The organism is Massilia eburnea (genome assembly GCF_009720745.1).
Classification (GTDB): domain Bacteria; phylum Pseudomonadota; class Gammaproteobacteria; order Burkholderiales; family Burkholderiaceae_D; genus Rugamonas; species Rugamonas eburnea.
Window position 1 is genome coordinate 1 of record NZ_WNKX01000026.1, and the last position, 57,369, is coordinate 57,369.

Below are 57,369 nucleotides of genomic sequence, written 5' to 3' on the forward strand. Positions count from 1 at the left end.
GGCGCTCGCCGCGCAGCGCGCTGGTCGCCACGGGCAGGACGTGCCACGGCCAGTGCACGTGGCGCCGCCGGCCGCTGCACCGGAGCCTCGCCCACGCCAAGCACCGCCATCGCCGCGGCATCCAGCTTGAACACGCTCACCACCTCCATCAAGCGCGCCGCCTGCTCCTCCAGCGCGGCGGATGCCGCCGCCGCCTCCTCGACCAGCGCCGCGTTCTGCTGCGTCACATGGTCCATCTGGCTGATCGCCATGTTGATCTGGTCGATCCCCGCACTTTGCTCCTGCGTGGCCAGGCTGATCTCCGAAATGATGTCGGTCACCCGTTGCACGCTGCTCACAACCTCGCCCATGGTGGCGCCGGCCTCGCCAACCAGCTTGCTGCCGGCGCCGACCTTTTCCACCGAATCCCCGATCAATTGCTTGATCTCCTTCGCCGCCGCCGCTGAGCGCTGCGCAAGGTTACGCACTTCCGAAGCCACCACTGCAAACCCACGCCCCTGCTCACCCGCCCGCGCAGCCTCCACCGCCGCATTCAGCGCGAGGATGTTGGTCTGGAACGCAATCCCATCGATCACGCTGATGATGTCCACGATCTTGCTGGACGACTCATTGATCGAATCCATGGTTTCCACCACGCGCGCCACCACCTCCCCGCCCTTGGCTGCCACCGAGGATGCGGTCTTGGCCAGCTGGTTCGCTTGCTGCGCATTGTCCGTGTTATGCCGGACGGTGGACGTCAGCTCCTCCATCGACGAAGCCGTTTCCTCCAGCGAACTGGCCTGCTCCTCGGTACGGCTGGACAAATCCATATTGCCGGTGGCGATCTCCCTGGTGGCGCTGGCCATGGTATCCGTGCCCTTGCGCACCTGGCCGACCACGCGGATCAAGCCATCGTTCATATCCTTCAGGGCCTGCAGCAACTGCCCGGTTTCCTCGCGCGTATCGATTGCGATATTACTGGTCAGATCGCCCGCCGCCACCGTCTGCGCCACCTTCACCGCGGATTCGATCGGCCGCGTGATCGCCATCGCGATATACCAGGCGACGACGATCGCCAGCGCCATGGCAATCAGCGCAGTAGCCACCATCGCACGCTCCGATGAAACAACGGCGGCAGTGCCGGACTGGATGGATCCAGTCGCGACACGGTCATTCAGCTCGATGATCTTGTTAAGCGTCTGTTCCGCCTTGGCGAACAGCGGCTCGGAGGTGTGGTACTGCTGGTAGAACTGAACGAACAGCTCTTTCTGTTTTGCCTCGTCGCTATTGGCAGCCAGCGCCGTCACAATTCCGCCGAGCTTTGAATCGGCGCCTTTCCAGGCATCCCATTCGCCAACGAACTCCTTCCACAGCACCTCTTCTTCCGCCGTCTGCGGCAAAGGCTCGTACTTTTTCCAGCCCGCCTGCGCCTTGGCCCACGCCGCATCACGCAACTTCGCCACCTGGGCGAACTTGTCCTGCGCCTTGGCGTCGTTTTCATAGATGGCTGCTTGCAGGGTCGCCTTGTCGATGGCCGTCTGCCCCTCGCTCAACACGAGCAGGCCATAGATCGACGGCAGGCGCACGACGCCGATCTCATTGACCGATGCACCAACGGTAGAAATGCCGCGATAGCCGGAAATACCCAATATCGCCAATGCCAGCATCATCACGCCTACCAGCACCGCCAGCTTCCATTTGATCAGGAGGTTCTTGAACATGGCGTCACCCCTTTCCACTGAGACAACTTTGCCAATATTGTTATTTTTGGTGAGATTGTGCCCTTGCTTTTGGAATATCGAATGTTCTTTACCCAACGTCAACGATTTAACGTCGCTGCACGCCATCAATACAACAAAGCATTTTGGCACTGAAGGAACCCACCGTGCTATTTCAACAATCTTGCCGCGCGCCTGCGAGCGAATGCTAGATTGGATTCTCCAACAACCAATCAGCTCGGAGGCCCCATGAAGAAGCTTGTCTGGCAGCTGCTATCGGTCCTGTTCATCGCGATGTGTTCACTTTCCGCTTCCGCAACCGGCTACACCCAAACACGTTATCCCATCGTCCTCGTTCACGGCCTGTTCGGCTTTGACAGCCTTGGCCCGCTTGAATACTTCTACGGCATTCCCGCTGCATTGCGCAGCGGCGGCGCCCAGGTCTACGTGACATCGGTATCCGCCGCCAATAGTACCGAGGTAAGGGGCGAGCAGCTGCTGTTCCAGGTGCGGCAGATCCTCGCCGCCACCGGGGCGGAAAAGGTGCACCTGATTGGGCATAGCCACGGCGGCCCGACATCGCGCTACGTCGCTTCCGTGCGGCCCGACCTGATCGCCTCCGTGACGAGCATTGGCGGCGTCAATAAGGGTTCCAGGGTTGCGGACGTGCTGGTCGGCGCGGCGCCGGACCTGGTGTACAGCGTGGGCGACGCGCTGGGCGGCTTCCTGGACCTGATCAACGGCAGCCCGACGCTTCCGCAAGATGCGCGCGCGGCGGCCCAATCGCTGAGCACCGCCGGCACCGCAGCCTTCAACGCCGTCCATCCCGAAGGCCTGCCGGCGACTGCCTGCGGCGAGGGCGCCTACCAGGTCAATGGCGTGTATTACTTCTCCTGGAGCGGCGCCAAGTCCTATACCAACATCTTTGACCCGGCCGATCCCTTCCTGGCCGTCACGTCCCTGGCTTTTGGCGGCGCCAGGAATGACGGCCTGGTGGCCAGCTGCTCCAGCCATCTGGGACGAGTCATCCGCGACGATTACCGCATGAACCACCTGGACGAAATCAACCAGATGGTCGGCATCACCGACCTGTTTGAAACGAGCCCGGTCACGCTTTTCCGCCAGCACGCCAACCGGCTGCAGGGAATGGGCCTGTGACAGCCAGGGTCCTGTGGGGAATGCTGCTGGCCGCCCTGTTGGCGTTTGCGCTCTGGGCTGCCGGCGCAGGCGGCCCAGCGCCACAGGGCCCCGTTGGCGGGGCCGCGCCGCGACAGCAGCTCCCGGCCTCGCCGCCGGCCCCTTTCGTGCCGTCGATGGCCGGTACCCAGCCGGACGGCCGGGTTCAGGCCACTGGCGACAACCTGCGCATCGACGCCGAATTGCGTCACCTGTTTGACTACTACCTCTCGGCGCTGGGAGAAACGGAGCTTCCTGCCATCCGCGCCGGTATTGAACAGGAGCTCTCCCGGCGCCTGCAGCCCGCTGCCGCCGCCCAGGCCCGACGCCTGCTTGGCCAGTACCTGGCCTACAAACGCGCCCTGTCGGAGGTCGCGGACGGACGGCGCGGGCCGGGTGAAGCCGCTCCCCGCGCCGCGCTGGCCGCAGCAGCCCGCGGCCGGCTGCTCGCCATGCAGTCCGTGCGCCAGCGCTACTTCACCCCAGCCGAAAGCGCAGGCCTGTTTGGCGACAGCGACGCGCGCGACCAGGACGCGGTCGCCCGCCTGGAAGCGATGGATGACAAGACCTTGACGCCGGCCCAGCGCCAGGAACGTCTGGCCGAGGCGGACCGCCGCCTCCCGCCCGAGCTGCGCGAAGAGCGCGAAGCTCCACTGCGAGTGTTAAAACTCGAGCAACAAGTCGCCAGCGCCCGGGCCGCCGGGGCCAGCGAGGACGATATTTACCGCCTGCGCGCCAGCGCCATCGACCCGCAGGCAGCCGGCCGCCTGGCGCAGCTCGACCAGGAGCAGGCCGAATGGCAGCGCCGGATTGCCGCCTACCGCGCCGCAAGCGTCAATTTGGCCGGAAACCAGGCCGCCATCCAGCAGTTGCGGGACCGGCTCTTTACGCCAGGGGAACAAAAACGGCTGGGCGCCTACGAATAAGGGCTTGCACTATAATGTGGGGCCAGCACATTAGAGTCATCTTCGTAAGCGTCACCCCTGCATGCCTTTCGACTTCAAAAAAGCCCTTCCCAAGCCCGGCAACCGCTTTGCGCTGCCGAACCTGTTCGGCTCCGGCGACGCCTATGCGCTGGCGCAAACCGCCCTTGAACTGAAGGCGCGCGGCCAGATGCTGGCCGTGGTCGTGGCCCAGGCCAGCGACGGCCAGCGCCTGCTGGCGGAAATTCCCTGGTTCGCCAACGGCGGCCTGCGCTGCCACCTGCTGCCGGACTGGGAAACCCTGCCATACGACGCATTTTCGCCGCATCAGGACCTGGTATCGGAACGCCTGGCCACCCTGCACGAAATCCAGACCGGCCAGTGCGACGTGGCCATCATCCCCGCCACCACCGCCCTGGTACGCATGGCGCCGCCCTCTTTCCTGGCCGCCTACACCTTCTTCTTCAAGCAAGGCGAGTCGCTGGACGAGGCAAAACTCAAGTCGCAACTGACCCTGGCCGGCTACACCCACGTGGCCCAGGTCATGTCGCCCGGCGAATACTCGGTGCGCGGCGGCCTGATCGACCTGTTCCCGATGGGCTCCTCCCTGCCGTACCGGCTGGACCTGTTCGGCGACACCATCGAAACCATCCGCACCTTCGACGCCGACACCCAGCGCTCGCTATATCCCGTCAAGGAAGTGCGCCTGCTGCCTGGCCGCGAATTCCCGATGGACGAAGCCTCGCGTACCGCCTTCCGCAGCCGCTGGCGCGAAACCTTTGAAGGCGACCCGTCGCGCTCCGTGGTCTACAAGGACATCAGCAGCGGCATCGCCTCCGCCGGCATCGAGTACTACCTGCCGCTGTTCTTTGACGAAACCGCGACCTTCTTCGACTACCTGCCTGCCGAAGCCAGCGTGGCCATGGTGGGCGACATCGACGGCGCCATCAAGCGCTTTTGGGCTGACACCGAATCGCGCTACAGATTCCTGAAGGCCGACCGCGAGCGCCCTATCCTGCCGCCGCAGGATATCTTCCTGGGCGACGAGCAGTTCTTCGTGCTGGCCAAGCCGCACCCACGCATCGCCATTTCACGCGACATGTCGCTGCCATCGTCCGAACTGTCGGCCCCGATCCCGAACATCGCTGTCAACCGCCACCTGGACGACCCGCTGACCAACCTGCGCGCCTACCTGATGCAATCCGGCCGCCGCGTGATGATCTGCGCCGAAACCAATGGCCGCCGCGAGACCCTGCAGCAGTATTTCGCCGAATTCGACCTGTCGCCGGCCCTGATCGAAGGCTTCGATGGTTTCCTCGCCAGCGACGCCAAGGTCGTATTGGGCGTGTCGCCCCTGCATGCCGGTTTTGAACTGGACGACGGCCTGGCCTTCATCACGGAGACCGAACTCTATGCGGGTACCGGCCGCCGCGTCGGCCGCAAGAAGCAGGAAGCCGTCACCCAAGTCGAATCGATGGTGCGCGACCTGTCCGAGCTGAAAATCGGCGATCCGGTAGTGCACATCAACCACGGCATCGGCCGCTATATGGGCTTGGTCAGCATGGACCTGGGCGAAGGCGAGACCGAATTCCTTCACCTGGAATACGCCAAGGAAAGCAAACTGTATGTGCCGGTATCGCAGCTCCACGTAATCTCGCGCTACTCCGGCGCATCTCCGGACGACGCACCGCTGCACACCCTCGGCTCCGGCCAATGGGACAAGGCCAAGCGCAAGGCCGCGGAACAGGTACGCGATACCGCCGCCGAACTGCTCAACCTGTACGCCCGCCGCGCCGCCCGCCTGGGCCATTCGTTCGAGTACTCCTCGCACGACTACGAACGCTTCGCCGACAGCTTCGGCTTCGACGAAACGCCGGACCAGGCGGAAGCCATCGCCAACGTCATCAAGGACATGACCTCCGGTAAACCGATGGACCGCCTGGTGTGCGGCGACGTCGGTTTCGGCAAGACCGAAGTGGCGCTGCGCGCCGCCTTCATCGCCGTCATGGGCGGCAAGCAGGTCGCCATCCTGGCGCCCACGACCCTGCTGGCAGAACAGCACGCACAGACATTCGCCGACCGCTTCGCCGACTGGCCCGTGCGCATCGCCGAAATGTCGCGCTTCCGTACCGGCAAAGAAATCGCCAGCGCCATCAAAGGCATGCAGGACGGCACCCTGGACATCGTGATCGGCACCCACAAGCTGCTGTCGGGCGACGTCAAGTTCGACCGTCTCGGCCTGGTGATCATCGACGAAGAACACCGTTTCGGCGTGCGCCAGAAGGAAGCGCTGAAATCCCTGCGCGCCGAAGTCGACGTGCTGACGTTGACCGCAACGCCGATCCCGCGGACCCTCGGCATGGCGCTGGAAGGATTACGCGATTTCTCCGTGATCGCCACCGCGCCGCAGAAGCGCCTGGCGATCAAGACTTTCGTACGCAGCGAAAACGACTCCATCATCCGCGAAGCCGTGCTGCGGGAACTGAAGCGCGGCGGCCAGGTCTACTTCCTGCACAATGAAGTGGAAACCATCCAGAACCGCCTGGCAAAGCTGACCGAAATGCTGCCGGAAGCGCGCATCGCAGTCGCCCACGGCCAGATGCACGAACGCGACCTGGAAAAAGTAATGCGCGACTTCGTGGCGCAGCGCTACAACATCCTGCTGTGCACCACGATTATCGAAACCGGCATCGACGTGCCGACCGCAAACACGATCATCATGCACCGCGCGGACAAGTTCGGCCTGGCCCAGCTGCACCAGCTGCGCGGCCGCGTCGGCCGTTCCCACCACCAGGCCTACGCCTACCTGCTGGTGACCGACGTGCAAGGACTGACCAAACAAGCGCAGCGCCGCCTCGACGCCATCCAGCAGATGGAAGAACTGGGCTCCGGCTTCTACCTCGCGATGCACGACCTGGAAATCCGCGGGGCCGGCGAAGTGCTGGGCGAAAACCAGTCCGGCGAAATGCTGGAAGTGGGCTTCCAGCTCTATACAGACATGCTGAACGAAGCCGTGCGCGCCCTCAAGGCAGGCAAAGAGCCCGACCTTGCCGCACCGCTGTCCACCACCACCGAAATCAACCTGCACACGCCAGCCCTGCTACCAGCGGACTTCTGTGGCGACGTGCACGAACGCCTGTCGATCTACAAACGCCTGGCCAACTGCGAAACCCAAAACGCTATCGACGACCTGCAAGAGGAGCTGATCGACCGCTTCGGCAAACTGCCCGACCCAGCGAAGGCACTGGTGGAAACCCACCGCCTGCGCATCGCCGCCAAGACCGTCGGCATCGTGAAAATCGATGCCCATTCGGAGGCGGCCAACCTGCAGTTCATGCCCAAGCCGCCGATCGACCCGATGCGTATCATCCACCTGATCCAGAACCAGCGCCATATCAAGCTGAATGGACAGGACAAGCTCAAGATCACAGCGAATATGCCTGACCTGGCGGCCCGCGTGAACCAGATCAAGACCGCCATCAAACAACTGACATGAACAACGACATGACCATGAACCTTGTGCTGCAAGGCGTCGGCGACTGCGCCGCCCGCCTGCAGCGCATCGCCGCCCTGACCGCACCGCAGCGCGTCGTAACGATCAACGAAAGCGCCCTGCGCTGCGAAGGTATCAGCTACACCCCAGCCCTGCGCCAGACCATCGAGATCGCCGCCCAGGCCGCGCAGCTGGATGCCACCTACATGATGGGCGTGCGCCGCCTGGACGAGTTCAAGCTGGTGGCAATGGATATGGATTCGACCCTGATCACCATCGAGTGCATCGACGAAATCGCCGACATGCAAGGCCTCAAGCCACAAGTGGCCGAGATCACCGAAGCCGCCATGCGCGGCGAACTGGATTTCGCGGAGAGCCTGAAGCGCCGGGTCGCCCTGCTGGAAGGCCTGGACGCCTCAGCGCTGGAGCGCGTCTACGAAGAACGCCTGCGCCTGTCGATGGGCGCTGAAGAAATGCTGCAGGCGGTGCAAGCAGCCGGCCTGAAAACCCTGCTGGTGTCCGGCGGCTTCACCTTCTTCACCGACCGCCTGAGGCCGCGCCTCAAGCTCGATTACACCCGCGCCAACGAACTTGAGGTCGTGGACGGCAAGCTGACCGGCAAGGTGATCGGCGAGATCGTCGACGCCGACGTCAAGCGCAAGACCGTCGAACACGTCTGCGCTTCAATGGGCATCCGCACCGAGCAAGCCATCGTCATGGGCGACGGCGCCAACGACCTCAAGATGATGTCGATCGCCGGCCTCTCAGTCGCGTTCCGCGCCAAGCCCGTGGTGCGCGAACAAGCCAGCGTCGCCTTCAACTACGTCGGCCTCGACGGCATCCTCAACCTGCTAACACACTAAAAGTCGGGGTCAGCTCTGGCAATCGGACATTTTAGTCTCGTGAGAAGCCAGAGCTGACCCCGACTTTTAAGCTACAACTCCGCGCTGGCGGAGGGCGGCAATGTCGGCTGCTGCCACGCCCAGCGCTGACAGCACGCTGTCGGTGTGCTCGCCAAGCGTTGGGCCTTGCCAGCGCACTTCGCCTGGGGTTTCGGATAGCTTGGGCACGATGCCGGGCATTTTCACGTGCACGCCATCGGGGAGCTCGGTATCGAGCAGCATGTCGCGCGCCTGGTAGTGCGGGTCGGCGACGATGTCCTTGACCGAATAGATGCGCCCTGCCGGCACTTCCGCGCGTTCCAGCACTGCCAGCACCTCGTCGATCGAGTGCGCGGAGGTCCAGCCGGCGATTGCGGCATCGATTAATGTCTCTTGTGCGGCACGGCCGTCGTTTTGGGCGAATTGCGGGTCTTCCGCCATGTCGGCACGGCCGATCGCGTGCATCAGGCGCTTGTAGATCGGGTTGCTGTTGCCTGCGATGACCACGTAAGAACCATCGCGCGTCGGGTAAGTGTTGGAGGGGGCGATGCCCGGCAAGGCGCCGCCGCTGCGTTCGCGCACGTGTCCCAGCAAGTCGTATTCGGGCACCAGGGATTCCATCAGGTTGAAGACGCTTTCGACCAGCGATACGTCCACCACCTGGCCGTCGCCATTGCCCATCTTGACGCGCAGGACCGACATCAGCGCGCCCATCACCGCGTGCAAGGATGCCAGCGAATCACCGAGGCTTACGCCAACGCGGGCCGGCACGCCGCCCGCTTCGCCAGTGGTGTAGCGGATGCCGCCCATCGCTTCGCCAATCGCACCAAAGCCGGGGCGGTCCTTGTAGGGGCCGGTCTGGCCGTAGCCGGAAATACGCACCATGGTCAATTTCGGGTTCAGCGCATGCAGCACATCCCAGCCCAGGCCCAGTTTTTCCAGCGCGCCGGGTTTCATGTTCTCGATCAGCACGTCGGCGTCAGCGCACAGCTGCTTGACCAGGGCAATGCCTTCCGGCGCTTTCAGGTTGATGGAGATGGATTTCTTGTTGCGCGACTGCAGGTACCACCACAGCGACGTCCCTTTGTGCAGCTTGCGCCATTTTCGGATCGGGTCGCCCTCGCCCGGCGCTTCGACCTTGATCACTTCGGCCCCGAACTCCGCCATCAGCCGCGCCGCGAAAGGCGCCGCGATCAGCGTCCCGATTTCGATAACCTTGATTCCTTGTAACGGACCTGCCATCTGCGCACTCCCCTTGCAATTGCATTATCATTAACGCCTAGTCAAATATTTTAACCGGAGGCGGAAAATGCTGTACAAGGGTAGCTGCCATTGCGGCAACGTGAAGTTCGAAGCGGAAGGTAATATCGAAGGTCTGGTCGCGTGCAACTGCTCGATCTGCCAGCGCAAGGGCGCGCTGATGTGGTTCATCCCCCGCACCAGCCTGAAGCTGCTGACTCCGGAGGAAGACCAGGCCACCTACGTCTTCAACAAACACGTGATCAAGCACCGCTTCTGCCCGAAATGCGGCATCCACACTTATGGCGAGGGCACCGACCCGAAAGGCAACGCCATGGCAGCTGTCAACGCCCGCGTGCTGGAAGATATTGAGCTCGAGGCATTCCCGGTCCAGCATTACGACGGACGCAAACTGTAAGGAGGGGCTATGGCGCAGGAACTGGTTTTCGACGGCCGCACCCAGTCAGCCAAAGACTGGGCTTTCTGGCTTTATCTCGCCCATGGCCTGAGCGTGTTTTTCACGCTGGGCGCCGCGTCCTTCATCCCGCTGATCCTGAATTACGTGAAGCGCGACGACAGCACTGGCACCTTCGTCCACAGCCACCACGGATGGATGATCCGCTCGTTCTGGTGGTACCTGGTGTGGATCTGTGTCGGATGGGCCTTGTTTGCAACGCTGCTCGGCATCCCGCTGGCCTGGCTCGTTTGGGTCGGTGCCTGGCTCTGGAAAATCTACCGTCTGATCCGCGGCATCACTACGCTCAACAACAACGCACCGATCGGCGATTGATAGCATTACACAAGTAACGAGCTGGTCTCATTTACTCTCTGATTATTTATAGGTGCCCATGCTGCCTGGGCGCAGACAGACGCCGGACAAGTTATCATCCCGGCCTTGAAACTTGACCGCAGCATGCAGATGCAACTCGTGTATGACCGCGGCTATTTCAACGGGACCGTGAGCTACATTGACGAAGACCGGCAGAAGGCCGCCGGCCTGTCAGTTGAGTCAGCCGTGGTCCAGGTGGCATTGCGCTAGGAACAGGCAATTCATAAGGTGCGCATGAAGGCCACCAGGTCGGCCTTTTCCGCCGCCGTCAATTTCGTCTCGAGGATCAGGTTGAAGAACTCCACCGTATCCTCGAGCGTCAACAGCCGCCCGTCATGCAGGTAGGGCGGCGATTCCTTGATGCCTCGCAGTGGGAAAGTCTTGATCGGCCCATCGCCCACCATCATCGCGCCCCTCACTTCATGAGGCTTGAAGAAGCGCTCCGTGTGCAGGTTGTGCATCAGGTTGTCGCTGTAGTGCGGCGGCATATGGCAGGTCGCGCATTGCGCTTTACCGAAGAAGAGCGACTGGCCGCGGAGCTCCTGTTCATTAGCCTTGCGCGGATCGAGCTTGCCAGTCACACCGAGTTTCGGTGCCGGCGGGAAATCGAGCAGCTCCTGGAATTCGGCCATGAAGTGCACCTGGCTGCCACGTTCCAGCACATTGACGCCTTTTTTTGTCGCGATCACCGGGTCGCCATCGAAGTAGGCGCCGCGTTGCTCGAATTCGGTAAAGTCTTCTACCGTTTTCAAGGCACGCTGCGAGCCGAACAGCCTTTGCAGGTTTACGCCGCGTAAAGTCGGCGTATCGAGGCGGTGGCGGAATGCTTGCGGCCGGATATCGCCGACCAGGTGGGTAGCGCCGTTTGTGTGGCCGTTGGAATGGCAGTCAAAGCAGCTTACGCCGCGGCTCGGCCTCTCCGAACGCCGGTCTTCGGTCTGGTTGAATTGCTGCTGCGGGAATGGCGTCAGCAGCAAGCGCAGCCCTTCCAGCTGCTTGGGATTGAGGATGCCGTTAAACAGATCGAAGAAATTCTCGATGGTCAGCAGCTTGCCTTTGGAGACATCGCCCAGGTCAGGCCGCGTCGTCAGGAATATGGGCGCAGGGAATTCCGGCAGCAGGTGATCGGGAAAGTCGAACGACAGGTCGAAGCGCGTCAAATCACGCTGCTCCTGCTTCTTGATTTCATCGATATGGAATTGCGGGAAAACCATGCCGCCCTCCGGATGGTTCGGGTGCGGGAGCGGCAGGAAGCCTTGCGGGTACAGTCCTTTATCGCGGATTTCGTCCGGGCTCATTGCGCCCAGCTTATCCCAGGTGACGCCGCGCGGAAGCTTGACCCGTATGCCTCCCTGCACTGGCTTGCCGCGAAACATGGTGACGCCCGCTGCAGGGCGATTCGACAGGTCATAGCGGCTTTCAAGCAAGGCGGCCTGCTCGCGCTGCAAGCCCGCGCGCGCTGCCTTCATCCGCTCAAACGTCGTCTGGAAATCTTCCTTCGCCAACACCGGCAGATAGCTCGTTGGCGGTGCCGCCGAAATCAAACACGCAGCGCCACCCAGCACGGCGCCCACTGCAATCTTTAGAATTTGCATGACGTTCTCCCCTGCTTAATGAACAAGCGGTTCAAGCATATCGGGAAGCGCGGTCGGCCCGCGCACGCAATGCTGGCTACATCAATGCAAGCGCACTTTCGATGTCGGCAATCAAGTCGTCGGGATCTTCGAGGCCGATGTTGAAGCGCACCAGGGCGCCCTTCTCTTTCCAGTTCTTGCGCATGGCCTGGATGCGGTAAGGAATACACAGGCTGTGTGCGCCGCCCCAGCTGTAGCCGATGCCAAACAGCTTCAGCGAATCGACGAAGCGGTCGGTTTGCGCCTCGGTGTACTTCGCGTCGAACAGCACGGAGAACAGGCCGCCAGCGCCGGTGAAATCGCGCTTCCAGTTTTCGTGGCCGGGACAATCTTCAAAGGCAGGATGCAGGACTTTGCTGATCTCCGGGCGCGCCTTGAGCCAGCTCGCCACCTTGCGTGCCGATGCGTCGTGGGTCTCGAAGCGGATTTTCAGCGTCGGCAGGTTGCGCAGCACAAGGTAGGTGTCGTCGGCGCTGACGCCCATGCCCAGCCGCATATGCGCCATGCTCAGTCGTTCGTGCAGCAGCTTGTCGCGGGTGACCAGGCTACCCATCAGCACGTCGGAACCGCCGGATTGGTATTTGGTCAGTGCCTGCATCACGACATCCACGCCCAGGTCGAAGCCGCGCAAGGCCAGGCCGGCGGACCAGGTGTTGTCAAGGGCGACCAGTACGCCCTTCTGTTTGGCCGCGTCGCAGATGGCGCGCAGGTCGGGCACTTCCATCGAAACGGAGCCAGGGGCTTCGGTCCAGATCAGTTTTGTGTTGGGCTGGATCAGTTCCGCGATACCGGCACCGGTCATGGGGTCGTACAGGCGCGCGGTGATGCCGAAATCGCTGGACATCCATTTCGCCAGGTCGCGGTTGGGACTGTAGACGTTATCGGGGAGGAGAACGTCGTCGCCAGATTTCAGCAGGGCGAAATTGCACATGGCGATGGCGGCGAGGCCGCTTGGCGCCAGGAGGCAGTGCGTGCCGCCTTCGATTTCAGCCAGGCGGGCTTCGAGCGTGAACGTGGTGGGCGTGCCGTGCAGGCCGTAGGTATAAGCGTTCTTTTCTTTCCAATCGCCCGAACGCATGGCGGCGACGTTCTTGAACAGGACGGTGGACGCGTGGTGGATGGCGCTGGGGAAGGCCGCGAAGCCTTCGGGCGGCACGTAGTCCGTGTGGATGATTTGGGTTTGGAGGCGCTTTTGGGTCATGCGCTTATTCTAACCCGGTAAACCTGGGTCAGACCCAAGGGTCAGACCCTCAACGGTACAACGGCCGCGGATTCAAACGAATTCCGCGGCCGTCGAGAGACGGGTCTGCCCCTTGGGTCAGACCCCGGTTTTCCGGGTTTACTGCGCCTCACCCCACAAATCGTGAGCGTCCGCAGTGGTGATCTCCACGTCATAGAACTGCCCCACAGCCAGCTTCTTCTTCGGGTCAAACGGACGCTTGACGTGAACAACACCATCAATCTCCGGTGCATCCGCAGCCGAACGGCCAACCGCGCCGCTAGGCGTCAGCTCATCGATCAGCACCTTCACAGTCTTGCCCACCTTGGCCTTCAGGCGGTTGCGCGAAATTTCTTCCTGCAGCAGCATCACTCGGCCACGACGCTCCTCGCGCACTTCATCCGGCACAGGATTCGGCAACTCGTTCGCAGTCGCACCTTCCACCGGCGAATAGGCGAAGCAACCCAGGCGGTCGATCTGCGCTTCCTTCAGGAAGTCCAGCAGATACTCGAACTCCGCTTCGGTCTCGCCAGGGAAGCCGGCGATAAAGGTGGAGCGAATCACCAAGTCAGGGTTCATCTCGCGCCATTTCAGGATACGCTCCAGGTTCTTCTCGCCGGAAGCCGGACGCTTCATGCGCTTCAGCACATCAGGGTGAGCGTGCTGCAGCGGCACGTCCAGGTAAGGCAGGATATGGCCGTCGCCCATCATCGGGATGATTTCATCCACGTGCGGGTACGGGTAAACGTAGTGCAGGCGCACCCACGCGCCATACTGCTTGGCCAGCTCGCCCAGGGCCTGGGTCAGCTGGGTCATATGGGTTTTCACCGGACGGCCGTTCCAGAAGCCGGAGCGGAACTTCACGTCCACGCCGTAGGCGGAAGTGTCCTGCGAGATCACCAGCAGTTCTTTCACGCCGGCCTTGAACAGGTTCTCGGCTTCCAGCATCAGTTCAGCGATCGGGCGCGACACCAGGTCGCCGCGCATCGATGGAATGATGCAGAACGAGCAGCGGTGGTTGCAGCCTTCGGAAATCTTCAGGTAAGCGTAGTGCTTAGGGGTCAGCTTGATGCCTTGTGGCGGCAACAGGTCGATGAATGGTTCGTGCGGCTTTGGCAGGTGGGTGTGCACCTGGGCCATCACTTCGCCCACCGCGTGCGGGCCGGTCACGGCCAGCACTTTCGGGTGCACCTTCTGGATGATGTCGTCGCCGTCTTTGTCTTTCTTCGCGCCCAGGCAGCCGGTCACGATGACCTTGCCGTTTTCAGCCAGCGCTTCGCCGATGGCGTCCAGCGATTCCTGCACGGCGGCGTCGATGAAGCCGCAGGTATTCACGATCACGAGGTCGGCGCCGTCGTAGGACTTGGCGGTTTCGTAGCCCTCAGCACGCAGCTGGGTCAGGATCTGTTCGGAGTCGACCAGCGCCTTCGGGCAGCCGAGGGAAACAAAGCCTACTTTTGGAGCTGGAGTGCCGTCGGCGGGAGTGATGCGGGTGATTTGCTTGGATTGCATGGCAGAAAGCTGATGATGATTCAGGGCAATCTGCCATTATACCAAAACCCTACACCAAAACCGGTAAACCTCGGTCTGGCCCTGCGGGTCAGACCCAGAGTTGCCGCTTTACTTTTTCTCCGCCGGCGGCGCAGCAAACGGGAACGTGCCAAAGATATTCTTGCTCTGATTCTGCATTTGCTCCTGCATCTGCACAAACAAGCTCTTGGACTGGTCAATATAGTTATTCATCATGCCCTGCATGATTGGCGCCTGCACATTCATGAACTGGGTCCACATTTCCGGGCTAAAAGTCTTGCCATCGAAAGTTGCGGCGCCCTGGGTGAATTTGCGCTGGATATCGGTAAATGCCTGGATATTTTTTTCCAGGTAAGAACCCATCATGCCCTGCATCGCATGCCCGTAGAAGCGGATGATCTGGGCCAGTACATCGGTCGAAAACATCGGGACACCGCTCGCTTCCTCTTCCAGGATAATCTGGAGCAGAATGCTGCGAGTCAGGTCTTCATTCGTCTTGGCATCCACGACCGTGAATTCCTCGGCGTCGAGCACGAGTTGTTTCACATCCGTCAAGGTAATGTAAGAACTGGTCTGCGTATCGTAAAGACGGCGATTGGGGTATTTCTTAATCAAACGTTCAGTACTTTTCTTAGCACTACTCATCACTGTGTCCCGTTGATAATATTTGCAACCCCATTATAGGGCGAAAAAAAAGCTTTTGGCACGACAATATTGCATTGCAACTTAATGTTACCAAAAATCAATCAGCCTTAGCCTTTACATAACGGCCCGGAGCCGCCTCGATTGGGGCATATTGTGCGTTTCCGAGCTTGGTGCGCGCCTTCACATCCTTGCCACCATGGGCTGCCAGGAACTCAGACCATTCCCCCCACCAACTGCCGGGATGCTCGGTCGCGCCGTTGAACCACTCTTCATGCGAGGCTGGACGGGCTTCATTGGTCCAGTAGCTGCGCTTTTTCTTGGCCGCAGGGTTGATCACGCCGGCAATGTGGCCGGAAGCCCCGAGGATGAACTTGTTCAGCTCCGGGTTCTTGTTGTTCAGGATCTTGGTGGACTGGTAAGCCGAATTCCAGGGCACGATGTGGTCTTCACGCGAAGCGTAGATGAACGCAGGCGCAGCAATTTTCGACAAATCGACCTTCTCGCCGGCCACCTTCAGCTTGCCGGGAACCTTCAGGCTGTTTTCCAGGTAGGTGTTGCGCAGGTACCAGCAGAACATTGGTCCCGGCAGATTGGTCGAGTCGGAATTCCAGTAAAGCAAGTCAAAAGGCGGCGGTTCATTGCCCTTCAGGTAGTTCGACTGCACATAGTTCCAGACCAGGTCGTTTGGACGCAGGCTGGAGAACGTACTGGCCAGGTCGCGGCCCGGCATCAAGCCGCCCGACTTCAGAGTCTGCTCGCGCAGCTGGACTTGCGCCTCGTCGACGAAGACGTTCAGCACGCCGGTGTCGGAGAAATCGAGGAAAGTGGTCAGCAGGGTAACGCCGGCGGCCGGCTGCTCACCGCGCGCCGCCAGCACAGCCAGAGCGGTCGACAGCAAGGTGCCGCCAACGCAGAAGCCCAGCACGTTCAGTTTGTCCTGCTTCGTGATGTCGCGGGCGATGTTGATTGCGTTGATCGCGCCCTTTTCGATGTAATCGTCCCAGGTGGTGCCAGCCAGCGATTGGTCCGGATTGCGCCAGGACACCAGGAATACGGTATTGCCCTGCTCCACCGCATAACGCACCAGCGAGTTCTCCGGCTGCAAGTCGAGGATGTAGTACTTGTTAATACAAGGCGGCACCATCAGCAGCGGGCGCTCGTGCACGGTCTTGGTCAGCGGGGTGTACTGGATCAGCTGGAACAGCTCGTTCTCGTACACCACCTGGCCCTCGGTGGTCGCCAGGTTGCGGCCCACTTCGAACGCCTTTTCATCGGACAGGGAAATATGGCCCTTCTGGATATCGCCCAGCAGGTTGGCCAGGCCCTTGGTCAGGCTTTCGCCCTTGGTTTCGATCAGTTTCTGGTGCGCTTCCGGATTCGTTGCCAGGAAGTTGGCGGGTGACATGGCGTCTACTACCTGCTGCACCGCGAAACGGATTTTCTGCTTTTGCTGCGGGCTTGCATCAACGGCTTCCGCCATCTGCATGAGGAATTTGCTGTTTAGCAGGTATGATGCCGCGTTGAACGCTGACACTGGATTGCCCTGCCAGGCCTCGGACGAGAAGCGGCGGTCTTTCAGCGCTGGCGCCTTGCCGGTCAGGAATTCCTGCCACAGTGCCCCGAACTCGCCCATATAATCGTTGCGCAGCTGCTCCATCGCTTCGGGACGGACGGTCGCACCGGCCTCGCGCAGCAGCGCGGCGCCGGGAACGGCATCCATCTCCGGCATCATCTTGAACCAGGATTGCCATTGGTTCGGATCGCTGATTTGCGCCATCCATGCGTTTGCGAAGGCTTGCGGGTCGGGCATGTTCATTTTTTTGAGTCCGTTCAAATATTAAAAAGACTGCTTATGTTGATTGTTGCTGTTGCCTGGCTCTACGTCACTGTGCTGATGGCGTTCACGGAACCTACCGTGATCGCCGGCATAATGACTTTCCTGCTGTATGGCGTGTTGCCATTGGGAATACTATTTTATCTAACAGGCGGCAAGCGCCGCAAACGCAAACGGGCAGCCGAAGCCGCCCGTCGTGAACAACCGCCTACTCCTTGATCCAGATCAAACTCGCCTGGCGCCCCGTGACCTTGTCACGGCGGTAGGAATAGAAGCGGCTGGCATCCGTCACGGTGCAAAAGCCGCCGCCCGCCACGTCCGTCACGCCTACCCGGCGCAATGCCTGCCGCGCCAGCGAATAAATATCGGCCAGGTACTTGCCGGGCAAGCCCTCCCGCGCCACGAACGCCGAGCGCAGCGCGGCTTCGGCAGCAGGGTCGCCGCCAGCGCCGGCCAGGAAAGCCGCCAGCACATCCTCGCCGACCTCAAACTCCTGCGGCCCGATGGCCGGACCGAGCCAGGCAATGATCTCGCCGCCTTCGGCTCCCGCTTCAGCACGCATGGCATCGACCGTCGCTTCGAGTACGCCACCGGCCAGGCTGCGCCAGCCCGCATGGGCAGCGCCGACAACGGTACCCGCACGATTGGTCAACAGCACCGGCAGGCAGTCAGCGGTCTGGATGGCGCACACGGCGCCCGGCATGGCCGCGATGCTGGCATCGGCCACAGGCACTTCACCACGGCCGATGCGGTCCGCCCGCGTCACCGCCGTGCCATGGACCTGCGACAGCCAGGCCGGCTCGCTCGGCAATCGCCCTTTGATGATCGCCCGGTTGAAGGCGACGTTGGCCGGATCGTCGCCAACGTGGACGCCGAGGTTCAAGCCGCCGCCTGCCGTGGGGATCTCCTGCGGGCCCGGCCCATAAGGCCCCGTGCTCACGCCGCCGCGCCGCGTGGTGCAGACAAAACCGATATTGGCCGGCGCGCCGGGCCACTCGGGCGCCAGCCATTGCGCTCCTTGGAAAGAATGCTGCATTTATTCGTCGTCGAATTCGTCGTCGTAGATATCGTAGTCTTCGTACTCGCCATGCTCCGAAGCAGCGGCGGACAAGACGGACTCGTCCGGTTCTTCAATGCCGGCACGCTCCATCAATTCCTTGAAGTCATCCGCCAGCGGCACAACCCACTCCATCTGCTCGCCGTTCGCCGGATGCACCAGGCCCAGGCGGCGCGCCTGCAGCGCCTGGCGCGGGAACACGCTGGCCATATGCTGCTTGCCATACACCTGGTCGCCGATCAGCGAGAAGCCCAGGTGCGCCATGTGGACACGGATCTGGTGGGTACGGCCAGTCTCCAGGCGGCACTGCACCAGCGATACCGGGCGGCCGTCCAGGGTACCTTCCGCCAGGCGCTGGTAGTGGGTGATTGCCGGTTTCGACCCCATGCTGGTGGAAACGGCCATTTTCACGCGGTCTTTCTGGTCGCGGCCCATGGACGCGTCGATGGTGCCGCTCAGGCGCGGGGTGCCCCACACGATACACCAGTAGACGCGCTTCACGGTGCGCGCCTGCAGCTGGCGCACGAGGTCGGTCTGGGTCGGCAGGTCCTTGCCGACCACCATCAGGCCGCTGGTGTCCTTGTCCAGGCGGTGCACGATGCCGGCGCGCGGTACGCCGCCCAGTTGCGGCCAGCGGAACAGCAGTCCATTCAGCATGGTGCCGGACCAGTTGCCGGCGCCCGGATGCACGACCAGGCCGGCCGGCTTGTTAATCACCAGCAGGTTGTCGTCTTCGAAAACGATATCAAGGGGGACGTCTTCCGGGGTGAACGCCACGTCTTCCGGCGCCGGCTGCGGGATCACCAGGATTTTCTCATCGCCATACACGGTGGCGCGGACTTTGGCCGGCTTGCCATCGACGGTAATATGGCCTTCTTCGATCCAGGATTGCAGGCGGCCGCGCGAAAACTGGGGCACCAGGCGCGCAACAACCTTGTCCAGGCGCTCGCCGCAGTCGGTTTTGCTCAATTCCAGTTCGATCGGCGCGAGAGGGTCGGCCGTTAAATCACCTTCAAAATCGGCGTCAAATTCATTATCAGGCAATTGTTCTGCCGAATTCATCTCAGGTTTCAATATCACAGCATTCCCATCGGCTATAATCAGCCAAGTTTAGTATTTTGGTTAACGATTCCTTGCACATCAACATGCAAAAAAAATTATCAGTAGTTGCAGCAACTGTCGTACTGCTTAGTTTGTCAGCTTGTGGCCTGTTACCAGATCGTGCGGACGAAACGCGCGGGTGGTCCGCAACGAAATTATACTCGGAGGCCAAGGATGAACAGGCCAGCGGCAACTATGAACGTGCCGTCCAGCTGTTCGAACGTCTCGAATCGAGCTACCCGTTCGGTACTTATGCGCAGCAGGCGCAGATGGAAATCGCCTATTCCCAGTACAAGGCACAAGACCAGGCACAGGCTCTGGCGGCTGTTGAGCGCTTCATCAAGCTGCACCCGAACCACCCGAACGTGGACTATATGTACTACCTGCGCGGCCTGGTCAATTTCAACGATTCCATCGGCCTGCTGAACTTCCTGTACGAGCAGGATCCTGCAGAACGCGACCAGAAGGCTACCCGTGAAGCGTTCGCCGCCTTCAAGGCGCTGGTCGAGAAGTTTCCCGATAGCAAGTACACGCCGGACGCACTGGAGCGCATGCGCTACCTGATCAATGCAATGGCCAAGTATGAGATTTACGTAGCGCGTTATTACTACCGTCGCGGCGCTTACCTGGCGGCGATCAACCGCGCCCAGGGTGTGCTGACCGATTTTGCGGACTCGCCGTCGAACGAAGAAGCGCTGGCCATCATGTATCGTGGCTACGACAAGATGGGTAACGTGTCGCTGCGTGACGATACCAAGCGCGTGTTCGAGAAGAACTACCCTGGCAGCAAGATGCTGGCGGATGACGGGCAAAAGAAGACTGCCTGGTATCACTTCTGGTAAAACCCGGTAAATCTGGGTCAGACCCAAGCCGGATGGCCGTCCCGTCTGACCCAAGTATGCTGAAGCCGCCGGCCATTGATCAGACAGGGTCTGACCCTTGGGTCTGACCCAGGTTTACCGGGTTCAGGCGGCAAGCCTGCGGCGGAAAATCCAGGTCGTATCGTTCGAGGCGTCCGCCTCAAATTTATAGCCATCCACGTCGAACTTCTTCAGTTTTTTCGGATCGGTGATATTGTTCACCGCCGCATAGCGCGCCAGCATGCCGCGGGCCCGCTTGGCGAAGAAGGAAATGATCTTGTATTTGCCGCCTTTCCAGTCCTCAAAGACCGGCGTAATCACCGGCATATTCAATTTCTTCGGCTTGACCGACTTGAAGTACTCGTCCGAAGCCAGGTTCACCAGCACCGGCGAGCCCTCCTGGTTCAGCGCCTCGGTAATCATGTCGCCCCAGAATTCATAAAGGTTCTTGCCGCGCGGGTTCTGCAAGCGGGTACCCATTTCCAGGCGATGCGGATGGATCAGGTCGAGCGGCTTGAGCATGCCGTACAGGCCTGAGAGGATGCGGATGCGCGACTGGGTGTAATCGAGCTGTTTGGCCGACATGGACCGCGCATTCAGCCCGTCGTAGACGTCGCCGTTGAAGGTCATGACAGCCTGGCGCGCCTCGCTGGTGTCCTTGGTCCAGGATGCATAGCGAGCAACGTTCAGGGTCGACAGCGCATCCGACAGCTCCATCAGCTCGCCCAGCTGGTTGGGCGAAAAAGCACGCAGGCGCTCGATCAGCTGCTCTGAATGGTCAAGGAACGCAGGCTGCGTTGCGAGCCTGGTGGTTGGCGGGGTTTCCAGGTCAAGACTTTTTGCGGGCGACAGCACAATCAGCATAAGATTCAAAATCCAAAACGAAAAACTTCGACATGATACCTGTTCCACCAAATATTTCACCCAAGCGCATCGTCATCGACACCAACGTCTGCCTCGACCTGTTCGTGTTCCAGGACCCGCGCTGGGCTTCCCTGTTGGCTGCAATCGAAAGCGGCGCGGTCGAAGCGATTACGCGTGCCGACTGCCGCGCAGAATACTTGTACGTATTGAACTACCCTCACCTGCCGCTGGACGAAACCACGCGCCCCGCCAGCGCCGCCCGTTTCGACCAGTACATCAAGGTGGTGCAGCCGCCGGAATCGGGCGCGCGACTGCCGGTATGCACGGACCGCGACGACCAGAAGTTCCTCGAACTGGCGCGTGATGCGCAAGCCGACATCCTGATCACCAAGGACAAGGCCCTGCTCAAGCTGGCCAAGCGGCTGGCGAAAGCCGGCATGTTCAAGGTCATGCAACCGGAAAAGTGGACACTGGAAGCTTGACTTTTAAGATTTACCCTTAGGGCAACACTTGTTTTAATCGGCTGCGCTAGAATGGAAAAAAAGTCCATTTTCCACGCACGATGAAACAGCTGATTTCCCGCCTGCCGCATATCGGCACTACTATTTTTTCGCGCATGTCCTCGCTGGCCGCGCAGCACGGCGCTGTCAACCTGGGCCAGGGGTTTCCTGATTTTGCCTGCGATCCAAAACTGATCGATCAGGTCACCATCGCCATGCGCGAAGGCTACAACCAATACCCAACCGGCATGGGCGCGCTCGAACTGCGCCAGGCGATCGTCGACAAAATCCAGCGCATCTACGGGCACCGCTACGACGTCAACGCTGAAGTCACCGTCACTCCCGGCGCCACCGAAGCGCTGACAACCGCCATCCTGTGCAGTGTGCATCCCGGCGATGAAGTGATCGTGATCGAGCCGGCTTACGACAGCTACCTGCCTGCCATCGAGCTGGCCGGCGGCGTCCCGGTACTGGTGCAGATGCAGCTCGACGCGCATGGCGGCTTTAGCGTACCGTGGGCGCGCGTCGAGGCAGCAGTCACGCCGCGCACGCGCATGATCATCATCAACACGCCGCACAATCCGACCGGCAGCGTGCTGCGCGCGGCGGACATGGCCGCACTTGGGGATATCGTACGCGACACCGACATCCTGATCCTGTCGGACGAAGTCTATGAACACATGGTTTATGACGGACAGCGCCATGAATCGATGTGCCGTTATCCCGAACTGGCCGAGCGTTCGTTTGTGGTCTCCAGTTTTGGCAAGACTTACCATGTCACCGGCTGGAAAGTAGGATACGTCGCGGCACCGGCGATGATGACCCTTGAATTCCGCAAGATCCACCAGTACAACGTCTTTTCGGTGAACACGCCGATGCAGCACGGGATTGCCAGCTATATGGAGGATCCCGCGCCCTACACCGGCCTGCCCGCCTTTTACCAGCGCAAGCGCGACCTGTTCCGCAAAGGGCTGGAAGGCAGCCGTTTCGAGTTGCTGCCTGCCGATGGCACCTACTTCCAGTGCGTGCGCTATGACCGCATTTCCGCGCAATCCGAAGCACAATTTGCGGAATGGCTGACCAGCGAGATCAAGGTCGCGGCGATCCCGGTTTCCGCTTTCTACCGGGACGGCAAGGATTCAGGCATTGTGCGCTTCTGCTTTGCCAAAAAGGACGAGACGCTTGCGCTGGCACTGGAGCGGCTGGCGCGCGTGTAACAAACCAGGGACCGATCATGAACCAGTACCTCAACAGCTTGCAGGATCTCGGCACGGAAGGCGGATCACGGCTCGAACCGCCGCCATCGGTGCTGCACGAACTTAACCTGGCCAACCGGCGCCTGGAAAAGCTGCTGGGTGACCTGCGCAACGAGCGCAATGCGGATGCGGATTTGCGCAATATCGCGCGCGAAGTGGTGCGCGCGGTCGAATTGAATCCGGATGTTGCCCTCGCCTGCCTGTTCCTGAGCCAGATCGCGGGCACCTACGCGGTGCGCCATTGCATCGAGACCGCCATCGTGGTGGTGCTGGTCGCACGCGGCCTGGGCAAGGCATCTGACGAAGTAATTTCGCTGACGGCGGCGGCGCTGACCATGAACGTTGGCATGATCCGCCATCATGACAACTTCCAGAACAAGCCCGGCGCGCTAAGCAGCGAGGAGATGGCCATCGTGCGCCGCCACCCGGAAGACAGCGCGGAAATGCTGAAATATGCGGGCATCGAAGATGACGAGTGGATCAACTGTGTCCTGATGCACCATGAAAATGACGACGGCACCGGCTACCCGGCCGGCATGACGCGCGAGCAGATCACCCAGAATGCCCGCCTCCTAAGCCTGGCCGATCGCTATTGCGCCCGCGTTTCCGCGCGCAACTACCGCTGTTCGATGCTGCCGGACGAGGCGCTCGAAAAGCTGCTGCATGATCCTTTGCACCCGGCCGACCCCATCCTTCAGGAGCAATTCCACCGCCAGGTCGGCAAGTTCCCGCCAGGCGTGCTGGTTCGCCTTGAAAATGGCGACCTGGGCGTGGTGACCGGGCGCGATAGCGGCGACGGGGTATTGGAAGTGCACTGCATGCGCGATGGGGCGGGCAAAGCCTTGCCTGCCGCCACTACCCATCGCCGCACCGACCAGCCGGCATGCGCTATCGTCGCAGCCCTCACCGAAGACCAGGCTGACCTGCGCTTCAGCATGAAGCAGATCTGGGGCGCGCAGGCGGCGCTTTAATCGAGCTGTTGCAGGCGTCGTTCGACGAAGGTCTGGAGTTCCGGCGTGAGGCGGCCGGAATCTTTCGCGCGCTGGAATGCCAGCCTGGCTTCGGGATTGCGTTTGTCTGCTTGCAGCGAGATTCCCATGCCCATCCACCACACCCCGTTAGCCGGCTGCAGGCGCACTGCGGCCTGGTAATGCTCAACGGCTTCCTTGTTGCGGTTGGCGCGCTGCAGGATGCCCGCCATCATCGCCCGGTAATCGGGATTCGACTCTGCGTATGGCAGGCTGCGTTGCATGGTCTCAAGCGCATTGCCGCCGTTTTCCAGCTGCAGGCGCGCCAGCAGCATCGCCATATTGGCCTGCTGCGGATCGAGGCTGGTCGCCAAGGCCAGATGGCGGATCGCCTCCGGCGTACGGCCGGCTTCCAGCAGCAGGCCGACCAGCGTTTGCCGCGCAGCTTCATGGCGCGGATAGAGTGCCACTGCCTGCTCCAGGCTTGCAATCGCCTCGCTCACCCGTGCATCCTGCAGTTTCGCCAACGCGCGACGATATTCGTTTTCAGCCTTTTGCTGCGGGCTAAGCCCGGTTTCGCTGCCCTCCACCGCTGAAGGCATGGCGCCCGCCGCCGCGCCTGCGGCCGGCAGGGGCGCTGCCTTTGCACGCGCCTCAAGCGACGCTCGCCCGGTCCCCTTCGCCAGACGCTCGGCCGTTACAACATCGCTCTTCCTCTGCTTGCGCGCAGACCCGGCCCCGCCGGCATTGATGGCGCCACCCGCTGCACGAGCCGCGGCGCCATCTGCACTCTGGGTCGTTCCGGCAGCAGGCGTGGCCGTGGCCGTTTCGGCGGCGGCACGTCGGGCTGCCGCGTTGCGTTCTTCCATTTTGCGGGCCAGCCTTTCGCCAGCCGCGCGATGCGCTTCCGCCGCAATATCCCCCGGCACGACTGGCGGTCCTTCATCGGCGGTCGCTGGAGCTACAGGAGCATTCTGCTGGATCGCAGGCTGCACCGGCGCCGGCTGCGGCGCGTGGGACGCAACAGCCGCTGAAGCAGCTGGCTTCCCGCCTTTGAAAAATTTCCAGGCCGCGAACCCGCCGCCGCCCAGCAACGCCAACGCCAGCAAGCCGACGGCAACAACCAGCGGCGACAATCCGCCACGCGCTCCGTAACTTACCGGCCGCACCTGGGAGGAGGCATCGGCGCGAGTCCCATCGCCCCCGCGTGCATCCAGGTCCCGCAGCATCTTGTTGATCAGGCTCATTTCAACACCGCCCAGGCCACGCTGCCCACAGCCATCAGCACGGCGGCCGCCGCGGCCAGCCAGGGCCAGCGCAGGCCAGCGCCACTGCCGCCGCCCGGTGTGCCAACCGTGTCCTGCGCCGCAATGGCCACGTGTTTCCTGTCCACCTGCTGCCGCCCCTCGCCATACGCCAGCATCAGGGACTTATGCGCCACGATATTCACCAGCCGCGGAATCCCCTTGCTGGCAGCAAACAGCCGCTTCACAGCAGCCTGCGTGAACAGCCGCGAACCGGTAAAGCCAGCGACCCGCAAGCGATGCGCCAGGTAAAAGTCCAGGTCATCGCGCGACAAGGCGCCCATGTGGTAGTGGAAAGTGATGCGTTGCGCCAGCTGCCGGATCGAATCGACTTCCAGGTGCCGGTTCAGCTCCGGCTGGCCAAACAGCACGATCTGCAGCAGCTTGCGTTTTTCCGTTTCGAGATTGGTCAGCAAGCGCAAAGCCTCCAGGCTCTCGATTGGAATCGCCTGCGCTTCGTCCAGGCACAGGATGACCTGCTTGCCTTCGCCCGCCAGTTCCATCAGTCTGTGCGTGATCGACTTCAGCATCTGGTGCTGGTCCACGTCGCGTTCCAGCTTCACTTCCAGCTCGTCGGCCAGGGCCAGCATCAGGGTGCGGGGCTCCAGGTAAGGGTTCGGGATGTAGGCCGTGACAAAGCCTTCGCCCAGCGTCGCCAGGAATTTGCGGCACAGCAGCGTCTTCCCGGTGCCCACCTCGCCGGTGATCTTGATGAAGCCTTCGCCGCTGCGCGCGGCAACCAGCAGCGTATTCAGCGCCTCCTGCGACTGGGCGCTGGTAAAGAAGTAAGAGGTGTCGGGCGTAATGCCGAACGGTAGCTCACGCAGCCCGAAATGCTGGCTGTACATCAGCGTGCTCCCCTGTGCGCAGGATCGAGGTCCTTGATGCGGCGCTCCGCACTTAACAAATCCTCATTCCAGCTGGCGTCGCCTTCAATGACAGTCGGCTTGATCAGGACCACCAGTTCGCGCTTCTGCAGCACCTCCTGGCGATTGCTGAACAAGTTGCCGATGACCGGCAAGCCGCCCACGCCCGGCACGCCAGAACGGTCGCTGGTGGTTGCCTGGCGCATCAAGCCGCCGATCGCCACCACCTTGCCGTCTTGGCCGCGCACCAGACTGTCGAACTCCGACGTAGTGGAGGATGCCAGCGGCAGGTTCAGTGCCCCAAGCGCGCTACCCAGGTTTACAGACTTGTTGACAGTCGATACCTGGCTCACCGACGGATGCACGTGCATCAGGATATTGCCGTGTTCATCGATCTGCGGCGTCACATCCAGCACCACGCCGGAGAAGAATGGCTGCAACGTCACGTTCGGCGACACCGTGCCGTTGCCGGCGGAGTTGGTCGTGGTGGTCGTGCTCACGCCGGTGACGAAGAACTCGTCGGTGCCGATTTTCAGGACGGCCTTCTGGTTATTGGTGGCGGTGATGCGCGGGCTGGAGAGCACATGCACCGTGCCCTGCGACTCGAGGAAGGAAATCAGGGCCGCGAAATTACTGGTCTGGAAAGCCAGGCCAAACAGCGTACCTGCCGCCTCGGCTGCGCTGCCGATATTGCGGCCACTGTTCGCGGCCAGTCCGGTGACCGCATTCCCAATCGGATCCACGACGGCATCGCGGCCGCCATTGCGCGGCAACGCCGCCAGGCCGGTGCCCGGCTGCACTACGCCGCCCGAAATCCTGTGGTTATTGCCGGTGCCGAAAGCCGCCCAGTTGATGCCCGACTGGAAGCCGGAATTCAGCTCCACTTCGAGGATCTTGGCCTCCAGGATCACCTGGCGCTCAACCGACAACTGCGTCGCGCGCAAGTAGCGGTCCACGGAACGCAGTTCTTCCGGCATCGCCCGCACCACGATCACGCCGGACTGCGGGCTGATCACCACTGAGCGCCCGCCTTCCTTGCCGCCCACCAGCGTCTCCAGCGACAGCTTCAGCTCTTTCCAGAAGTCGGACTCGGTGCGCGTCATCACATTGCTGGCATCGCGCAGGCGGCCGCCCTGGCCATTGTTGCCCTGGCCATTGTCCTGGTTATTATTGTTCTGCTGGTTGTTGTTATTTCCGTTGCCGGCGTTGTTATTGTTATTGTTGTTATTGTTGTTATTGCTGTCAGCGACCGAGGTCGAACTCACGCGCAGGTTCGACATGCCCATGCGCTGCGCCGTCAGGTAATTCACCTGGAACATGCGTGTCTGGATCGTCAGCGGGCGAATATAGATCCGGGTACCTTCGATGCGATAGTCGTAGCCATACAGTTCGCGCACCGCATCCAGCGCTTCAGCCATCGTCACGTCGCGCAGGTTGGCGGTGATATTGCCCGACACTTCCGGATGCACCAGCATGTTGTAGCGCGTGCCGGCAACGAGCGAATTGAAAAACTGCTGCGCCGGCACATTGTTGAACGCGACATTGAAACGTTCTTCGATCACCGCACGCGACTGCGGCAAAGCGCTGGCCAATGTACTGACAGGCGGGAGCAAGGCATTTGCCACCGCGTCCGGCTGGGCCGCCGCAGTTGCGGGCGGCTTCGTGACCGCCGCCATTTCCGCGCTGATCTTGTCATACGTGCCGCGCGGCGGATTCATACTGCAGGCCGCAAGCCCGGTTGCCACGGAAAACACGGTTGCCAGCTTAAGGAAGTTTCTCATTCTTGTTCTCACTTCTTGCGGCTGCCCGCCGCGAGGGGAAATAAAATCAGTGTTTCGGTCTTGTTGCCGCGACGGAGCACGGCGACATTGGCGCCAACTTCTTCCAGCACCGCACCATGGAAGGCCTGGCCCTTGCGCACCACCTCACCATCGATGACTGCGACCTCGCGGCCCTCGTGCCCCTTGCCGACCAGGACCGACTGCAGCACCGGCTTGCGCGGAACACTGGGCGCCGGCACTGCGCTCGGCGACTGCAGCTGCAGCGCTTCCGGTGGCGGTCGCGTTGGATCCGACAGGGCCGCGTGCGATTGCGCCGCAGCGCAAAGCGGCGCCACTAGGAAGACGGCTAGCAGGCGGGCGCTCATAACGTCATCCATTTTTCGTCCAGGCCCAGGGTATACAGCGTCAAGGTCAGCGTGGAATTGGGGTAGTCATGCGCATCGAGCTGGGCGCGCCCCCAGAAGACCTGCTGCGGCGAGCCTTCCAGCGCTTCCATGTAATTGAGCATATCCAGGTAGCCACCCTGCAGCACGACCTCCACGCCATGACGGTACAACAGCTCGCGCCGGACCGGCGCAGCTTTTGCGTCGGCGTTGCCGCCCATTCCGCTGACCGGCAAGGTACGCAGGGACAGCAGTTTCAGCTTGCCATTCGAACGCAGCAACTGCTGCAGCAGCTGGCCCATTTTTTCCGGCGCCACCAGGCCGTGCTGGGTGGCGCGCAGCGCGCCAGCCAGGGCGGCGGCGTCGCGGTTCAGATCCGCCAGTTGCTTCTGCGTTGCCGCATCCGGGTTGGCATTGAAGGCGGCCATCTGCGCCTGCACGCCGGAATTTGCCGCATCCACTTGCATATTCTGTTGCCGGATCTGGTCGGCCAGCATACGGTTGCGCGCGAACAGTGGTTCCAGCACGAGGGTATTGACCATGAACAGAAGCGCCGCTACTGAAGCGATGAAAATGGCAACCCGTTCGCGCAAAGTCATCGCGTCGATGCGGCCGCTCAATTTAGCCCATAGCGCCTTCATCTGGCCGCCTCCTTGGCCTGCGCCGGCTGGGTCGCCAGGCGGAATTCGACGTAAGGTGCACCCGCGGCGGCGCCGGTCCCGCCGCCAGCCGAACCAAGAGCGCCGGCAGGGGCTTGTACTGCCGCCGGAAAGCCGGGCCGCGCAATCTCCAGGCTGCCGAAGGTCTTGCCCTGCAGGGCAGGCTCACGGGTCAGGCGCTGGATATAGCCCGGCAGGAGTTCAGGTTGCAGCGCCCTGCCCTCAAGCCCGACCTCCTTGCCGGCGCCAACAACGGTCACCCCGGTCAGCCACACGCCGTGCACGCCCTGGCGCGCAAACGCCCGCCAGTATTCCGAATAGCCGGCCGTATTGCCCAACTCGCCCCGCTCGAGCACCGACTGCACCTCGCGCAGCGATTTCAACTCTCCCTGCATGCGCGCCACCTCCGCTTCGAGCTCCTTGCTTTTCTGGCGCGGAGGGAATTCCGCACTGACCTTCGCCAGGCGCGCTTCCGCCGCCGTCAGCGCCGCCTTGCCGGCCGCCGCATGTTCGGCCAGCTGCGAATTCTTTACCGCGCCATAGGCGGCCAGCAGCAAGGCGCCCGCCGCCACCATGCCCAGGGTCTGCGCCATATGCACGGCGGTGAAGATCTTCTTCTGCTTGAGGAAGATCGGGTTGAAGAGGTTGATCTGCTGGCTCACAGCACTAGCTCCTCCTGGCGCAAAGCCGCACCCAGCGTGAGGAACTGCCGCACTTGCTGTTCCGGCGATTGCAGCCCGGGCGCTTCCGACAAATCGAACACGTCGGACAGCCCGAAGGATTCCACAGGCATATACATTTGCGCCGACAGAAAGTCCTGCAGCGAAGCGACGCCGGTCGGCGCCAGCATCAGGCGCGAAATGCTGATGAAGGAATACTGGCGGTCGAAGTGGTCCAGCGACCGCTGGAGTTCAAGGGCGATCTTGTCGAACGAGGCGTGGCGCCGCTCGATATCGTGTTCCTGCAGCATCGCCAGCGTCACGTCGAAGTGGCGCGCCAGGTAAAGCTCCTTGTTGTAGCTTACCGTCAGCAGGCCGCCTGCCGCATCGAAGGACAGCATGGCAAGGCCGCGGCCCTCCGGCTCCATCAGCGCCGAAATATTCCGCTGTGCCATTTCGGGAACGTCGATCACCGACAACGGCGCTTGCGCCTCGGCGAACAGGTCCTGGCGCGACTGGATCAGGCTATTGCGCGAGGCGATGGCAAACATCGAATGCGAGCGGTTGCCGGCATTCTTGTCTACCGGGATATCCAGCACATCGATGGTGGCATCGTCGATATGGAAATCCAGCATGTCTTTCAGGCGCCAGCGCACGGCGGTCTTCAATTCTTCCTGCGGCACGTTGGGCGCTTCCACTTGCAGCAGCTGGTATTCATTGGCCGCGAGCAGAGTCGAACCGACAAAGCTGGCCGCCTGCGCTTCGCGCGCGGCGCGTGCCAGGGCTTCTGCCGACAAGCTCGGGGTCACCGGGTGGAATGCGGAAAGTTTGACGATTGGTTTGGCGGCAGGCTGCCGCTCGACGCGCGCCACACAGATCCCGTCTGCATGGAATGACGTCACAAGGATGCCTTCTTTTTTTCTTGCCCTAGAGAAAAAACGCATGCCACCAATCTAAAAAGAAAACGTTACGCGAGCTTCGCGACGTAGATGGTTGATTATATTCAAGATTACATTACACTTTTAATAAATTTCGCCAATTATCAATTTATTTCTTTCGCGGTGTTACGGTCTTGACACATTCTGTTTCCACATGGTCTGATTGGCCATGATTTCCCGCGCAATCCTCGCCATTTTCCTGTGGTGTGCCGCCACTTTCGCGCACGCACAAAGCTATAGCTGGCCCGCCGATCTCATCTCCAGTTTCAATTGCACGCTCGTTGCCGCCGGCGAATACAACTGCCCGTCCATGAGTTTTTCCAAGGATGTGTATATCGTCATCACCTCGCCGCTGGTGGTGCACGTCAACGGCAATTTTTCTGCCTCGAAGAATTTCATCATCCCGAAAGGATCGCCGCTTCTGCTTGACGTCAAAGGCACGGTGACCTTCTCAAAGGACATGAACGCCTACATGGACATCCAGTCCACCGGCAGCATGACCTTCGCCAAGAACACGATCGTGCATGGCGACCTGAATTCGGGCGACAGCATCACCATCAACAAGGATTCCCTGGTCGACGGCGACGTCTTCACCAAGAACACGCTCAAGGTCGGCAAGAACAGCAGCATCAGCGGCGACTGTTCGTACGCCACCACCAATTACTACTGCCACAAAGTGCCCCCGCCGCCGGCTGGCAGCGTCGACCACTTCCTTGTCGAGCATGACGGCACCGGCCTTACATGCTCGCCGGCCGAAGTCACGGTGTGGGCTTGCGCAGGCGCCAGCAGCGGCGGCACCTGCCCGACCACCACCGTCGGCGCCAGCAGCACGCTGGTGGTGGCGGCGGGCGGCGCCACCATCGGCAGCTATCCATTCAGCATCGCAGCGGGACAGACCAACGCCACCGTCATCGTGCCCTATGCCGGCACGAAGACGGTCAATTTCGGCACAACGGCGGGCGGCACAACCTGCTGGGACGGCACTTCCGGCAGCTGCCAGTTCACCTACAACGACTCCGGCTTCGACTTCAATGTGCCGGACCATGCCTCCGCCACCAGTCCATTGGTTGACATGTACGCGGTCAGCAAGGCTCAAGGCTCCGACACCTGCGCCCCCGCATTCACCGGCGCCAAGCCGGTGACGTTCACCTGCGCCTATGTCGATCCCGCCACGAGCGCGCCGATTGGCAGCCGGCCCGTCATCCTGCAAAGCGGCAGCAGTATCGTCTCGCTGACCTGCGGTGGCGGCGCACAGACGATCAGTATGACGTTTGACTCCGATGGCAAAGGCCAGTTCAGCGTCAACTATGCGGATGTCGGCAGGCTGCAGCTTGCCGCGGCCCATGCACCGGCCAATATGAACGGCAGCTCCAGCTTCACTGTCTATCCGCGCAAGTTCGCTGTCGCTTCGCCCACTCCCGGCGCCCTCATTGCAGCCGGCGACAATTTCAGCCTCACTGTTACGGCACTGAACGATGCAGGCAAGGTCACGCCGAATTACGGGCTCGAATCAAGCAAGCAAAGTGCCGTTCTCTCGTTTTCCAGGTGCCAGCCGTCCGATGGCGAAGATGGCGTCTTCACGCCCGGCACATTGGGCGCCTTCAAGGACGGTGTTGCAACAGCCACCGGCAACAGGTGGGATGAGGTTGGAACCGGCGATGTCATCGCAACCAATCCAAGCTACCTCTCCAGCGGACAACCGGTTACCGGCAGCAGCAGTACTGCCGCCAGCGGCTGCTCCGGCGCATTTGGCCGCTTCCGTCCACATCATTTCGAGACCATCCCAGTACCGGCCTGGACCTACTCCGGCCAGCCATTTGGCGTCACGGTCATCGCCAGGAATGCGGCCAACACAACGACACGTAACTATTACGTGAAGGGGCCTGAAGCCTTCGCGCGCGACATTACGCTGAGCGCCTTGAGCGACGCTACGCCCGCCTCGGCCAATCCCGGCCCTGGTGCATTGACCGCCAGTGCAGTGCCGGCTGCGACCTTCACACTTGCCACCGACGGCGAAGCCATCGCCAGTCCCGTGTACACATTCACGGCGCCGCTTACCAGGCCGACGCAAATCCGGATCCGTGCCATCGATGCCGACAAGACCACCTCAGAAAATTTCATTGAAAAGACCCTCGAAGTGCGCAGCGGCCGCGTCAAGATCAGCAATGCCTTCGGCCCGCGTGGCCGCGACCTCGATGTTCCCGTCCGCATTGAATACTACACGGGCAATTCATGGCTGTTGAACCAGCTTGACTCAGCGACCGTCTTGCCCGCCAGCGCCTTTGCCCTGACGCCGCCGGCGCTCATGACTGGCGTCGCCGTGTCAAATGATGTCAGCTTCAAGCTTGGGATTGGCAACATCCATTTAACAAAGCCTGGCAATGCAGCAACGGACAAGAACGGCTCGGGCACGGTCAGTATCGCGGCCAACCTGGGATCTACGGCGAGCGACGCCTCCTGCCTGCTGGCGCCCCGCCCCGCGAGCACCGGCGCAGGCCTGGCCTGGCTGCGCTCCCTGTACGGCTCCTGCAACACGAACTGGACACAGGACCCAACTGCGCGGGCAACGTTTGACGCGCCCAATCCGGAAAACAAGTCAACCGTCTTTGGCCGCGAGGTATTCAATTGAAGCCCCGCGCGCCGGGCTTCACCATCGTCGAACTGGTGACCATCATGGTGGTGATCGGGATTCTCGCCGCGATCGCGATTCCGCGCCTTGGGCAACTCGATGCATTCACCTCCTCGGCATACCGGAATGAGGTGCTCAGCGCTTTGCATCATGCCCAGAAAAGCGCAGTAAGCCACCGGCGCCTGGTCTGTGCAACGGTCAACCCGCAAAACGTGCAACTGCTCATCGCCCTCAATGCCGGCGATACGGCGTGCCTCACCACTAACGCGCGGCCCTTCCCCAGCCCGGACGGAACGCCTTTCGCCAGTCATGGCAATGAACGCGCCCAGAGTGGCCCACTGGTGGGCGTGCCGCTGTTCTTCCAGCCAAGCGGCGACATCACGATGGACGGTGCGGGCACCGTGTTCGCGTCCGGCTTCATTTCAATTACAGGGCAGCGCGGCATCAATATCGACGGGAGCGCCGGCCATGTCGAATAAGTCCCAGCGCGGCTTCACCCTGGTAGAGATGATCATCGCCATGGTGATCATTGCTGTCGGCCTGGCCGGCGTCCTTGGCGTGCTGTCGCGCACCGCGGTCAGCAGCACAGACCCGATGGTCAGCAAGCAGATGACGGCCATCGCGGAAGGCATGATGGAAGAGATCCAGCTCAAGCCTTTCATCGACCATACCGCCACCCCATTCAATGGCTGCGACCGCAGCGCTTTCGACGATCTTGATGACTATGCCGGTTATGGCGGTGCAAACGGGATCCAGGTCTGCACGATCGACGGCACGCCGGGACCGGCTGGCTACACGGTCCAGGTCAGCATGGCCAATGCGGCGGGCGGCATCCTGAGCGGCGGCATACCTGCCGGTGAGACGCGCCAGATTACCGTCACTGTCCGCAAGGGCAACAGCAGCTACCAGCTCGCAGGCTGGCGCACCAGGTTTGGAGGGTAAGGCCATGAAACTGCAGCGCGGCTTTACCCTCGTTGAGCTGATCGTCGTCATGGTGGTCACCGGCGTACTTGCGGGCATTCTCGTGACCTTCTTCACGCCTGCAGTCAACAATTATTTCGCCAGCTCCCGGCGCGCCATGTTGACCGACGCGGCGGACGGTGTCATGCGCCGCATGTCGCGCGATATCAGGATTTCGGTTCCGAATTCAGTGGATATCCGCAGCAGCAGCCAGGGCGCCTGTCTTGGCATGCTTCCCACCTCCAGCGGCGGCCGCTTCCGCATGGACCGCGACGTAGCGTGGGACAACAGCCATCCCAACCCGGCCGACCAGTCCAAGCCCGTCACGCCGGGAATGACGGTCGCAACGTTCGATGCTACGACGAGCGGGGTCCAGGGCTCGGCGAACGATTGGGTCCTGATCGGCAATCAAAGTTATGCCGATGTGTATTCCGTTGCCAACCATGGCCGACTCAGTACGCTGGCAACGCCGCCGGACCTCCGCCTGGGTAACAAACGCGTGACCTTGCAAGCGCCGATGCCCGTCCCTGCCGGATATGACGGCGCGCGCTTCTTCGTCGTGCCCAACGCACAACAAGTGGTCGCGTACGTTTGCGCAGGTGGCGGCCTGGATGCCAATGGCACTGGGCGCGGCACGCTGTACCGCGTGCGGGGCCACGCCATTGGCGCGGCCGATCCTTATGCCTGTCCGGTGGCGACTCCCGGCGCCACGCCGGTCATCGCGACGCACGTTTCCGCCTGCACGATCAGGTTTACGCCCAATCCAACCGCAACGCAAATGAGCGGCCTGGCAGAGATCGACCTGACACTGACTGAAGCTAATGAAAACGTACGCCTGAATTTCAGCGTAAGCGTGGAGAACATTCCTTGAACAAGCGTAGGCAGCAAGGCTTTGGCTATATCGCCGCAATCGTCATCGTTGTCGTGCTGTCGGCGCTGGGCGTCGCTGCGGCACGCCTGTCGACGACGCAGCAGACGGGCGCCAACCAGGACCTGCTTTCTTCCCGCGCATGGCAGGCTGCACGCGCCGGCACCGAATGGGGAATGTATCGCGCCTTGCGCCAGCAAAGCTGCGCGGCGGCGACCACTATCAATGTGGGGAATGGATTTAACGTGACGGTGAAATGCGATTCGGCGGTTTTTTTCGAAGGTGAGGTTGAGAACCCACCGGGCACCGTTCAGCCACAGAGCAAAACTGCGTTCACCATTACGGCAACTGCCTGCAATTCCGCCGCTTGCCCGGATAACGCGCGCGCCGTCGACCTTGAATATACTGAGCGCAGCCGTGTCGTGACGGCTTGCTCGCTGAACGATGCTGCGAACAAGCCGAACGGGAAGCCTTGTTAGATAAAACCGGGACGGATAAAGAAAAAGCCAGGCGGCGCCTGGCTCTTTCCTTGGATCTTTCGATCAGCAGCTGCCTGGAGCCGGAGGATTGGTAATGACAGGCACTGCGCCCGAAGTCGATTCGGTATAACGGATGAAGCAGGTCGAGCCAGTCGGCGAGCCTGAAACACTTTTGGGGATGATGGCGATTTCGGTACCGCTCGTCGTTGGAGTATTGGCATCGCCAGCGTTACCGGGATTGATCGTCACGTAATCGGCATCGGTAATGCCCGCTGCGGTCAGCAGCGCAGCCGATGCGGTCGGAAAGCCGCGCGCATCCACTGGCACATTCAGGTTGCCTTCAACGCCGACGTTGCCCGCCACGCCCGTGCCACCGGCCAGCCAGCGGCCATGCACCATGGCGACGGTCGCATTCAGTGCGCCGCGCGCGCCGTTCAGGCTGGCCACGCGTGCATCGCCCCCCAGGTTGATGAATCGTGGCAGCGCCGTGGCAGCCAGGATGCCGAGGATAACCATGACAACGATCAGTTCGATCAGGGTAAAACCAGACTGCTTAGGGGTCTGAAACTGTTTCATTAAGCCTCTCCAGATACTTGTAGTGTCGCGGTTTTATTAATCGACTTGTTCCAGGGTCACACCGCCAGGCCCCGGCCCTTCGTGGATATTGGTGATATTTGAAGGGGCTTGCGCAAATTTTACCTTGAAATTCAAGCGTTTCGCGCCGTTTCCTCCAAAATAGCCTCGCTTATTTAACAGATATGACAAAGTTGTGGTGGATCGGTCGAAATACCACTGTCCTTCCGCCACCGCGCCGGCTTTGGGCGCATCAAATTCCCCCGCATAATTCGCTGGCCGGCGGTCAAGCCAGTCCATCGGGTTCTGTTTCGCCAGCGAAGCGATTTCTGCCTCATTCCCCCTTAGATACAACGAAGCAGCCCTGCTAGCAAGGGCCGCACGCAAGCTTGTTACAACTTGCGCGGCTGCAAGCCGTTCCCCTTCTTCCTGGTAATACTGCAGCTTGTTCAGCAGGACACCGGTGAGGATGGCAAAAATAATCGCTACAACCGCAAACTCGAAGTAACCCGAACCGCCCTGCCGCGCATGTTGCAGCAAAGCCACGTTACTTGGCTTGCGATACAACACTCTCATCGGCGCAGCGCCGCCTTGCCCAGGTCCCAGATCGGCAGGAAGATGCCCAGGGCCAGCACCAGCACCATCGCACCGAGGAAGGTAATCAGGATCGGCTCGATCTGCGAGGCCAGGGTCTTCAGCTCGTAATCCACCTCGCGTTCATACATTTGCGCGATCTCGTCCATCAGGTCATCCAGCGAACCGGATTCCTCGCCGACGGCGATCATCTGCAACACCACCGGCGTAAACACCGCCGCCGTCACCGCCGTACGCAGGATCGATTCGCCGCGCTCCACGCCATCGCGCATCTGCTCAATGCGTGAAGTGAGGAAGGCGTTGTCGACCGTCTGCGACACGACGGTCAGCGCCTGCACGATCGGCACGCCGCTGCGCGCCGACAGGGAGAAGCTGCGGGCAAAGCGCGCCATCGTCGCCTTGTGGATGATTTTGCCCGCGATCGGGATGCGCAGTTTGATGCGGTCCCATTCATAGCGGCCCTTGTCGGTCTTGATCCAGGACCGGAATCCGAAATACGCCCCCACCGCAATCACCAACAGCAGGCCCCAGTAGTGCTGCATGAAGCCGGACGTGGCCAGCAGGATGCGCGTCATCAGCGGCAGCTGGGTGTGGAAACTCTCGAACACCTTGGCGAATGCCGGGATGACGAATATGTTCACCACCACCATCGCGATCACCATGGCGATCACCACGAAGCTTGGATAGCGCAGTGCTGTCTTCACCCGCTCGCGCATGTCGCGGTCGAATTCCATGTGCTCGAACAGGCGCAGGAACACCTCTTCCAGCCGGCCCGTCATCTCGCCCACGCGCACCATCGACAGGTAGAAGGCGGAGAACACGTCCGGGTGGCGGCGCATCGCCGCCGACAGCTCGCGCCCCGAATCCAGCGATTCGCGCAAATCCTTGATCACGCGGCCGAAGGCCTTGCTGATGGCCGATTCCTGCAAACCCGCCAGCCCGCGCATGATCGGCACGCCCGATTTGAGCAGCGTGTACATCTGGCGGCTGAACAGCTGCACGTCCATCGCATTGACCTTCTTCTCGGTCAAGCGCTCCCACAGCCCTTCTTCGTTCGTCCTGGCGACGGCCTTGGTGACGTTGATTTCGATCGGCGTTACGCCGGTACTGAACAGCTGGTCCGCCACCGCACCGCTGTCGGCAGCCTCCAGCACACCCTGCATCATTTCGCCGCGTGCGTTGCGGCCCTTGTAGGCGAACAGCGGCACGTCAATCCTCTAACTGGTTGCTGATGCGCATGGCTTCCGCCACCGTCGTACGGCCCTGGACCACCAGCTGCACGGCGTGACGGCGCAGGGTCTGGCCATCCATCTGCTGTGCGGCCGCTTTCAGGAACACGGCGGGATCGACGTCGTTGGCCGCATCCACCACGGCTTGCGTCATTTCCAGCAGCTCGTACACGCCGGTACGGCCACGGTAGCCCAGGCCATTGCAATGCGAGCAGCCCTTGCCGTGGAAGTAGCGGCCCATGTCGACCTTGTCCTTCAGTTCAAGGCTGAGCCATTCATGCTCGTTCGGCGTCAGCTCATACGGCGTGGTGCAGGATTCGCAAATCACGCGCAGCAGTCGCTGCGCCAGCACGGCCTGCAGCGAGCTGCCTACCATATAGCGCGGCACGCCCATATCCATCAGCCGCAGCGGGGTGCTGGCGGCATCGTTGGTGTGCAGGGTTGACAGCACCAGGTGGCCGGTCATGGCGGCGCGCAGGCCAATGGAGGCAGTTTCCTGGTCGCGCATCTCGCCGACCAGCACGATGTCCGGGTCCTGGCGCAGTGCGGAGCGCAGCACACGCGCAAAATCCAGTTCGATCTTTTCATTCACCTGGACCTGGTTGATGCCGGCCAGGCGGTATTCAACAGGATCTTCAACGGTGATCAGCTTCTTCTCCATCGAATTCAATTCGGCCAGCGCACAGTACAGCGTGGTGGTCTTGCCGCTGCCGGTAGGACCGGTGACCAGTACCAGGCCGTTCGGTCGGGCGACGATGGCACGGAACTTGTCGAGCAGCGGCTTGGGCATGCCGATGGCGTCCAGCCGCAAGGTCATGCCGCTCTGGTTCAGCAAACGCATCACGATCGATTCCCCATACTGTGTCGGCATGGTCGAAATACGGACGTCGATGCGGGCGTTCTTGACGCGCACGGCAAAGCGGCCATCCTGCGGCAGGCGCTTCTCGGAAATGTCCAGGTCGGACATCAGTTTCAGGCGCAGGGCCAGTGCAGGCGCGATCTTGATATCGGCTTCCGTCTGCAGGTGCAGCACGCCGTCGATGCGGAAGCGGATCTGCAGCCGGCCTTCCTGCGGCTCGATGTGGATGTCCGAAGCGCGCACTTGCGCCGCATCGTCGAACAGCGATTGCAGCAGCTTGACCACCGGCGCTTCTTCCAGGCCGGGACTGGCGGCTGCCAGCGCGCCGAAGTCCACCGAGCCTTCGCCCATCTCCTGTTCCAGCTCGCGCGCCAGGCCGGAAATGTCCTCCGTGCGGCGGTAGATGCGGTCAATGGCGGCCAGCACCTCGGTCTCGTTGACCACGGCCAGCTCAATGGTCTGCTTCAGCAGGCGGGAAATCTCGTCGTACGCAAACAGGTCGGTTGGGTCGGACAGTCCGACCAGCATGGTGCCCTTGCGGTCTTCCAGTACCAGGGCGCGGAAGCGGCGCGCCTGCGTTTCCGGCAACAGCCGCACCAGGTCCGTATTGATCTGGTAAAACTTGAGGTTGATGTAGGGGATGTTCAGCTGGCGCGCCAGTGCGCCGGAAATCTGTTCTTCAGTGACAAAGCCGTGTTCGACGAATACCCGCCCCAGTTTGCGGCCGCTGCGTTTCTGCTCCGCCAGCGCCATGCCCAGCTGTTCTTCCGACAGCAGCTTTTGCTGCACCAGGATCTCACCTAAACGAACCTTTTCCGGCCTCGTCATACACGCTTCCCCGATCACAAATATCCGTTGGCATTGTATGCGAACGAATCATGCAAGCATAGCAAAACCCGTTAATAGATACACCATAGTCCGGAGGCGTGGCTGACGGGCGACGAATTCTTGCGATACGTGCTCCAATTGCAGGGCCCCTACCAACCAATCCAATGCCTGCACGCCGCCATGTACCAGCAACATTTTGGCCTGCAAGAGGCCCCTTTCGGCATTACGCCGAACCCCGCCTTCTTTTATAGCGGGAATACGCGCGGGGAGATATTGTCCGCCCTGCTCTACGCTGTCACCCTTGGCGAAGGCATCGTCAAGGTGACGGGCGAAGTAGGCTGCGGCAAGACCATGTTGTGCCGCATGCTGGAGGCCCGTTTGCCGCGCGGCGTGGATGTGCTTTATCTCGTCAACCCGACATTGGGACCGCAGGAAGTCCTGCACGCCATCGCCGCCGAGCTGGGACTGGACACCAGCGGCCGCCGCGCCGATGAAGTGTTGCGCGCATTGCACGGCGAACTCATTGCCCGCCACGCAACCGGCCATCGCGTCGTGCTGCTGGTTGAGGAAGCGCAGGCCATGCCGCTGGAAACGCTGGAAGAAGTGCGCCTGCTGACCAACCTTGAAACCGCGCGCAGCAAGCTGCTGCAGATCGTGCTGTTCGGCCAGCCCGAACTGGACCAGCACCTTTCCCTGCCCCGCATGCGCCAGCTGCGCGAACGCATCACGCACAGCTTCAACGTACCGCCCATGCCGCGCGACCAGATCCCCTACTTCCTGTCGCACCGGCTGCGCGCGGCCGGCTACCATGGGCCGGAATTGTTCAGCCGCGGCGCGGTCAGGCTGATTGCGCGCGGATCGGAAGGGATCGTTCGCCGCATCAATGTGCTGGCGGACAAGGCGCTGATGGCGGCTTTTGCCGACGATTTGCCTTACGTTAATTCTTACCATGTGCGCCAGGCCATCGAAGACAGCCGCTATTCGTGCGCGGCCGTCCTGGGCAATCGCAGTATGATCGCCTTCGATAGACTCCTGGCAATTTGCCTCAGGCGGCGACCAACATGAAGAACCTTGCGGCTATCCTGTCGTGTGTCCTGCTTGCCGCCTGCGCCGCGCCCAAGCTTCCCTTATCGCCCACACACATCAGTGAAGCTGAACCGGTGGCCGGCGCGATCCCGGAACCGGTGCAGCAGAGCGCTGTATTGGCGCCGCCCCGTCCAGCCGCGCGGCAAGAAACGTATAGTGTTTCGGTGCACCGCGTGCCGGTGCAATCGGTGCTGTTTGCGCTGGCGCGCGACGCTGGGCTGAATGTAGACGTGCATCCCTCAGTCGAAGGCATCGTGACCCTGAACGCGCTGGACCAGACCTTGCCGCAGCTACTTGAACGGATCGGCAAACAGGTCGACATGCGCTACGAACTGCAAGGCAAGAACCTGGTGGTGCTGCCGGACCAGCCCTACTGGAACCACTACAAGATCGACTACGTCAATATCGCGCGCAGCACCAACAGCAGCGTGAATATCGCGACGCAGATTTCCACCACGGGCGGCTCGGCGGCCGGCAACGTGAACGCTTCCAACCCGGTCGAGGCGGCGGGCGCGTCGCTGACCAGCGGCGGCAACAACAATTCGACCACCTCGGTTGCCAACCGGTCGGACAACAATTTCTGGTACAGCCTGGAAAAGAATGTGCGCGACATGCTGCGCCCCACCACGCTGAACGACCCGCTCGCCGATCCGCTGGCCCAGATGCGCGAGCAAGCCAATGCGATGCTGCAGCAGATGCAGGCCGGACCGGGCGCAAACACGACTTATCCCGGCGCACAGGCAGCGGCGGCGCAGAACCGCGCCCCGGTTGGCGGCGCAGCCGGCAATACGGCTTTCGGCGCCGGCTCCACTGGCCAGGCGCGCGGCTCCCCTTCCGTCATCGCCAACCCAGAAGGCGGCTTGCTGTCGGTGCGTGCGACCAGCAGGCAGCATGAGAAGGTGCAGGAATTCCTCGACATCATCATGTCCACCGCCAAACGCCAGGTCATGATTGAGGCCACCATCATCGAAGTCAAGCTCAGCGACCAGTACCAGCAAGGCATCAATTGGGCACGCATCAACGGCAATGGCAAGCTTGGGCAGGGACAAGTGGGCACCGCAGCGCTGCCATCGGGCGTCGCCCCTTTGACCTCGCCAGGTTTCTTCATCTTTGATTACGCCAACCCCACTACCCGGTTCGGCAATATCACCGCCACCATCCAGCTGCTCGAGTCCTTCGGCAAAGTGAAGGTTCTCAGCAGCCCGAAAATCAGCGTGCTGAATAACCAGACAGCCCTGCTGAAAGTGGTCGACAACAACATCTTCTTCACGCTCAAGGTTACGCCTGCCGTGCTGACGTCAACCGGCACCATCGCCACGCCGGCCACCTACGAGTCCAAGGTTGAAACGGTGCCGGTGGGATTTGTGATGAGCGTCACGCCGCAAATTTCCGCCGACGATGAGGTGACGCTGAACGTACGGCCAACCATTACGCGGATCGTCGATTACGTCGAAGACCCCAATCCGGAGCTGCGCAAGCAGAACGTGATCAGCCGCGTTCCCGTGATACAGGCGCGTGAAATGGAATCCATCCTCAAGGTGTCGAGCGGGCAGGTCGCGGTCATGGGCGGCTTGATGCAGGATTCGGTCGACAACAAGAAGGATGCCATTCCGGTGCTGGGTTCCGTGCCGGTGCTGGGCAGCCTGTTCTCCTATCGCAACGAGACTGCCAGCAAGACGGAACTGGTGATCTTCCTGCGGCCGGTGGTGGTGAAGGACGCCAGTCTCGCCGGTGACTTCCGCGACTACCGCTACCTCGTGCCCGCGCGGCCGGCGGAGGGTCTATGAGCCTGCTCATGCAAGCACTGCGCAAGGCCGAGCGCGCCCGTTCCCATTCCGGCGACGAACATGAGCAGGAGCACCCGTTCGGCCAGGATGCCGTGCCGTCGCCGCCGCCAATCGAAGGGGGACCGGCATTTGCCGTCATGCCGGACGCCTGGCGCCTCGAACCTCTTGACGCGGAGCCGCCGGTAATCGCAGCGGAAGAAGCGGTGCACGATCCGGTGCCGCCCCAGGCGCGCCACGAGGCATCCCGCCGGCGCCGCAACATTTCGCCATCCACGGGAAATTACACGGCGGAAGACGCCGGGCCGGCGAGTGCAGCAGGAGCTGCCACAGTTGGCGAAGGCCTGCCGCTGGATGCCAACGGCGCGGACGGAACTGCGGGCAGCCGCATGGACGAACGCGGTTCCGGCGGACTCCGCTCGGGTGAGCGCTCCTTCGACGATCGCGGCCTCGCCGACCGCGGCCCAGGCAGCCACGATGCAGGCGTGCGCAGCCCCGGCGCTCGCCCGCCAGCCCCGCCGCGCGCCATCGCGTCATCCCAGCGCAGGCTGATGATACTCGCAGGAGCATTGGCCGCCCTCATGGCGGTATTTGCTTTCATTTATTGGCGCGCAGTTTCCGGCCCCGGCCCAGGCGCGCGCTTGCCCATGGTTCCGATGCCGGCGCCCGGCGCCGCGCCAGCGCCATTGCCGGGGGATGGACAGCAAATATCTGCCATTCCAGTGACGCCTGATGTCGGCGCGCCTGGCAGCGGTCTCGTACCGCCGGCCTCCGGGAACGCAGCTCCAGCCGCGCCGGCCGCAGCGGCCACGCCAGCGACGCCTGCAGCCGCCGCCCCCGCCAGCAAGCCCCGCGCTGGCGTAACGATCCCAACGCCTGAGCAACTTGCCGCCATTTCCGACCCTGCGATCCGGGCGGAAGCCATGCGTGATGCGGCGGAGCGCTCCGCCCGCCAGGCCACGATGGAGGGCGCGCCACCGTCCAGCGCCGCCACACCGATCGAAGCAGCCGCGGCGCCCGAACCCATTGAAATCAAGCAGCACCGCCAAACACCGCGCCCCGCCGTCCAGGGCGTGGCAGCTGCATCCGCCAGGCCGGCGAACACGGGGAAAGAAAGAACGGCGCTGCCAACGGCAGTCGGCGAAAATGGCGATGTGCGCTTCGTCCGCAGCAAAGACACGAGCCAGGTGGCGCCGCCAATCCAGCATGGTTACGCGGCCCTGCAAGCCGGAGACCTGGCGACAGCGCGCCAGCAATACGACCTTGCCCTGCTCCAGGATCCCACCAACCGCGACGCCCTGCTCGGCTCCGCCGCAGTTGCCATGCGCGAACACGACGGCAACCAGGCATCCGCCAACTACCTGCGCCTGCTGGAACTTGACCCGAACGATCCGGAAGCACTGGCCGGCCTGGCCGAACTCCACCCCGGCGACTTGCAGGCGAACGAGATCAAGCTGCGAGGCCTGGCAAGGCAGCATCCCGAATCGGGGCCCGTGCAGTTCGCCCTGGGCAACCTGTACGCCCGCCAAGGCCGTTGGCCGGAGGCCCAGCAAAGCTACTTCCGCGCCTTCACCGCCGTGCCCAACAACGCTGACTACGCTTTCAACCTCGGCGTCGGGCTGGACCGCATGAACCAGCCACGACTGGCGAAGACCTACTACCGGCGCGCACTGGAACTGGCGCAAGCCAGCCCGCCCGGCTTCAACGTCGATGCGGTGCGCAAGCGTTTGCAGGTGCTGGAAGCGCCGGCGCAATAAAGCACCATGGCCGACACGCAGAAAACCCCGCTCGGGAAGCTGCTGATCCAGAAAGGTGTCATCAGCCAGGACCAGCTTCGCATCGCGCTGACAGAGCAGCAGCGGCACAACCAGCCTTTGGGCAAGCTGCTGGTGTCGCTGGGTTTTGTCACCGAAGCCACCATGCGCGAGGCGCTCAGCGAGAAACTCAATACCCGTTCCGCCGACCTGAAAAGCCTGCTGGTGGACGCGGTGGCGCTCAAGCTGATCCCTAAAGAGGTGGCGAAGCGCTACCGGGTCTTCCCCATCGTCTACGAGCGCGGCACCGATGAACTGGTGCTGGCCATGTCGGACACCACCAATATCGTGGCCCTCGACCAGATCAGCGCCATGCTGGTCAAGGGCATTACCCTGGTCCCGCTGCTGGTCAACGATTCCGACATTGCGTTCGCCATCGATCACTATTACGGCTTCGAGCTGTCGATCGACGGCATCCTGCACGAAATCGAAACCGGCGAGGTGACGCTGGACGCTTCCTCCGATGAATACAGCCAGCCGATGGTGCGCCTGATTGACGCACTGCTGGCGGACGCGGTGCAGAACAGCGCTTCCGACATCCATTTCGAGCCGGAGCACAGTTTCCTGCGCATCCGCTACCGCATCGACGGGATTTTGCGGCAGATCCGCAGCCTGCACCGCTCCTACTGGCCCGCCATGGCGGTGCGGCTGAAGGTGATCAGCCAGATGAACATCGCCGAAACGCGGGCGCCGCAGGATGGCCGCATCTCGATCCAGTTTTCCGGCCGCCAGATCGACTTTCGCGCCAGCAGCCAGCCCACCACCCACGGCGAAAACATCGTGCTGCGCGTGCTGGACCGCCAAAAAGGCATCGTCCCGCTGGATAAACTCGGCCTGGCCGAGCATGAACTCGATGTACTGAAGCTGATGATCGCCCGCCCAGATGGACTGATCCTGGTCACCGGCCCGACCGGCAGCGGCAAGACCACCACCCTGTATTCGATCCTCAATCACATCAACACCGAAGCCATCAACATCATGACGATGGAAGACCCGGTCGAGTATCCGATGCACCAGATCCGCCAGACCTCAGTCAATGAATCGGCCAAGCTGGGCTTCGCCGACGGCATCCGCTCCATGATGCGGCAAGACCCGGACGTCATCCTGGTCGGCGAAATCCGCGACAAGGAAACCGCCGACATGGCGCTGGCTGCAGCCATGACCGGCCACCAGGTGTATTCCACGCTGCACACCAATTCGGCCGCCGGCGCCATTCCGCGCCTGCTGGACCTGGGCGTGGTGGCCGATGTCCTGGCCGGAAATATCATCGGCATCGTCGCCCAAAGGCTGGTACGCAAGTTATGCCTGTACTGCCGCCAGCCGATCGAGGCGGACGAGCTGGAACGGCGCCTGCTTGCCCTGCCGCCCGACGCACCGCCCACCACCATCTACCGCGCCGGCGCCTGCGAACGCTGCGCCCACCAGGGCTACAAGGGCCGCATGGCGATCATGGAACTGCTGCGCATGACCGCCGATCTGGATGAAATGGTGGCCCGCCGCGCGCCCGCACGCGAGCTGCGCAACGCCGCCCGCGCCTCCGGCTTGCGCTCACTGGTCGACGACGGCATGCGGCGCGTGCTGGAAGGCCTCACCACGCTGGAGGAAGTGTCGCGCGTGGTCGACCTGACTGACAGGCTGGGCTGACATGCCACAGTTCATCTACCGAGCCATGGACGCCAACGGCACCATCGTTCCGGGCAATATGGACGCGCACAACGTGCCGGACCTGGAACTGCGCCTGCAGCGCATGGCGCTGGACCTGATCGACTACCGCGAAACGCGGGAACGCAAGCTGCGGATTGTCGGCCGCGCCATCACGCGGCGCGACTTGATCAACCTTTGCTTCCACCTGGAGCAAATGAGCAGCGCCGGCGTACCGATCCTGGACGGTTTGCGCGACCTGCGCGACAGCACGGACCATTTCCGGCTGCGCGAGATCATCACCGACCTGGTGGAAAAAATCGAGGGCGGGCTGCAGCTATCGAGCGCATTGGCGGCCTATCCCGAAATATTCGACCAGAGCTTCACCAGCCTGGTACGTGCCGGCGAGCAAAGCGGAAAGGTGCATGAGGTATTTCGCGACCTGGCGGAAAACCTCAAGTGGCAGGATGAACTGGCTGCCCAGGCACGCAAGGCCATTACCTATCCAGCGTTCGTGCTGGTGGTCGTGAGTGCGGTCATGTTCTTCCTCATGATCTACCTCGTGCCCCAGTTGACGGCCTTCATCAAGAATATGGGACGGGAGTTGCCGCTCCATACGCGCGCACTGATCGCCTTGTCCAACTTCTTCATCCATTACTGGTATCTGCTGCTGGCCGCGCCCATCGTGGCCTGGCAGCTCGGGCGCTGGCAACTGCGGCGCAGCGAACGCACCGCCTTTGCCTTCGACCGGCTGCTGCTGCGCATGGTGCCGGTACTGCAGAAACTGATCATGGCGCGTTTTGCCACCTATTTCGCGCTGATGTATGCGGCGGGAATTCCGGTGCTCGAATGCATCCGCCTGTCGGAGGGCATTGCCGGCAACCGCGTGGTGGCGGCCGGCATGCGGCGGGCACGGGAACTGATTTCGGAGGGGCATAGCGTCGCTGCGGCATTCAAACAGGTCGGCTTGTTCCCGCCGCTCGTGGTGCGCATGCTGCGCGTGGGCGAGTCGACCGGCGCACTCGACGCGACATTGCGTAACGTTGCCTATTTTTACAACCGCGAGGTGCGTGAAAGGATGGAACGCATGCAAGCGATGATCGAGCCGGCGATGACGGTGATTCTTGGCATCCTGCTTGGCTGGATCATGCTGTCCGTGCTTGGCCCCATTTACGACACCATCAGTTCGATCAGGATCTAGGCCATGACGCGCAAACTTCTGATCCACATGACAGGCGAGCGGCTATGCTGTTGGTTATGGGAGCGCGGCCAGCTTGGGCCGGGGCCGTGTTTCGATCCAACGCCAGACGGTGTGCAGCGCTTCACTGCCTGGCTGGAGGGCCGGCAGGACACGCCGGCCCTGATGCTTGCCGACCTTGTGGAGGAAGATTTCCAGCGCCATCTGCTGCCGCACGTTGCCGGCCGCGCCGGGCTGACGATGCGTGAAAGGCGGCTGGCGCAGGCCTGGCGCGACACGCCGTTCCGCTGCGCGCACGTACAAGGCCGGGAACAAGAAGGACGGCGCGACGACATCGTGCTCTTCTCCGCCCTCACGAATCCGGCAGTGCTGACGCCCTGGCTCGATGCGCTGGAAAGCCAGCAAGTGCCGCTGGCGGCGCTGTATTCTCCCGCCCTGCTCAGCGCTGCGGTGCTTCCCGACCACGCGCGGCGAGAACCGCACCTGCTGCTGGTGACGGAACATGCCAGCGGCATCCGCCAGACCTATTTCCAGCGTGGGCTGGTGCAGTTTTCGCGCCTGGCGCAGGCCACGGCCAGCGCCGAACAGGAAGCGGAACGCACGCGCAAATTCCTCGCCGGAGCCCACATGCTGCCGCGCGATGCGACACTGCAGGTGCTGGCCCTGCTGCCGCTGGCGCGCATCGCTTCGCCGCCTGCTGCCGTCATTTCTCCGCAGCTCGACTGGCGCGTCTTGCCGCTGGAAGAAGTCGCTGCGCGCCACCGCCTGGCTGCCACGGCCAGTGCCGACGAACTATTTCTTGGCCTGGCCGCGCGCTTGGCGCCGCCGGGCCATTACCCGCTTGGCGCCCGCCAGCGGTATTACAGCCTTTGGCGTACGCGCAAGTCGCTCTACGCGTCAAGCGCCGTGCTGGCCGCCGCCTGCCTGCTGTGGGTAGGATCGAATATTGCCGGCGCCGTGCTTGCACGCGGCCATAGTCAGGAATTGCAGCGCGCAACCCAGGGTTATGCAGCCGCTTACCGCCGCAGCATGTCGAGCATGCCGCCCGCTGTCGACAAAACCGCGAACATGAAGGCTGCGGTGCAGATTGCGCAGATGGTGGCGCGCCAGGGTCCGTGGCCGCAAGCCGCGCTGTCTGTGCTGAGCGAAGCGCTGGAGCGTTCGCCGCAAATCCGGCTGGTGCAGCTTGACTGGCGCGCCAATGCGCCCGGTGTGGCGCCCGTATCAGCCAGCAGCGCATTCCCCGGCACAGCGACTTCACCCGCGCTGGTGGCGCCGCAGTCTTCCTTGCTGATCGGGATACCCAAGGCGCCGGTCCAACAACTGCGCCTGCAAGCCGAAGTACTGGTGGAGCAGGACGATTATCGCAGCTTCCTGCTCGGCATGAACCAATTTGCGCAAGAGCTGGCGCGCACGCCAGGGATGGCTGTGGAGATCGAACAGCTGCCGTTCGACGTGCGGCCCAGCGTCAAGCTCGTCGGCAAGGCCGGGGCGCCGTCCGGGCTGGGTGAACGCGCCAGATTTACGCTCAATATCCGGTGGACGCCATGATTCTCTTCCGCGACTTTTCCTTGCTGCGTAATGCGGTGCTGGTGTTCCTTGGGACGCTTATTCTGGGACTGGCGGCCGTCGTTGCCAGCATCTGGCACTTGCGGCAAGCGCACCTGCAAGAAGCGGCAGCCTTGCTTGAGCGGGATGCAGCGCGCCTGCGCCTGGCCCATGCCGAAACCGAAAAGGAGGAGATCCGCCAGTACCAGCCGCAGTTCATCGAGTTGCGGCAGCGGGGGCTGGTGGGGCCGGAACGGCGGCTCGATTGGGTCGAGGCGATTCGGCGGATCCAGGAGCAGCGGCGCTTGCTGCCTTTGAATTATGAGATCGATGTCCAGCAGCCTTACCGCCTGGAGACGGCGCTGCCCACCGGTGACTATTCCTTGCTTGGCAGCCGGATGGTATTGCACATGGATTTGCTGCACGAACTGGATTTACTGAACTTCCTGTCCGATTTGCGCGTCAACGGCACGTTCGCGGTGCAGGATTGCACGATCCGGCGTACTGCGGGCGCGGCGCCGGCGCCTGGCGTCCTGGCGCCAACCCTGAATGCCGATTGCACGCTCAACTGGCTGACTTTGACGCCTTCCGCCGCGCCACGCCGACCTGCCGGAGCTTCGCTATGAAGCGTGGCCTGCCAGCACTGCTGCTGCTCCTGGCGGCCCAGGCCGGAGCGCAAAGTTTCGCCAGCATGGGAAGGCTGTTCACGACGCCGGCCGAACGCGCGCAGCTCGATGCGCAGCGCAGCCAGGCGCCCGCGAGCGCCCTCGGCGCCAACAGTGGGCAAGGTGGTGCTGGCGGGCCTGGCAGCGCCGGCGCACCCGGCGGAACTGGTTCCGCAGAGAGTTTGCCCGGCATGGCCGGCGCCGTGCCTTGTGCCGCAGGTTCGGCGCCCGGTTGCACGCCGCCACCGGGCATGGCTGCGGCCTCGCCGGCCGGGCAAGCCGGTCCCGCAGCGTTGGGGCCTGGCGACGCTGGACCTTCGGAACAAGGCGTCCAGGAACCTCCTGGCCTTCGCCTGGATGGCGTGATCCGCCGCAGCAATGGCCCTACCGTATTGATCGTCAATGGCGCGGTGCAGCCGGCGCCGCCGGGCGGCGTGACGCGCGGGACCGTCACGTTGCAGGCCGACGGCCACTCCATCGTCCTTAAGCCTGGCCAGCGCTACGATCCTGCCACCGGAGAAGTGCATGAAGCGGCCCACTAAACAGCAAGGCGCTGCATTGCTGACGCTCCTGCTGGTAGCGATCATCGCAACGGCCGCAGTCCTGCTGTCGGCCTTCAGCGTGAACAGCGTTGTCCGTGCACGCGAACAAAGAACATACGCGCTCCTGGCGCAGGCAAGTGAAGCCCTGATCGGCTTCGCGGCAACCCACGGCCGCCTTCCGCGCCCCTCGAGTGGCGCCGCCGCGCCCGGCGCTGGCGATGGCCATGAACGGGCGACGCCCTGCGTGACGGACGAGGATTGCACGGGTATGCTGCCCTGGCTCGACCTTGGACTGCCAGCGGACGACAGCTGGGGCCACCGCCTGCGCTACAGCGTGACGCCGGCTTTTACAGCGGCGCCGCTGGCGCGGACCGCCGCCATCGCAACCAGGCGCGTGCTGTCGCGCGACGCAAGCGGCAAGCCGTTCTTCGTGGTGGGACAGGATATGTGCTCGCTGGCCGCGCAATGCGCACCAGCCGTCATTCTCTCGCGCGGCGGCAGTGATACGCCTGGCAGCCAGGACGAAGCAGGAAACCTGCTGGCCAACGCCGATTTCATGCAGCGCCCGCGCAGCAGCGAAACCAACGCACCGGGCGGCGCCTTCGACGACCTGCTGGTCACCGTACCACTGCATACGCTTTATCAAAGGATGGCTGCTGCCAAAACGCTCCCATGAAAAACCGCGCCTTCACCTTGGTCGAAATGGCGATCGTCCTCGTGATCGTCGGCCTGCTGCTGGGCGGCATGCTGGCGCCTTTGCGGGCGCAGATGGAGCAGCGCCGCGCCGCTGATACGAACAAGGCGCTGGACGAAGCGCGCGACGCCCTGGCAGGCTTCGCGGCACGCAATGGCTACCTGCCCTGCCCCGCCATTTCCGCCTCCAATGGACTCGAGGACCGGGCCGGCACGCGCTGCGCCAACGAGCGCCGGCTCGGTTTCCTGCCCTGGGCGACGCTGGGCCTGCAAAAGCTGGACGCCTGGCAGCATATTTACCTGTACAGCGTAACGCCGGCCTTCAGCGACAGCGGCGCCTTCTTCCGCCTCGATACACCGCGCGATATCACCATCGCCAGCCGGGACGCCGCCGGCGCCCTGGTGCCTGCCAGCGCCCAGAACGATATTCCCGCCGTCGTGCTTTCCCTTGGCGGCAACGGCTTCGGCGCCTTCAGCGACGCCGGCGTGCAGGCCGCGGACGCAGGCCAGGGCAACGTCGACGAAAAGGCCAATTTCCAGGGCGACGGCCGCCTGTTCATTGCCCGAGGCCAGGCCGACAACCCGGCCGCACCGGGCGGCGCCTATGACGACATCGTCGTCTGGCTTTCGCCCAACATCCTGTTCAACCGAATGCTTGCAGCCCAGCGGCTGCCATGAAAGGAGACTGCCATGCGACACCGCGGCTTTACCCTCGTTGAAATTGCCATTGTGCTGGTGATTATCGGCCTGCTGCTGGGCGGCGTGCTCAAAGGCCAGGCGCTGATCGACAGCGCCAAGGTCAAGAGCATCATCCAGCAGGCCACGGCGCTGCAGGCCGCCGTCAACGCCTACCAGGACCGCTTCCATGCCCTGCCCGGCGACGATATCCTCGCCACCACCCACGTTCCCGGCGCCACCGGCAACGGCAATGGCGATGGCCAGATCACGGAATACCAGCTGGCGCCCCAGCACCTGGCCCTGGCCGGTTTGATCACCGGCTCCTACAACGGGACCACCGACTTCATGACCAGCGCCCAGGGCGGCGCGGTCTACATCTATAACGACGTGGTGGGCGGGCGCGGCGGCAACGGCATCCGCATCGACAACCTGCCCGACACCTTCGCGCAGGAAATCGACGCCAAGCTCGATGACGGAAAACCGGATTCCGGCAGCGTGCGGGCGACGGGGCCTTATACTAATAACGGAACCATCATCACACGCCTCGCAATCTTCTTCTGATATTTATGACAGCAAGCACCGAACGACGCCGCGTCTTCCTGATGCGGCATGGCAGCGTCACCTACTTCGACGAAGCCGGCAAACCGCACCTTCCCGAAGCCGTTCCATTGAATGAAGCCGGCCGCACACAGGCCGCCGCTGCCGGCCGCGCCTTGGCCGCCGACGGCGTCAAATTCGACCGGGTCATCGTTTCCGGCCTGCCCCGCACCGTCGAAACCGCCATGCGGGTGCTGGCCGAAACGGGCCAGCAAATCGCGCTTGAAACCTGGCCCGAACTGGCCGAGATCCGCGGCGGCAAGCTGTCCGGCATCCCGGACGACAAGCTGCGGGAAGCCTTCACCGGCGCCTTCGAAGGCGTGGTACCGGAGCAGCGCCGCTTCCTGGGCGGCGAGTCGGTGGGTGAGCTGATGGACCGCGTCCATCCGGCGATCGCCAGGCTGCTGGCCGACGAAACGTGGGACACCGTACTGCTGGTGCTGCACGGCGGCGTCAATCGCGCCATCCTGTCATACGCCCTGACGGGCGGCCAGCGCCTATTCCTGGGCAATATGTCGCAAGCGGCCGGCTGCATCAACGCACTGGACGTGGGAAGCGGGCCGCACGACTGGATCCTGCGTTTTTCGAACTACTCGCCGCCCGCGCCGCTGCAGACCGGCACCCGCAGCACCACGATGGAACAGCTGTTCAAGGAATATGCGAAATCCCGCTTGCCTTCGCGCCCATAAAAATAGTACGATCGTTCGAAAGGAGGGTTTATGTTCGAGGAATTCATGGGCACCAAGGAGGTGTCGGAGCGCCACCGCTTCGACATCGCAGCGCTGGAGGCATACCTGCGCCAGCACGTCGACGGCTATCCGCAGGGCGAGTTGACGGTCGAGCAATTCAAGGGCGGCCAATCCAATCCGACCTTCAAGCTCTCGGTCGGCGGCCAGCAATACGTATTGCGCACCAAGCCCGCACCGGCGGCCAAGCTGCTGCCTTCCGCCCATGCCATCGAACGCGAATACCGCGTGATGGACGCGCTGCACAAGGCCGGCTTCCCGGCGGCGCGCCAGTACTGCCTGTGCATGGACGAATCGGTGATCGGCCGCGCCTTCTACGTGATGCAGTTCGTCGAAGGCCGCGTACTGTGGGACCAGGCCCTGCCCGGCATGACGCCCGCCGAACGCAGCGCGATCTACGATGAACTGAACCGCGTCATCGCCCAGCTGCATACCATCGACTACAACGCCATCGGCCTGGGCGACTACGGCAAGCCTGGCAACTACTTCCAGCGCCAGATCGAGCGCTGGGCCAAACAGTACAAGGCTTCCGAGACCGAAACCATCGAAGCGATGGACAGCCTGATCGCCTGGCTGCCGGCCAACATCCCGCCCGGCGAAGACACCTCCATCGTGCATGGCGATTACCGCCTCGACAACATGATCTTCCATCCCACCGAGCCGCGCATCCTTGCCGTGCTGGACTGGGAACTGTCCACCCTGGGCCACCCGTTCGCCGACTTCAGCTACCACTGCATGAGCTGGCACATCGCACCGGGCCAGTTCCGTGGCATCGCGGGACTGGACCTGAAGGCGCTCGGCATTCCTTCGCAGCGCGACTACATCGCCCGCTATGCCGAGCGCACCGGCAAGGCAATCCGCCTGGAGGACTTCAATTTCTACCTCGCCTTCAACATGTTCCGCCTTGCCAGCATCATGCAGGGCATCATGAAGCGCTATGTTGACGGCACGGCTTCCAGCGCACAGGCGCTGGAATCGGGCAAGCTGGCGCGCCCGATGGCGGCCATGGGCTGGGCTTACGCCCAGGGCAAAGCAATCGCATAAGGGAAACACAATGGACTTCGACTATTCGCCGCGCACCAAGGAATTGCAGGCGCGCCTGCTGGCCTTCATGGAGCAGCACATCTACCCGAACGAAAAAGCCTTCCACGAAGAGGTGGAGCGCAATGGCCGCGACAAAGGCAACCGCTGGATCCCCACCGAACTGATCGAACGCCTCAAACCGCTGGCGCGCGAACAGGGCTTGTGGAACCTGTTCCTGCCCCGTTCCAGCCGGGCGCCGGAAGGCTTGTCCAACCTCGATTACGCGCCGCTGTGCGAGATCATGGGCCGCGTGCCGTGGGCCGCCGAAGTGTTCAACTGCTCGGCGCCCGACACCGGCAATATGGAAACGCTGGAACGCTACGGCACGGAACAACACAAGCAGCGCTGGCTGGAACCGCTGCTGCGCGGCGACATCCGCTCCGCCTTCGCCATGACCGAACCTGCCGTAGCGTCTTCCGATGCGACCAATATCGAGACGCGCATCGAACGCGATGGCGACGATTATGTGATCAACGGCCGCAAATGGTGGATCTCGGGCGCCAGCGACCCGCGCTGCCAGGTGTACATCACCATGGGCAAGACCGACTTCAACGCGCCGCGCCACATGCAGCAGTCGATGATACTGGTGCCGGCCGATGCCCCGGGCCTGAAGGTGCTGCGTCCCCTGCCGGTGTTCGGCTACGACGATGCGCCCCACGGACACTGTGAAATGGTGTTTGAAAACGTGCGCGTGCCGGCCTCGAATATCCTGCTGGGCGAAGGCCGCGGCTTTGAAATTGCGCAGGGACGCCTGGGCCCAGGCCGCATCCACCACTGCATGCGCGCCATCGGCGTGGCCGAGCGCGCACTGGAATTGATGGTGCAGCGCCTGGCATCGAGAGTTGCATTTGGCAAGCGTTTGGCCGACCAGGGCGTGTGGCGCGAACGCATCGCCGAATCGCGCATCCGGATCGACACCGCGCGGCTACTCACTTTGAAAGCCGCCTATATGATGGACACGGTCGGCAACAAGGTGGCGCAATCGGAAATCGCCATGATCAAGGTATTGGCGCCCAACGTCGCGCAACAGGTGCTTGACTGGGCCATACAAGCCCACGGCGCGGCCGGCGTGTCCGACGATTTTCCGCTGGCCTACCAATGGGCCGGCAACCGCACCTTGCGCCTGGCCGACGGGCCGGATGAAGTCCACCGCAACGCCATCGCCAAGCTGGAGATTGCGCGCTTTTCGTCCACGACAAGCTAAGCTATCATCGTCCTGCAGTCACTCTTCCGAAAGGATGTGCCGTGCAGGACGATTCCAGCAAGCCCTTGCCGCCTTTACGGTCGCAGTTTGCACTGCTGGCCGCAGCCTGCGCCGCGCCGGCCTTGCTCGGCATAGTGCTTTTGCTGGCATTTATCCAGCAGCGCGAGCTGGGACGGGCCGAACTCGAAACCTTGCGCATCGAACGCGCCGCGGCGGCGATCGTCGATCGCGAGCTGTTGGCTGCCGAAGCGGCGGCCATTGCGCTGGCCAGCAGTCCCAGTGCCCGCAACGGCGACCTGGCAGCGCTGCGCAGCCAGGCTGTCAGCGCCCTGCCGTCCGGCCTGCCGCATCAGTCGCATTTTGTCCTGACCGAATATAACGCGCCCCAGCTCCTTGCCGGAAAAGCCCTTGAGATCGACCGTGCAGCGAACGCTGCGCGCGTCAAGATTGGCGCCAACGCGCGTTCCGCCATCAGCCTGTTGCCGGCCAACGGCAAGGAGCGCGCCCACCTGGCCATCGACGTACCGCTGCAGCGTCCCGGCAGGCCGCTTGCAGTCTTGAGCGTGCTGCTGCCGGCCGATGCGCTCGACAAAGTCGCCGACGAAGTGCGCCTGCCATCCGGCACCGTCATCGCCGTGCTGGCGCAGAACGGCCTGCTGCTCGCCCGCAGCGGCGACGATGGACGCGCCAGCGGCCAGCCGGCGAACGAGGCGCTGCACGGCCTGCCGCTGCAAACGGCCTACCTGCGCAGCGCGGACAGCCCGTGGAGCGTCACTGTCGCCGCTCCCGCAGTGGAAGCCCTGGGTGCATTCGATACCCTGCTGCTTGGCCTGCTCGCCTTGCTGGCGGCCCTGGTCCTGGCCGGCCTGGGCGCAGCGGCCCTTGCGGCGCGCCGCATTGCGCGTTCGATCGATGCGCTGCAGGGGCCGGCCCTGGCGCTGGCCAGCGGCACGCCGGTGGAACTGCCCGAGATGGCATTCCGCGAGGCGCAGCAACTCGGCGCCACCCTGCAGCAGCTCGACCGCGACCTGACGCGCCACCGCCAGGACCTGGAACGGGTGGTGCAAGAGCGCACCGCGCAGCTGGAGAATTCAAACGCCCTGCTCGAAACCATCTACGCCACGGCGCCGGTCGGCCTGAGTTTCGTCGATACCCGCCTGCGCATCCTCATGATCAACGACTACCTGGCCAACCTGAACGGCATGCCGGTCAACGAACATATCGGCCGGCGTTTCGATGAAGTGATCGAAGACCGCAACCTGGTGGCGCAAGTCAACCAGGCCTACCGCCGCGTACTCGCCACCGGCGAGGCGGTGCCCAATGCGGAACTGACCGGTGCGCCGGCCTCCCGTCCCGGCCGCAGCGGCCATTTCATCGCCGGCTATTATCCGGTCTTCGGGGCCGATGGTGCGATGGTCGGCATCACCTCCATGCTGATGGATATCTCGCAGCAGAAAGACACGGAAGCCGCGCTGCGGCGGTCCAAGGCGCTGTTCATGTCGGTGCTGGAAAACATGCCGGCCATGGTCTTCGTCAAGGATGCGCAGCAGCTGCGCTTCGAACTGCTGAACCGCCAGGGCGAGCTGCTGCTGGGCCGCCCGCGCGAAGCCCTGCTGGGCAAGAGCGACAGCGATCTTTTCAGCCCAGAGCAGGCTGCGGCCTACCAGCAGGCCGACCGCAAGGTCCTCGCTTCCGAGGATGTGCTGGAAATTCCCGAGGAAACGGTACGCACTGCCGGCGGCGAGATGCGCTACCTGACCACGCGTAAAGTGGCCCTGCGCGACGAACAGGGCACGGCCACCCACCTGCTCGGCATCTCGCTCGACATCACCGAACGGAAACGCGCCGACGAAGCCCTGCAGCAGACTTCACTGAGCCTGGCGCGCAGCACTAGCTTCCTGCACACGGTGACGGAAAACCTTCCCGGCCTGGTGGCTTACTGGGATGCAGACTTGCGCTGCCGCTTTGCCAATAAGTTCTTCCTGGCCTGGTTCGGCAAGACGCTGGAACAGGCCATGGGCGAGACCATCGACCAGATACTGCCGGCCAGCCTGCTCGGCCAGATCAGGCCATTGATCGACGCCGTCCTCGGTGGCAGCCCCCAGCACTTCCTGCGCGAACTCGAACTGCCTTCAGGCGAAATGCGCTACGCCTGGATCAACTTCATTCCCGACCGCGGCGAATCGGGCGACGTGCGCGGCTTCTTTGCCTTAGGCTCCGACGTGTCTGAACTCAAGCGCAGCGAACTGAAATTGCAGGAATTGAACGAACAACTGATGCGGGCGCGCGACCGGGCCGAGGCGGCCAGCCGGGCCAAGAGCGAATTCGTCGCGAATATGAGCCATGAGATCCGCACGCCGATGAACGCCATCACCGGCCTGGCGCGCCTGCTGCAGGAAGCGCCATTGGAACGGCGCGAGCGCAGCTACGTCAGCAAGATCCAGCTGGCGACGCAAAGCCTGCTGGGCGTGGTGAACGACGTGCTGGACTTTTCCAAGATCGAAGCAGGCCAGCTGCAGCTGGAGCAGGCACGCTTCAACCTTGCGCAGCTGCTGTCCGCCACCGCGGTCCTGATCGCCAACAACGCCTGGGACAAGGGTGTCGAGCTGGTATTCGACCTGGCGCCCACCCTGCCCGAGGAAATGATGGGGGACGCGATGCGGCTGCAGCAGGTGCTGCTCAACCTCCTGAGCAATGCGATCAAGTTCACCGAGCGGGGCGAAGTCGTGCTGTCGGTGCGCGAGGCCGACAGCAGCGCCGATTGGCTGACCCTGG

53 protein-coding genes (1 of these 53 only partly in view) are annotated in these 57,369 nt (G+C 62.6%); 32 read left to right on the plus strand and 21 right to left on the minus strand.

Features of this window, described 5'->3' with window-relative positions; genetic code table 11:
• Positions 1-1,700, minus strand: a 1,700-nt coding sequence (locus GM658_RS24115; protein ID WP_155456618.1) for a methyl-accepting chemotaxis protein, incomplete at its 3' end; no start/stop codon positions are given.
• 246 nt (positions 1,701-1,946) lie between these two features.
• On the opposite strand from GM658_RS24115, the gene GM658_RS24120 reads away from it, so the two are divergent.
• From GM658_RS24120 to serB, 4 genes are all read left to right on the plus strand, one after another.
• Positions 1,947-2,855 carry a lipase family alpha/beta hydrolase gene (locus GM658_RS24120; protein ID WP_155456619.1) on the plus strand — a complete coding sequence of 303 codons (909 nt, stop codon included), beginning with the start codon at positions 1,947-1,949 and terminating at the stop codon, positions 2,853-2,855.
• Positions 2,852-3,799 carry a lipase secretion chaperone gene (locus tag GM658_RS24125; protein ID WP_155456620.1) on the plus strand — a complete coding sequence of 316 codons (948 nt, stop codon included), beginning with the start codon at positions 2,852-2,854 and terminating at the stop codon, positions 3,797-3,799. Before GM658_RS24120 ends, GM658_RS24125 begins: the two co-directional genes overlap by 4 nt.
• A 61-nt stretch (positions 3,800-3,860) precedes the next feature.
• Positions 3,861-7,292 carry a transcription-repair coupling factor gene (gene mfd, locus GM658_RS24130; RefSeq protein ID WP_155456621.1) on the plus strand — a complete coding sequence of 1,144 codons (3,432 nt, stop codon included), beginning with the start codon at positions 3,861-3,863 and terminating at the stop codon, positions 7,290-7,292.
• Between the two features lie 14 nt (positions 7,293-7,306).
• Complete coding sequence (serB, locus tag GM658_RS24135; protein WP_155456670.1) at positions 7,307-8,152, plus strand: phosphoserine phosphatase SerB; 846 nt, start codon at positions 7,307-7,309, stop codon at positions 8,150-8,152.
• 66 nt (positions 8,153-8,218) lie between these two features.
• Here serB and GM658_RS24140 read toward each other — a convergent pair whose 3' ends face one another.
• A complete protein-coding gene (locus GM658_RS24140; protein ID WP_155456622.1) occupies positions 8,219-9,412 on the minus strand; it encodes a CaiB/BaiF CoA transferase family protein in 1,194 nt (397 codons plus the stop codon).
• A 67-nt stretch (positions 9,413-9,479) separates the two neighbouring features.
• On the opposite strand from GM658_RS24140, the gene GM658_RS24145 reads away from it, so the two are divergent.
• From GM658_RS24145 to GM658_RS29575, 3 genes are all read left to right on the plus strand, one after another.
• Positions 9,480-9,827 (plus strand): GFA family protein, encoded by a 348-nt coding sequence (locus tag GM658_RS24145; RefSeq protein WP_155456623.1) that lies wholly within the window; start codon positions 9,480-9,482, stop codon positions 9,825-9,827.
• Between the two features lie 9 nt (positions 9,828-9,836).
• Complete coding sequence (locus GM658_RS24150; RefSeq protein ID WP_155456624.1) at positions 9,837-10,199, plus strand: DUF4870 family protein; 363 nt, start codon at positions 9,837-9,839, stop codon at positions 10,197-10,199.
• A 123-nt stretch (positions 10,200-10,322) separates the two neighbouring features.
• Positions 10,323-10,448, plus strand: coding sequence for a hypothetical protein (locus GM658_RS29575; protein WP_267874999.1), 126 nt, complete (start codon positions 10,323-10,325; stop codon positions 10,446-10,448).
• 11 nt (positions 10,449-10,459) lie between these two features.
• Here the strand turns inward: GM658_RS29575 and GM658_RS24155 are convergent, their stop codons facing one another.
• The 5 genes from GM658_RS24155 to phaC all read right to left on the minus strand — a co-directional run bounded on the left by GM658_RS24155 (position 10,460) and on the right by phaC (position 17,082).
• Complete coding sequence (locus tag GM658_RS24155) at positions 10,460-11,833, minus strand: cytochrome B6 (RefSeq protein ID WP_155456625.1); 1,374 nt, start codon at positions 11,831-11,833, stop codon at positions 10,460-10,462.
• Positions 11,834-11,909: 76 nt separating this feature from the next.
• Entirely contained in the window at positions 11,910-13,073 is a 1,164-nt protein-coding gene (locus tag GM658_RS24160) for a cystathionine beta-lyase (protein ID WP_155456626.1), read from the minus strand.
• A gap of 138 nt (positions 13,074-13,211) precedes the next feature.
• The gene (gene rimO, locus GM658_RS24165) at positions 13,212-14,603 is read right to left on the minus strand and encodes a 30S ribosomal protein S12 methylthiotransferase RimO (RefSeq protein WP_155456627.1); all 1,392 of its coding nucleotides are present in this window, start codon (positions 14,601-14,603) and stop codon (positions 13,212-13,214) included.
• Positions 14,604-14,711: 108 nt separating this feature from the next.
• Positions 14,712-15,266: a polyhydroxyalkanoate synthesis repressor PhaR gene (phaR, locus tag GM658_RS24170; protein ID WP_155456628.1), complete on the minus strand. Its 555-nt coding sequence runs from the start codon at positions 15,264-15,266 to the stop codon at positions 14,712-14,714.
• Positions 15,267-15,363: 97 nt separating this feature from the next.
• The gene (phaC, locus tag GM658_RS24175; RefSeq protein WP_155456629.1) at positions 15,364-17,082 is read right to left on the minus strand and encodes a class I poly(R)-hydroxyalkanoic acid synthase; all 1,719 of its coding nucleotides are present in this window, start codon (positions 17,080-17,082) and stop codon (positions 15,364-15,366) included.
• 36 nt (positions 17,083-17,118) lie between these two features.
• On the opposite strand from phaC, the gene GM658_RS24180 reads away from it, so the two are divergent.
• A complete protein-coding gene (locus tag GM658_RS24180) occupies positions 17,119-17,319 on the plus strand; it encodes a hypothetical protein (RefSeq protein WP_155456630.1) in 201 nt (66 codons plus the stop codon).
• On the opposite strand, the gene pgeF is transcribed toward GM658_RS24180, so the two are convergent.
• Positions 17,309-18,136, minus strand: a complete 828-nt coding sequence (gene pgeF / locus GM658_RS24185; RefSeq protein WP_155456631.1) for a peptidoglycan editing factor PgeF — start codon at positions 18,134-18,136, stop codon at positions 17,309-17,311. The two genes, GM658_RS24180 and pgeF, sit on opposite strands and share 11 nt — an antisense overlap.
• A complete protein-coding gene (locus GM658_RS24190; protein ID WP_155456632.1) occupies positions 18,137-19,219 on the minus strand; it encodes an RluA family pseudouridine synthase in 1,083 nt (360 codons plus the stop codon).
• Positions 19,220-19,302: 83 nt separating this feature from the next.
• Between GM658_RS24190 and GM658_RS24195 the strand changes: the two genes are divergently transcribed.
• Positions 19,303-20,100: an outer membrane protein assembly factor BamD gene (locus GM658_RS24195; protein ID WP_155456633.1), complete on the plus strand. Its 798-nt coding sequence runs from the start codon at positions 19,303-19,305 to the stop codon at positions 20,098-20,100.
• Positions 20,101-20,223: 123 nt separating this feature from the next.
• On the opposite strand, the gene yaaA is transcribed toward GM658_RS24195, so the two are convergent.
• Positions 20,224-20,982: a peroxide stress protein YaaA gene (gene yaaA, locus GM658_RS24200; protein WP_155456634.1), complete on the minus strand. Its 759-nt coding sequence runs from the start codon at positions 20,980-20,982 to the stop codon at positions 20,224-20,226.
• A gap of 32 nt (positions 20,983-21,014) precedes the next feature.
• Between yaaA and GM658_RS24205 the strand changes: the two genes are divergently transcribed.
• From GM658_RS24205 to GM658_RS24215, 3 genes are all read left to right on the plus strand, one after another.
• Positions 21,015-21,464 carry a putative toxin-antitoxin system toxin component, PIN family gene (locus GM658_RS24205; protein WP_155456635.1) on the plus strand — a complete coding sequence of 150 codons (450 nt, stop codon included), beginning with the start codon at positions 21,015-21,017 and terminating at the stop codon, positions 21,462-21,464.
• Positions 21,465-21,544: 80 nt separating this feature from the next.
• On the plus strand, positions 21,545-22,699 hold the full coding sequence (locus GM658_RS24210; protein ID WP_155456636.1) for a pyridoxal phosphate-dependent aminotransferase: 1,155 nt from the start codon (positions 21,545-21,547) through the stop codon (positions 22,697-22,699).
• A gap of 17 nt (positions 22,700-22,716) precedes the next feature.
• Positions 22,717-23,709, plus strand: coding sequence for an HD-GYP domain-containing protein (locus tag GM658_RS24215; RefSeq protein WP_155456637.1), 993 nt, complete (start codon positions 22,717-22,719; stop codon positions 23,707-23,709).
• Here GM658_RS24215 and GM658_RS24220 read toward each other — a convergent pair.
• The 7 genes from GM658_RS24220 to GM658_RS24250 are packed head-to-tail and all read right to left on the minus strand — an operon-like array spanning position 23,706 to position 30,260.
• The gene (locus GM658_RS24220; RefSeq protein ID WP_155456638.1) at positions 23,706-24,953 is read right to left on the minus strand and encodes a tetratricopeptide repeat protein; all 1,248 of its coding nucleotides are present in this window, start codon (positions 24,951-24,953) and stop codon (positions 23,706-23,708) included. The two genes, GM658_RS24215 and GM658_RS24220, sit on opposite strands and share 4 nt — an antisense overlap.
• Positions 24,950-25,858 (minus strand): ExeA family protein, encoded by a 909-nt coding sequence (locus tag GM658_RS24225; RefSeq protein ID WP_155456639.1) that lies wholly within the window; start codon positions 25,856-25,858, stop codon positions 24,950-24,952. Before GM658_RS24225 ends, GM658_RS24220 begins: the two co-directional genes overlap by 4 nt.
• Positions 25,858-27,657 carry a pilus (MSHA type) biogenesis protein MshL gene (gene mshL / locus GM658_RS24230; RefSeq protein WP_155456640.1) on the minus strand — a complete coding sequence of 600 codons (1,800 nt, stop codon included), beginning with the start codon at positions 27,655-27,657 and terminating at the stop codon, positions 25,858-25,860. Before mshL (GM658_RS24230) ends, GM658_RS24225 begins: the two co-directional genes overlap by 1 nt.
• An 8-nt stretch (positions 27,658-27,665) precedes the next feature.
• The gene (locus GM658_RS24235; RefSeq protein WP_229417047.1) at positions 27,666-28,022 is read right to left on the minus strand and encodes an MSHA biogenesis protein MshK; all 357 of its coding nucleotides are present in this window, start codon (positions 28,020-28,022) and stop codon (positions 27,666-27,668) included.
• Positions 28,019-28,681, minus strand: a complete 663-nt coding sequence (locus tag GM658_RS24240) for a hypothetical protein (protein ID WP_155456641.1) — start codon at positions 28,679-28,681, stop codon at positions 28,019-28,021. Before GM658_RS24240 ends, GM658_RS24235 begins: the two co-directional genes overlap by 4 nt.
• The gene (locus GM658_RS24245) at positions 28,678-29,361 is read right to left on the minus strand and encodes a hypothetical protein (protein ID WP_170298944.1); all 684 of its coding nucleotides are present in this window, start codon (positions 29,359-29,361) and stop codon (positions 28,678-28,680) included. Before GM658_RS24245 ends, GM658_RS24240 begins: the two co-directional genes overlap by 4 nt.
• Positions 29,358-30,260 carry a type IV pilus biogenesis protein PilM gene (locus GM658_RS24250; protein ID WP_371865250.1) on the minus strand — a complete coding sequence of 301 codons (903 nt, stop codon included), beginning with the start codon at positions 30,258-30,260 and terminating at the stop codon, positions 29,358-29,360. Before GM658_RS24250 ends, GM658_RS24245 begins: the two co-directional genes overlap by 4 nt.
• Positions 30,261-30,465: 205 nt before the next feature.
• Here GM658_RS24250 and GM658_RS24255 point away from each other — a divergent pair, with 205 nt between their 5' ends.
• Genes GM658_RS24255 through GM658_RS24270 form a run of 5 tightly spaced genes read left to right on the plus strand, consistent with a single transcriptional unit; the run spans position 30,466 to position 35,232 of the window.
• Positions 30,466-32,925 carry a polymer-forming cytoskeletal protein gene (locus tag GM658_RS24255; RefSeq protein WP_155456643.1) on the plus strand — a complete coding sequence of 820 codons (2,460 nt, stop codon included), beginning with the start codon at positions 30,466-30,468 and terminating at the stop codon, positions 32,923-32,925.
• On the plus strand, positions 32,922-33,404 hold the full coding sequence (locus tag GM658_RS28925; protein WP_170298945.1) for a pilus assembly FimT family protein: 483 nt from the start codon (positions 32,922-32,924) through the stop codon (positions 33,402-33,404). The genes GM658_RS24255 and GM658_RS28925 overlap by 4 nt, the downstream gene beginning before the upstream one ends.
• Entirely contained in the window at positions 33,394-33,867 is a 474-nt protein-coding gene (locus GM658_RS24260; protein ID WP_170298946.1) for a prepilin-type N-terminal cleavage/methylation domain-containing protein, read from the plus strand. Before GM658_RS28925 ends, GM658_RS24260 begins: the two co-directional genes overlap by 11 nt.
• Before the next feature lie 4 nt (positions 33,868-33,871).
• Positions 33,872-34,756: a prepilin-type N-terminal cleavage/methylation domain-containing protein gene (locus GM658_RS24265; RefSeq protein WP_155456645.1), complete on the plus strand. Its 885-nt coding sequence runs from the start codon at positions 33,872-33,874 to the stop codon at positions 34,754-34,756.
• Positions 34,753-35,232: an MSHA biogenesis protein MshP gene (locus GM658_RS24270; RefSeq protein ID WP_155456646.1), complete on the plus strand. Its 480-nt coding sequence runs from the start codon at positions 34,753-34,755 to the stop codon at positions 35,230-35,232. The genes GM658_RS24265 and GM658_RS24270 overlap by 4 nt, the downstream gene beginning before the upstream one ends.
• Positions 35,233-35,295: 63 nt before the next feature.
• Here the strand turns inward: GM658_RS24270 and GM658_RS29680 are convergent, their stop codons facing one another.
• From GM658_RS29680 to GM658_RS24290, 4 genes are read right to left on the minus strand one after another with little or no spacing between them, the layout of a single operon-like run.
• Positions 35,296-35,808, minus strand: a complete 513-nt coding sequence (locus tag GM658_RS29680; RefSeq protein WP_155456647.1) for a type II secretion system protein — start codon at positions 35,806-35,808, stop codon at positions 35,296-35,298.
• 36 nt (positions 35,809-35,844) lie between these two features.
• Positions 35,845-36,381 (minus strand): hypothetical protein, encoded by a 537-nt coding sequence (locus GM658_RS24280; RefSeq protein WP_155456648.1) that lies wholly within the window; start codon positions 36,379-36,381, stop codon positions 35,845-35,847.
• Positions 36,378-37,607 (minus strand): type II secretion system F family protein, encoded by a 1,230-nt coding sequence (locus GM658_RS24285; protein ID WP_170298947.1) that lies wholly within the window; start codon positions 37,605-37,607, stop codon positions 36,378-36,380. Before GM658_RS24285 ends, GM658_RS24280 begins: the two co-directional genes overlap by 4 nt.
• A 1-nt stretch (position 37,608) precedes the next feature.
• Positions 37,609-39,315 carry a GspE/PulE family protein gene (locus GM658_RS24290; protein WP_155456649.1) on the minus strand — a complete coding sequence of 569 codons (1,707 nt, stop codon included), beginning with the start codon at positions 39,313-39,315 and terminating at the stop codon, positions 37,609-37,611.
• A gap of 180 nt (positions 39,316-39,495) precedes the next feature.
• Here GM658_RS24290 and GM658_RS24295 point away from each other — a divergent pair, with 180 nt between their 5' ends.
• The 15 genes in view from GM658_RS24295 to GM658_RS24365 are tightly spaced (at most 41 nt apart) and all read left to right on the plus strand, a layout consistent with a single transcriptional unit that may run on beyond the window.
• Entirely contained in the window at positions 39,496-40,380 is an 885-nt protein-coding gene (locus tag GM658_RS24295) for an ExeA family protein (protein ID WP_155456650.1), read from the plus strand.
• Positions 40,377-42,188 carry a pilus (MSHA type) biogenesis protein MshL gene (gene mshL, locus GM658_RS24300; RefSeq protein ID WP_155456651.1) on the plus strand — a complete coding sequence of 604 codons (1,812 nt, stop codon included), beginning with the start codon at positions 40,377-40,379 and terminating at the stop codon, positions 42,186-42,188. Before GM658_RS24295 ends, mshL (GM658_RS24300) begins: the two co-directional genes overlap by 4 nt.
• Positions 42,185-43,942, plus strand: coding sequence for a tetratricopeptide repeat protein (locus tag GM658_RS24305; RefSeq protein WP_155456652.1), 1,758 nt, complete (start codon positions 42,185-42,187; stop codon positions 43,940-43,942). The genes mshL (GM658_RS24300) and GM658_RS24305 overlap by 4 nt, the downstream gene beginning before the upstream one ends.
• Positions 43,943-43,948: 6 nt before the next feature.
• Entirely contained in the window at positions 43,949-45,643 is a 1,695-nt protein-coding gene (locus GM658_RS24310; protein WP_155456653.1) for a GspE/PulE family protein, read from the plus strand.
• Position 45,644: 1 nt separating this feature from the next.
• The gene (locus tag GM658_RS24315) at positions 45,645-46,841 is read left to right on the plus strand and encodes a type II secretion system F family protein (RefSeq protein ID WP_155456654.1); all 1,197 of its coding nucleotides are present in this window, start codon (positions 45,645-45,647) and stop codon (positions 46,839-46,841) included.
• A 3-nt stretch (positions 46,842-46,844) separates the two neighbouring features.
• Positions 46,845-48,389, plus strand: a complete 1,545-nt coding sequence (locus GM658_RS24320; RefSeq protein WP_155456655.1) for a hypothetical protein — start codon at positions 46,845-46,847, stop codon at positions 48,387-48,389.
• The gene (locus GM658_RS24325) at positions 48,386-49,012 is read left to right on the plus strand and encodes a hypothetical protein (RefSeq protein ID WP_155456656.1); all 627 of its coding nucleotides are present in this window, start codon (positions 48,386-48,388) and stop codon (positions 49,010-49,012) included. Before GM658_RS24320 ends, GM658_RS24325 begins: the two co-directional genes overlap by 4 nt.
• Positions 49,009-49,593: a hypothetical protein gene (locus GM658_RS24330; RefSeq protein WP_155456657.1), complete on the plus strand. Its 585-nt coding sequence runs from the start codon at positions 49,009-49,011 to the stop codon at positions 49,591-49,593. Before GM658_RS24325 ends, GM658_RS24330 begins: the two co-directional genes overlap by 4 nt.
• On the plus strand, positions 49,577-50,269 hold the full coding sequence (locus GM658_RS24335) for a hypothetical protein (RefSeq protein ID WP_155456658.1): 693 nt from the start codon (positions 49,577-49,579) through the stop codon (positions 50,267-50,269). Before GM658_RS24330 ends, GM658_RS24335 begins: the two co-directional genes overlap by 17 nt.
• A complete protein-coding gene (locus GM658_RS24340; RefSeq protein WP_155456659.1) occupies positions 50,266-50,964 on the plus strand; it encodes a type II secretion system protein in 699 nt (232 codons plus the stop codon). Before GM658_RS24335 ends, GM658_RS24340 begins: the two co-directional genes overlap by 4 nt.
• Positions 50,965-50,976: 12 nt before the next feature.
• Positions 50,977-51,525, plus strand: a complete 549-nt coding sequence (locus GM658_RS24345; protein ID WP_155456660.1) for a prepilin-type N-terminal cleavage/methylation domain-containing protein — start codon at positions 50,977-50,979, stop codon at positions 51,523-51,525.
• Between the two features lie 5 nt (positions 51,526-51,530).
• Positions 51,531-52,250 (plus strand): histidine phosphatase family protein, encoded by a 720-nt coding sequence (locus tag GM658_RS24350; RefSeq protein WP_229417048.1) that lies wholly within the window; start codon positions 51,531-51,533, stop codon positions 52,248-52,250.
• A gap of 30 nt (positions 52,251-52,280) precedes the next feature.
• The gene (locus GM658_RS24355) at positions 52,281-53,351 is read left to right on the plus strand and encodes a phosphotransferase (protein ID WP_155456661.1); all 1,071 of its coding nucleotides are present in this window, start codon (positions 52,281-52,283) and stop codon (positions 53,349-53,351) included.
• Positions 53,352-53,361: 10 nt separating this feature from the next.
• Positions 53,362-54,594: an acyl-CoA dehydrogenase family protein gene (locus GM658_RS24360; RefSeq protein ID WP_155456662.1), complete on the plus strand. Its 1,233-nt coding sequence runs from the start codon at positions 53,362-53,364 to the stop codon at positions 54,592-54,594.
• A gap of 41 nt (positions 54,595-54,635) precedes the next feature.
• A protein-coding gene (locus GM658_RS24365; protein WP_170298948.1) for a PAS domain-containing protein crosses the window boundary here: on the plus strand, positions 54,636-57,369 show its 5' portion. Its footprint extends 1,700 nt past the window's final position; 2,734 of the gene's 4,434 nt are visible here — the first part of the coding sequence; it begins with the start codon at positions 54,636-54,638; its stop codon lies beyond the right edge, outside the window.

Bases quoted from the DNA above. Each gene is read 5' to 3' on its own strand.
- GM658_RS24120 (WP_155456619.1), top strand. From the start codon at position 1,947: ATGAAGAAGCTTGTCTGGCAGCTGCTATCGGTCCTGTTCATCGCGATG.
- mfd (WP_155456621.1), top strand. From the start codon at position 3,861: ATGCCTTTCGACTTCAAAAAAGCCCTTCCCAAGCCCGGCAACCGCTTT.
- serB (WP_155456670.1), top strand. From the start codon at position 7,307: ATGAACCTTGTGCTGCAAGGCGTCGGCGACTGCGCCGCCCGCCTGCAG.
- GM658_RS24140 (WP_155456622.1), bottom strand. From the start codon at position 9,412: ATGGCAGGTCCGTTACAAGGAATCAAGGTTATCGAAATCGGGACGCTG.
- GM658_RS24145 (WP_155456623.1), top strand. From the start codon at position 9,480: ATGCTGTACAAGGGTAGCTGCCATTGCGGCAACGTGAAGTTCGAAGCG.
- GM658_RS24150 (WP_155456624.1), top strand. From the start codon at position 9,837: ATGGCGCAGGAACTGGTTTTCGACGGCCGCACCCAGTCAGCCAAAGAC.
- GM658_RS29575 (WP_267874999.1), top strand. From the start codon at position 10,323: ATGCAGATGCAACTCGTGTATGACCGCGGCTATTTCAACGGGACCGTG.
- GM658_RS24155 (WP_155456625.1), bottom strand. From the start codon at position 11,833: ATGCAAATTCTAAAGATTGCAGTGGGCGCCGTGCTGGGTGGCGCTGCG.
- GM658_RS24160 (WP_155456626.1), bottom strand. From the start codon at position 13,073: ATGACCCAAAAGCGCCTCCAAACCCAAATCATCCACACGGACTACGTG.
- rimO (WP_155456627.1), bottom strand. From the start codon at position 14,603: ATGCAATCCAAGCAAATCACCCGCATCACTCCCGCCGACGGCACTCCA.
- phaR (WP_155456628.1), bottom strand. From the start codon at position 15,266: ATGAGTAGTGCTAAGAAAAGTACTGAACGTTTGATTAAGAAATACCCC.
- phaC (WP_155456629.1), bottom strand. From the start codon at position 17,082: ATGAACATGCCCGACCCGCAAGCCTTCGCAAACGCATGGATGGCGCAA.
- GM658_RS24180 (WP_155456630.1), top strand. From the start codon at position 17,119: ATGTTGATTGTTGCTGTTGCCTGGCTCTACGTCACTGTGCTGATGGCG.
- pgeF (WP_155456631.1), bottom strand. From the start codon at position 18,136: ATGCAGCATTCTTTCCAAGGAGCGCAATGGCTGGCGCCCGAGTGGCCC.
- GM658_RS24190 (WP_155456632.1), bottom strand. From the start codon at position 19,219: ATGAATTCGGCAGAACAATTGCCTGATAATGAATTTGACGCCGATTTT.
- GM658_RS24195 (WP_155456633.1), top strand. From the start codon at position 19,303: ATGCAAAAAAAATTATCAGTAGTTGCAGCAACTGTCGTACTGCTTAGT.
- yaaA (WP_155456634.1), bottom strand. From the start codon at position 20,982: ATGCTGATTGTGCTGTCGCCCGCAAAAAGTCTTGACCTGGAAACCCCG.
- GM658_RS24205 (WP_155456635.1), top strand. From the start codon at position 21,015: ATGATACCTGTTCCACCAAATATTTCACCCAAGCGCATCGTCATCGAC.
- GM658_RS24210 (WP_155456636.1), top strand. From the start codon at position 21,545: ATGAAACAGCTGATTTCCCGCCTGCCGCATATCGGCACTACTATTTTT.
- GM658_RS24215 (WP_155456637.1), top strand. From the start codon at position 22,717: ATGAACCAGTACCTCAACAGCTTGCAGGATCTCGGCACGGAAGGCGGA.
- GM658_RS24220 (WP_155456638.1), bottom strand. From the start codon at position 24,953: ATGAGCCTGATCAACAAGATGCTGCGGGACCTGGATGCACGCGGGGGC.
- GM658_RS24225 (WP_155456639.1), bottom strand. From the start codon at position 25,858: ATGTACAGCCAGCATTTCGGGCTGCGTGAGCTACCGTTCGGCATTACG.
- mshL (WP_155456640.1), bottom strand. From the start codon at position 27,657: ATGAGAAACTTCCTTAAGCTGGCAACCGTGTTTTCCGTGGCAACCGGG.
- GM658_RS24235 (WP_229417047.1), bottom strand. From the start codon at position 28,022: ATGAGCGCCCGCCTGCTAGCCGTCTTCCTAGTGGCGCCGCTTTGCGCT.
- GM658_RS24240 (WP_155456641.1), bottom strand. From the start codon at position 28,681: ATGAAGGCGCTATGGGCTAAATTGAGCGGCCGCATCGACGCGATGACT.
- GM658_RS24255 (WP_155456643.1), top strand. From the start codon at position 30,466: ATGATTTCCCGCGCAATCCTCGCCATTTTCCTGTGGTGTGCCGCCACT.
- GM658_RS24260 (WP_170298946.1), top strand. From the start codon at position 33,394: ATGTCGAATAAGTCCCAGCGCGGCTTCACCCTGGTAGAGATGATCATC.
- GM658_RS24265 (WP_155456645.1), top strand. From the start codon at position 33,872: ATGAAACTGCAGCGCGGCTTTACCCTCGTTGAGCTGATCGTCGTCATG.
- GM658_RS29680 (WP_155456647.1), bottom strand. From the start codon at position 35,808: ATGAAACAGTTTCAGACCCCTAAGCAGTCTGGTTTTACCCTGATCGAA.
- GM658_RS24280 (WP_155456648.1), bottom strand. From the start codon at position 36,381: ATGAGAGTGTTGTATCGCAAGCCAAGTAACGTGGCTTTGCTGCAACAT.
- GM658_RS24290 (WP_155456649.1), bottom strand. From the start codon at position 39,315: ATGACGAGGCCGGAAAAGGTTCGTTTAGGTGAGATCCTGGTGCAGCAA.
- GM658_RS24295 (WP_155456650.1), top strand. From the start codon at position 39,496: ATGTACCAGCAACATTTTGGCCTGCAAGAGGCCCCTTTCGGCATTACG.
- mshL (WP_155456651.1), top strand. From the start codon at position 40,377: ATGAAGAACCTTGCGGCTATCCTGTCGTGTGTCCTGCTTGCCGCCTGC.
- GM658_RS24305 (WP_155456652.1), top strand. From the start codon at position 42,185: ATGAGCCTGCTCATGCAAGCACTGCGCAAGGCCGAGCGCGCCCGTTCC.
- GM658_RS24310 (WP_155456653.1), top strand. From the start codon at position 43,949: ATGGCCGACACGCAGAAAACCCCGCTCGGGAAGCTGCTGATCCAGAAA.
- GM658_RS24315 (WP_155456654.1), top strand. From the start codon at position 45,645: ATGCCACAGTTCATCTACCGAGCCATGGACGCCAACGGCACCATCGTT.
- GM658_RS24320 (WP_155456655.1), top strand. From the start codon at position 46,845: ATGACGCGCAAACTTCTGATCCACATGACAGGCGAGCGGCTATGCTGT.
- GM658_RS24325 (WP_155456656.1), top strand. From the start codon at position 48,386: ATGATTCTCTTCCGCGACTTTTCCTTGCTGCGTAATGCGGTGCTGGTG.
- GM658_RS24330 (WP_155456657.1), top strand. From the start codon at position 49,009: ATGAAGCGTGGCCTGCCAGCACTGCTGCTGCTCCTGGCGGCCCAGGCC.
- GM658_RS24335 (WP_155456658.1), top strand. From the start codon at position 49,577: ATGAAGCGGCCCACTAAACAGCAAGGCGCTGCATTGCTGACGCTCCTG.
- GM658_RS24340 (WP_155456659.1), top strand. From the start codon at position 50,266: ATGAAAAACCGCGCCTTCACCTTGGTCGAAATGGCGATCGTCCTCGTG.
- GM658_RS24345 (WP_155456660.1), top strand. From the start codon at position 50,977: ATGCGACACCGCGGCTTTACCCTCGTTGAAATTGCCATTGTGCTGGTG.
- GM658_RS24350 (WP_229417048.1), top strand. From the start codon at position 51,531: ATGACAGCAAGCACCGAACGACGCCGCGTCTTCCTGATGCGGCATGGC.
- GM658_RS24355 (WP_155456661.1), top strand. From the start codon at position 52,281: ATGTTCGAGGAATTCATGGGCACCAAGGAGGTGTCGGAGCGCCACCGC.
- GM658_RS24360 (WP_155456662.1), top strand. From the start codon at position 53,362: ATGGACTTCGACTATTCGCCGCGCACCAAGGAATTGCAGGCGCGCCTG.